This is a genomic window from Alterirhizorhabdus solaris (assembly GCF_007785815.1).
GTDB classification, from domain to species: domain Bacteria; phylum Pseudomonadota; class Alphaproteobacteria; order Sphingomonadales; family Sphingomonadaceae; genus Alterirhizorhabdus; species Alterirhizorhabdus solaris.
The window spans coordinates 1-48066 of the sequence record NZ_VNIM01000025.1; the positions used below are offsets into that span (position 1 = coordinate 1).

47 protein-coding genes and 1 pseudogene are annotated in these 48066 nt (G+C 67.8%); 19 read left to right on the forward strand and 29 right to left on the reverse strand.

What is annotated here, in order from left to right; genetic code table 11:
• The coding region (locus FOY91_RS08075; RefSeq protein ID WP_420822867.1) for an EAL domain-containing protein at positions 1 to 784 on the forward strand (784 nt) is incomplete at its 5' end.
• A gap of 2 nt (positions 785 to 786) precedes the next feature.
• On the opposite strand, the gene parE is transcribed toward FOY91_RS08075, so the two are convergent.
• The 3 genes from parE to FOY91_RS08090 form a co-directional block, all read right to left on the reverse strand.
• A complete protein-coding gene (parE, locus tag FOY91_RS08080; protein ID WP_145149909.1) occupies positions 787 to 2769 on the reverse strand; it encodes a DNA topoisomerase IV subunit B in 1983 nt (660 codons plus the stop codon).
• Positions 2770 to 2817: 48 nt separating this feature from the next.
• Complete coding sequence (locus FOY91_RS08085; RefSeq protein ID WP_145149911.1) at positions 2818 to 3570, reverse strand: Crp/Fnr family transcriptional regulator; 753 nt, start codon at positions 3568 to 3570, stop codon at positions 2818 to 2820.
• 61 nt (positions 3571 to 3631) lie between these two features.
• Entirely contained in the window at positions 3632 to 4342 is a 711-nt protein-coding gene (locus FOY91_RS08090) for a GcrA family cell cycle regulator (RefSeq protein ID WP_145149913.1), read from the reverse strand.
• A gap of 89 nt (positions 4343 to 4431) precedes the next feature.
• Between FOY91_RS08090 and FOY91_RS08095 the strand changes: the two genes are divergently transcribed.
• The 7 genes from FOY91_RS08095 (at position 4432) to queE (ending at position 10742) form a co-directional block, all read left to right on the forward strand.
• On the forward strand, positions 4432 to 5259 hold the full coding sequence (locus FOY91_RS08095; RefSeq protein WP_145149915.1) for an ABC transporter permease: 828 nt from the start codon (positions 4432 to 4434) through the stop codon (positions 5257 to 5259).
• Positions 5260 to 5416: 157 nt separating this feature from the next.
• A complete protein-coding gene (locus tag FOY91_RS08100) occupies positions 5417 to 6607 on the forward strand; it encodes an aspartate aminotransferase family protein (protein ID WP_145149917.1) in 1191 nt (396 codons plus the stop codon).
• On the forward strand, positions 6604 to 7545 hold the full coding sequence (argF, locus tag FOY91_RS08105) for an ornithine carbamoyltransferase (RefSeq protein WP_145149919.1): 942 nt from the start codon (positions 6604 to 6606) through the stop codon (positions 7543 to 7545). Before FOY91_RS08100 ends, argF begins: the two co-directional genes overlap by 4 nt.
• Positions 7546 to 7685: 140 nt before the next feature.
• A complete protein-coding gene (gene hslO / locus FOY91_RS08110) occupies positions 7686 to 8594 on the forward strand; it encodes an Hsp33 family molecular chaperone HslO (RefSeq protein ID WP_145149921.1) in 909 nt (302 codons plus the stop codon).
• 198 nt (positions 8595 to 8792) lie between these two features.
• Complete coding sequence (locus tag FOY91_RS08115; protein WP_145149923.1) at positions 8793 to 9200, forward strand: DUF3617 domain-containing protein; 408 nt, start codon at positions 8793 to 8795, stop codon at positions 9198 to 9200.
• A 193-nt stretch (positions 9201 to 9393) separates the two neighbouring features.
• Positions 9394 to 10095 (forward strand): 7-cyano-7-deazaguanine synthase QueC, encoded by a 702-nt coding sequence (queC, locus tag FOY91_RS08120; RefSeq protein ID WP_145149925.1) that lies wholly within the window; start codon positions 9394 to 9396, stop codon positions 10093 to 10095.
• Complete coding sequence (gene queE, locus FOY91_RS08125; protein ID WP_145149927.1) at positions 10095 to 10742, forward strand: 7-carboxy-7-deazaguanine synthase; 648 nt, start codon at positions 10095 to 10097, stop codon at positions 10740 to 10742. The genes queC and queE overlap by 1 nt, the downstream gene beginning before the upstream one ends.
• Before the next feature lie 38 nt (positions 10743 to 10780).
• Here the strand turns inward: queE and FOY91_RS08130 are convergent, their stop codons facing one another.
• The 3 genes from FOY91_RS08130 to lipB form a co-directional block, all read right to left on the reverse strand.
• On the reverse strand, positions 10781 to 11449 hold the full coding sequence (locus FOY91_RS08130; protein ID WP_203234527.1) for a hypothetical protein: 669 nt from the start codon (positions 11447 to 11449) through the stop codon (positions 10781 to 10783).
• Between the two features lie 260 nt (positions 11450 to 11709).
• Entirely contained in the window at positions 11710 to 11988 is a 279-nt protein-coding gene (locus tag FOY91_RS08135) for a hypothetical protein (protein ID WP_145149929.1), read from the reverse strand.
• Positions 11989 to 12079: 91 nt separating this feature from the next.
• On the reverse strand, positions 12080 to 12748 hold the full coding sequence (gene lipB / locus FOY91_RS08140; RefSeq protein WP_145149931.1) for a lipoyl(octanoyl) transferase LipB: 669 nt from the start codon (positions 12746 to 12748) through the stop codon (positions 12080 to 12082).
• Positions 12749 to 12844: 96 nt separating this feature from the next.
• Between lipB and FOY91_RS08145 the strand changes: the two genes are divergently transcribed.
• Positions 12845 to 13666 carry a hypothetical protein gene (locus FOY91_RS08145; RefSeq protein ID WP_145149933.1) on the forward strand — a complete coding sequence of 274 codons (822 nt, stop codon included), beginning with the start codon at positions 12845 to 12847 and terminating at the stop codon, positions 13664 to 13666.
• Here the strand turns inward: FOY91_RS08145 and FOY91_RS08150 are convergent.
• Genes FOY91_RS08150 through FOY91_RS08160 form a run of 3 tightly spaced genes read right to left on the reverse strand, consistent with a single transcriptional unit; the run spans position 13618 to position 15561 of the window.
• On the reverse strand, positions 13618 to 14229 hold the full coding sequence (locus FOY91_RS08150) for a GNAT family N-acetyltransferase (protein WP_145149934.1): 612 nt from the start codon (positions 14227 to 14229) through the stop codon (positions 13618 to 13620). The two genes, FOY91_RS08145 and FOY91_RS08150, sit on opposite strands and share 49 nt — an antisense overlap.
• Before the next feature lie 13 nt (positions 14230 to 14242).
• The gene (gene hemF, locus FOY91_RS08155) at positions 14243 to 15103 is read right to left on the reverse strand and encodes an oxygen-dependent coproporphyrinogen oxidase (RefSeq protein WP_145149936.1); all 861 of its coding nucleotides are present in this window, start codon (positions 15101 to 15103) and stop codon (positions 14243 to 14245) included.
• The gene (locus FOY91_RS08160) at positions 15100 to 15561 is read right to left on the reverse strand and encodes a tRNA (cytidine(34)-2'-O)-methyltransferase (protein WP_145149938.1); all 462 of its coding nucleotides are present in this window, start codon (positions 15559 to 15561) and stop codon (positions 15100 to 15102) included. Before FOY91_RS08160 ends, hemF begins: the two co-directional genes overlap by 4 nt.
• Positions 15562 to 15754: 193 nt before the next feature.
• On the opposite strand from FOY91_RS08160, the gene petA reads away from it, so the two are divergent.
• From petA to FOY91_RS08180, 4 genes are all read left to right on the forward strand, one after another.
• Positions 15755 to 16324: a ubiquinol-cytochrome c reductase iron-sulfur subunit gene (gene petA / locus FOY91_RS08165; protein ID WP_145149940.1), complete on the forward strand. Its 570-nt coding sequence runs from the start codon at positions 15755 to 15757 to the stop codon at positions 16322 to 16324.
• Between the two features lie 13 nt (positions 16325 to 16337).
• The gene (locus FOY91_RS08170) at positions 16338 to 17627 is read left to right on the forward strand and encodes a cytochrome b (RefSeq protein ID WP_145149942.1); all 1290 of its coding nucleotides are present in this window, start codon (positions 16338 to 16340) and stop codon (positions 17625 to 17627) included.
• A gap of 20 nt (positions 17628 to 17647) precedes the next feature.
• Complete coding sequence (locus FOY91_RS08175) at positions 17648 to 18502, forward strand: cytochrome c1 (RefSeq protein ID WP_145149944.1); 855 nt, start codon at positions 17648 to 17650, stop codon at positions 18500 to 18502.
• 111 nt (positions 18503 to 18613) lie between these two features.
• Positions 18614 to 19150 (forward strand): adenine phosphoribosyltransferase, encoded by a 537-nt coding sequence (locus tag FOY91_RS08180; protein ID WP_145149946.1) that lies wholly within the window; start codon positions 18614 to 18616, stop codon positions 19148 to 19150.
• Here the strand turns inward: FOY91_RS08180 and FOY91_RS08185 are convergent.
• The 10 genes from FOY91_RS08185 to FOY91_RS08230 form a co-directional block, all read right to left on the reverse strand.
• Positions 19147 to 20070, reverse strand: a complete 924-nt coding sequence (locus FOY91_RS08185; RefSeq protein WP_145149948.1) for a diacylglycerol/lipid kinase family protein — start codon at positions 20068 to 20070, stop codon at positions 19147 to 19149. The genes FOY91_RS08180 and FOY91_RS08185 overlap by 4 nt on opposite strands.
• Positions 20067 to 20669: a TetR/AcrR family transcriptional regulator gene (locus FOY91_RS08190; RefSeq protein ID WP_162527175.1), complete on the reverse strand. Its 603-nt coding sequence runs from the start codon at positions 20667 to 20669 to the stop codon at positions 20067 to 20069. Before FOY91_RS08190 ends, FOY91_RS08185 begins: the two co-directional genes overlap by 4 nt.
• Positions 20670 to 21218: 549 nt before the next feature.
• The gene (gene lpdA / locus FOY91_RS08195; RefSeq protein ID WP_145149952.1) at positions 21219 to 22616 is read right to left on the reverse strand and encodes a dihydrolipoyl dehydrogenase; all 1398 of its coding nucleotides are present in this window, start codon (positions 22614 to 22616) and stop codon (positions 21219 to 21221) included.
• Positions 22617 to 22659: 43 nt separating this feature from the next.
• A complete protein-coding gene (odhB, locus tag FOY91_RS08200) occupies positions 22660 to 23958 on the reverse strand; it encodes a 2-oxoglutarate dehydrogenase complex dihydrolipoyllysine-residue succinyltransferase (protein ID WP_145149954.1) in 1299 nt (432 codons plus the stop codon).
• 2 nt (positions 23959 to 23960) lie between these two features.
• The gene (locus FOY91_RS08205) at positions 23961 to 26867 is read right to left on the reverse strand and encodes a 2-oxoglutarate dehydrogenase E1 component (RefSeq protein WP_145149956.1); all 2907 of its coding nucleotides are present in this window, start codon (positions 26865 to 26867) and stop codon (positions 23961 to 23963) included.
• A gap of 71 nt (positions 26868 to 26938) precedes the next feature.
• Positions 26939 to 27823 carry a succinate--CoA ligase subunit alpha gene (gene sucD, locus FOY91_RS08210; RefSeq protein WP_145149958.1) on the reverse strand — a complete coding sequence of 295 codons (885 nt, stop codon included), beginning with the start codon at positions 27821 to 27823 and terminating at the stop codon, positions 26939 to 26941.
• A gap of 72 nt (positions 27824 to 27895) precedes the next feature.
• Entirely contained in the window at positions 27896 to 28858 is a 963-nt protein-coding gene (gene mdh, locus FOY91_RS08215; RefSeq protein WP_145149960.1) for a malate dehydrogenase, read from the reverse strand.
• A 152-nt stretch (positions 28859 to 29010) separates the two neighbouring features.
• The gene (gene zapE / locus FOY91_RS08220) at positions 29011 to 30123 is read right to left on the reverse strand and encodes a cell division protein ZapE (protein ID WP_145149962.1); all 1113 of its coding nucleotides are present in this window, start codon (positions 30121 to 30123) and stop codon (positions 29011 to 29013) included.
• Complete coding sequence (locus FOY91_RS08225; RefSeq protein WP_145149964.1) at positions 30120 to 30593, reverse strand: PaaI family thioesterase; 474 nt, start codon at positions 30591 to 30593, stop codon at positions 30120 to 30122. The genes zapE and FOY91_RS08225 overlap by 4 nt, the downstream gene beginning before the upstream one ends.
• Positions 30590 to 31375 (reverse strand): succinate dehydrogenase iron-sulfur subunit, encoded by a 786-nt coding sequence (locus FOY91_RS08230; protein WP_145149966.1) that lies wholly within the window; start codon positions 31373 to 31375, stop codon positions 30590 to 30592. The genes FOY91_RS08225 and FOY91_RS08230 overlap by 4 nt, the downstream gene beginning before the upstream one ends.
• 149 nt (positions 31376 to 31524) lie before the next feature.
• On the opposite strand from FOY91_RS08230, the gene FOY91_RS08235 reads away from it, so the two are divergent.
• Positions 31525 to 32655 carry a CDP-alcohol phosphatidyltransferase family protein gene (locus FOY91_RS08235; RefSeq protein ID WP_238995304.1) on the forward strand — a complete coding sequence of 377 codons (1131 nt, stop codon included), beginning with the start codon at positions 31525 to 31527 and terminating at the stop codon, positions 32653 to 32655.
• A gap of 5 nt (positions 32656 to 32660) precedes the next feature.
• Complete coding sequence (locus tag FOY91_RS08240) at positions 32661 to 33092, forward strand: HIT family protein (protein WP_145149968.1); 432 nt, start codon at positions 32661 to 32663, stop codon at positions 33090 to 33092.
• On the opposite strand, the gene FOY91_RS08245 is transcribed toward FOY91_RS08240, so the two are convergent.
• Genes FOY91_RS08245 through sdhC form a run of 5 tightly spaced genes read right to left on the reverse strand, consistent with a single transcriptional unit; the run spans position 33077 to position 37238 of the window.
• The gene (locus tag FOY91_RS08245) at positions 33077 to 33823 is read right to left on the reverse strand and encodes a phosphocholine cytidylyltransferase family protein (protein WP_145149971.1); all 747 of its coding nucleotides are present in this window, start codon (positions 33821 to 33823) and stop codon (positions 33077 to 33079) included. The genes FOY91_RS08240 and FOY91_RS08245 overlap by 16 nt on opposite strands.
• 11 nt (positions 33824 to 33834) lie before the next feature.
• Positions 33835 to 34656 carry a nucleotidyltransferase family protein gene (locus tag FOY91_RS08250; protein WP_145149973.1) on the reverse strand — a complete coding sequence of 274 codons (822 nt, stop codon included), beginning with the start codon at positions 34654 to 34656 and terminating at the stop codon, positions 33835 to 33837.
• A gap of 7 nt (positions 34657 to 34663) precedes the next feature.
• Entirely contained in the window at positions 34664 to 36451 is a 1788-nt protein-coding gene (gene sdhA, locus FOY91_RS08255) for a succinate dehydrogenase flavoprotein subunit (protein ID WP_145149975.1), read from the reverse strand.
• Positions 36451 to 36840 (reverse strand): succinate dehydrogenase, hydrophobic membrane anchor protein, encoded by a 390-nt coding sequence (gene sdhD / locus FOY91_RS08260; protein WP_145149977.1) that lies wholly within the window; start codon positions 36838 to 36840, stop codon positions 36451 to 36453. The genes sdhA and sdhD overlap by 1 nt, the downstream gene beginning before the upstream one ends.
• Positions 36840 to 37238, reverse strand: a complete 399-nt coding sequence (sdhC, locus tag FOY91_RS08265; RefSeq protein ID WP_145149979.1) for a succinate dehydrogenase, cytochrome b556 subunit — start codon at positions 37236 to 37238, stop codon at positions 36840 to 36842. The genes sdhD and sdhC overlap by 1 nt, the downstream gene beginning before the upstream one ends.
• Positions 37239 to 37390: 152 nt before the next feature.
• On the opposite strand from sdhC, the gene FOY91_RS08270 reads away from it, so the two are divergent.
• Genes FOY91_RS08270 through FOY91_RS08280 form a run of 3 tightly spaced genes read left to right on the forward strand, consistent with a single transcriptional unit; the run spans position 37391 to position 40354 of the window.
• Complete coding sequence (locus FOY91_RS08270) at positions 37391 to 38764, forward strand: methyl-accepting chemotaxis protein (RefSeq protein ID WP_145149981.1); 1374 nt, start codon at positions 37391 to 37393, stop codon at positions 38762 to 38764.
• Positions 38765 to 38823: 59 nt separating this feature from the next.
• Positions 38824 to 39384: an SDR family NAD(P)-dependent oxidoreductase gene (locus tag FOY91_RS08275; RefSeq protein ID WP_145149983.1), complete on the forward strand. Its 561-nt coding sequence runs from the start codon at positions 38824 to 38826 to the stop codon at positions 39382 to 39384.
• Complete coding sequence (locus FOY91_RS08280) at positions 39374 to 40354, forward strand: 50S ribosomal protein L11 methyltransferase (protein ID WP_145149985.1); 981 nt, start codon at positions 39374 to 39376, stop codon at positions 40352 to 40354. The genes FOY91_RS08275 and FOY91_RS08280 overlap by 11 nt, the downstream gene beginning before the upstream one ends.
• 24 nt (positions 40355 to 40378) lie before the next feature.
• On the opposite strand, the gene FOY91_RS08285 is transcribed toward FOY91_RS08280, so the two are convergent.
• From FOY91_RS08285 to FOY91_RS08305, 5 genes are all read right to left on the reverse strand, one after another.
• Positions 40379 to 42250 (reverse strand): CHASE3 domain-containing protein, encoded by a 1872-nt coding sequence (locus tag FOY91_RS08285; RefSeq protein WP_238995305.1) that lies wholly within the window; start codon positions 42248 to 42250, stop codon positions 40379 to 40381.
• A gap of 54 nt (positions 42251 to 42304) precedes the next feature.
• Positions 42305 to 44443, reverse strand: a complete 2139-nt coding sequence (gene ligA / locus FOY91_RS08290) for an NAD-dependent DNA ligase LigA (protein ID WP_145149989.1) — start codon at positions 44441 to 44443, stop codon at positions 42305 to 42307.
• 42 nt (positions 44444 to 44485) lie between these two features.
• On the reverse strand, positions 44486 to 45100 hold the full coding sequence (locus FOY91_RS08295; protein WP_145149991.1) for a hypothetical protein: 615 nt from the start codon (positions 45098 to 45100) through the stop codon (positions 44486 to 44488).
• A 118-nt stretch (positions 45101 to 45218) separates the two neighbouring features.
• Complete coding sequence (recN, locus tag FOY91_RS08300; RefSeq protein WP_145149992.1) at positions 45219 to 46877, reverse strand: DNA repair protein RecN; 1659 nt, start codon at positions 46875 to 46877, stop codon at positions 45219 to 45221.
• A 43-nt stretch (positions 46878 to 46920) separates the two neighbouring features.
• A complete protein-coding gene (locus FOY91_RS08305) occupies positions 46921 to 47715 on the reverse strand; it encodes an outer membrane protein assembly factor BamD (protein WP_420822868.1) in 795 nt (264 codons plus the stop codon).
• A gap of 111 nt (positions 47716 to 47826) precedes the next feature.
• Between FOY91_RS08305 and FOY91_RS08310 the strand changes: the two are divergent.
• Positions 47827 to 48066 (forward strand): annotated as a pseudogene (locus FOY91_RS08310) (glycosyltransferase); the annotation flags it as partial.

The following is a 48066-nucleotide window of genomic DNA, read 5'->3' on the forward strand; positions in this document are numbered from 1 at the left end:
TCCCAAGGCAGATGCCTGCAATGGCTGCCGCGACGGCGCGGCGCTCGACTTCGATTTTGCCATGGCGTTCCAGCCGATCATGGACCTCGAGACGGGCACGCCCTTCGCCTACGAGGCGCTGGTGCGAGGGCCGAACGGGGAGGGTGCGCTCAGCGTCCTGTCGCAGGTGAACGGCACGAACCGCTATGCCTTCGACCAGCGGTGCCGGGTGAAGGCGATCGAGACGGCGGCCAAGGCGGGGTTGCTCGACGGGCCGGCGCGGTTGTCGATCAACTTCCTGCCCAACGCGGTCTATTCGCCCGCCGCCTGCATCCAGTTGACGCTGAAGACGGCGCGGGCGATCGATTTTCCCACCGATCGGCTGATCTTCGAGTTCACCGAGAACGAGGAGATGGTCGATCCGGCGCATGTCGCCAACATCATCGCCACCTACCAGAAGATGGGGTTCGGCACCGCGCTCGACGATTTCGGGGCGGGCCACGCCGGGCTGAACCTGCTGGCGCGGTTCCAGCCGGATATCATCAAGCTGGACATGGAGCTGATCCGGGGGGTCGATTCGAGCCTGCCGCGCCGGCTGATCGTGGACGGTGTGACGAGGATGGCGACCGCGCTTGGCGTGACGGTCATCGCCGAGGGGATCGAGACCGAGGCCGAGCTGGATGCGCTGCGAGCGATCGGCGTGCGCTACGTTCAGGGCTATTATTTCGCACGACCGGCGTTCGAGAGGCTGCCGGCGGTGACGATGCAGGCGGCGCGCCCGGTGCTGGCGCAGGGGGCGGCATAGCCCTACGCGTCGATCGCGTCCTCCTCGACCTGCGCGGCATTGGCCTGAATGAAGGCGAAGCGGTGCTCGGGGTGTTTGCCCATCAGCCGCTCGACCAGATCGCGGACGCTGGCACGCTCCTCATATTCCTGCGGCAGCGTCACGCGCAGCATGCCGCGCGTCTTCGGGTCCATCGTGGTTTCGCGCAACTGCTGCGGGTTCATCTCGCCAAGGCCCTTGAAGCGGCTGACCTCCACCTTCTTGCCCTTGAAGGTGGTGCGCTCCAGTTGCTTGCGGTGAGCGTCGTCGCGCGCATAGGCGCTCTTGGCGCCGGCCACGAGGCGGTAGAGCGGCGGCTGGGCGAGGTAGAGGTGGCCGCGCTTCACCAGTTCCGGCATCTCCTGGAAGAAGAACGTCATCAGCAGCGTGGCGATATGTGCGCCGTCCACGTCGGCGTCGGTCATGATGACGACACGCTCGTAGCGCAGGTTGTCGGGGATGCAGCGATCCCGCGTGCCGCAGCCGAGCGCCTGGATCAGGTCGGCGATCTCGCTGTTGCCCGCGATCTTCGCCGCGTTCGCCGAGGCGACGTTGAGGATCTTGCCACGGATCGGAAGGATCGCCTGCGTCTTGCGGTCACGTGCCTGCTTGGCCGACCCACCGGCGCTGTCGCCCTCGACGATAAAGATTTCAGTGCCCTTGGGGTCGTCGTTCGCACAATCCGTGAGCTTGCCGGGCAGGCGCAGCTTGCGTGCGGAGGTCGCGGTCTTGCGCTTAACCTCGCGCTCCGCCTTGCGCCGCAGCCGTTCGTCCATCCGGTCGAGGACGTAGCCGAGCAATGCCTTCCCGCGATCCATGTTGTCGCTGAGGAAATGGTCGAAATAATCGCGCACGGCCTTCTCGACGAGTGCGGCCGCTTCCGGGCTGGTGAGGCGGTCCTTCGTCTGGCTCTGGAACTGCGGATCGCGGATGAAAACGGAGAGCATCAACTCGCTGCCGGTCATCACATCCTCCGGTGCCAGATCCTTCGCCTTCTTCTGCCCGATCAGGTCGGCGAATCCGCGCAGCCCCTTCACGATCGCGCCGCGCAGGCCGTGTTCGTGGGTGCCGCCATCCGGGGTGGGGATGGTGTTGCAGTAATAGCTGTAGCTGCCGTCCGACCACAGGGGCCACGCCACCGCCCACTCGACCGAACCCTGGCCGTTCGGGAAATCCTGCCGGCCGGAAAAGAAATCGGCAGTGGCGCATTCGCGCGCGCCTACCTGTTCGCGCAGATGATCGGAAAGGCCGCCGGGGAACTGGAACACCGCCTCGGCCGGCGTATCGTCGCCGATGACCGAGGGGTCGCAGCGCCAGCGGATCTCCACTCCGGCGTACAGATAGGCCTTGGAGCGGGCGAGGCGGTAGAGCCGGCCCGGCTTGAAGTGCGCGGCCGTGCCGAAGATCTCGATATCGGGGGTAAAGGCCACGCTGGTGCCGCGCCGGTTGGGCGCGGGGCCGATCTTTTCCAGCGGCGCGGTCGGATGCCCCCTGGCGAAAGTCTGGCGATACAGTTCCTTGCCGCGCGCTACCTCGATCACCGTATCCGATGAGAGCGCGTTGACCACGCTGACGCCGACGCCGTGCAGGCCGCCCGACGTGGCGTAGGCCTTGTCGCTGAACTTGCCGCCCGAGTGCAGCGTGGTGAGGATCACCTCCAGCGCGGACTTGCCGGGATATTTGGGATGCGGATCGACCGGAATGCCGCGGCCGTTGTCGACGATCGTCAGCCGGTCGCCCGCGCCGAGCGTCACGTCGATGCGGCTGGCATGGCCCGCGACCGCCTCGTCCATCGCATTGTCCAGCACCTCGGCGGCGAGATGGTGGTAGGCGCGCTCGTCCACGCCGCCGATGTACATGCCCGGGCGACGGCGCACCGGCTCCAGCCCCTCGAGCACCTCGATCGAGGAGGCGTCATAGGTGCCGGAAACGGGCGAAGGGCCGGATGCGAAGAGATCGTCTGCCATGGAACACCTATAGAACGCAGCCGGGGCGGCGACCAGAGCGACGCGAGGTCAGTCGAGCCGCACGCGGGGAATCTGGCCGGGCGGGTAGTGCAGATAAGCGGGGTCGAAGTCGCCTATTTCACGCAACCGATCCCACTCCACGATGGAGACGGTGCGGTTGTCGCTGCGGATGATGCCCTCGGCATGCAGCTCGCGCAGGCGGCGGTTGACGTGGATCGGGGTGAGGCCGGTCGCGTCGGCCAGTTCCACCTGCGTCATCGGCAGTATGAAGCCGCCGCCGCTGGTGAGGCCGGCGTCGGTGAGCCGCAGGGCGAATTCGCAGAGCATATGGGCAATCCGGCTGCGCGCGTCGCGGCGACCGTTGTTGAGCAACCACTCGCGAAAAATGGACCCGTCCAGCAGCGTCTCGATCCACATCGCGCGGCCCACCGCCGGTCGGTCGAACGCCAGCGCGGATATCGCCTCACGCGGGATGTAGGCGACCGAGCCGCGCGTGAGCATCTGCACGCTGTGATCGGCGAAGTGCAGCATCGAATTGTGCAGATCGACCATGTCGCCCGGAATGTGGATCGACAGGATCTGTCGTGCCGCGCGCCCGGTCTTCTTGCTGCGACAGGCGAAACCGGTCAGCAACAGGCAACTGTGCGTCGCCCGGTCACCCTGCCGGATGATGAACGAGCGCGCGTCGAGATCCTCCAGCCGGTGCGGCAGCGCGACGATCGCGGCCTCGTCTTCCGGCGAGAGCGGATAGAGTTTGGCGAGCTTGCGGATAAGCAGCCCGAAAACATCCTCGCCTGACATCGTATTGATTTCCCCACAAAAAACGGGGGGCGGCCGTTGCCTCCCCCCGCGTCGAACCCTCTTAGCGAACGCGCGGCCCGCCGAACGGCAGCGGCGGTGGTGGCCGGCGATCGCGGCGCGGCAGTTGCGCCTGGTAGGCGACAGAGCAATGATCGAGGCAATAAGGGAAGCCGGGGTTGTTCGGCTGCCCGCAGAAATGGAAGTCCGGCTCGCCCGGATGGCCGAGCGGCCATTTGCAGATCTTGTCGTTGAGTTCCAGCAGGCTTGTCTTGCCCGCCATCTCGGCGGAAGGCTTGGCCGGCACCAGCCGGCGGGGCGGGGCGGGGGTGGCCGGCGGATGCTGGTCGCCCGGCCCCTGGCGCTGGAAGCCGCCCGGGCCGATCGACCGCACCATCTGCTGCGGCGGCGCCGGAGGGGGCGGTAGCGTGGTGACGATCGGCGGCTGCTCCGTGATGGTGACGGGGGCGACGGGCGTGGCGACTGCCGGCTCGGCTTCCTCTTCCTCGACGGCGGGCGCTACCGGCGCGGGTGCCGGCTTTGCCGCTACGGGTGCCTCGACCGGCTCGGCCGGGGCCGGGGCGGGTGCCTCGGCTGCGACCGGCGTTTCGGCGCTGCGCACGGGGGACGGGCGCGACTGCAGGCCCAGGCGATGCGCCTTGCCGATCACCGCGTTGCGGCTGACGCCGCCGAGTTCCTCGGCGATCTGGCTGGCCGTCATCCCCTGCTCCCACAGCCGCCTCAGCTGCTCGATGCGTTCGTCGGTCCAGGTCATACGTCTTCCCAAGCTACGGGCCCAAGAGATCGGGCCGCGTCGGCGGCGCCGCTTGCGGCCCCGGCCGGCAGGCGATAGGCGATGAGCCTATGACCGACCAGCCATCGAACAGAGTGCTTCCCACCCCCGGCGTGCCGGTGATCCCAATGGTCAACTGGGGCGGAATGCGCGCGCTCTATGTGAAGGAGGTGCGCCGTTTCTTCAAGGTGCAGCTTCAGACGATCTGGGCGCCGGCGATCACCACCCTGCTTTTCCTCGTGATCTTCACGGTGGCGCTGGGCGGCGGCGGGCGCGTGGTGATGGGCGAGCCGTTCGCCAACTTCATCGCCCCCGGCCTGATCGTGATGGGCATGATGCAGAACGCGTTCGCCAACGCCAGCTTCTCGTTCCTGTCCGGCAAGATCCAGGGGACGATCATCGACTATCTGATGCCGCCGCTCTCCACTGCGGAACTGCTCGTCGCGCTGGTGGGCGCCTCGGTCACGCGGGCGGTTCTGGTGGGCTGCGCTGTGTGGCTCGCGATGTGCTTCTGGCCGGGGGTGAGCGTGCTGCCCCAGCATTTCTGGGCGGTCGCGTGGTTCGGCCTGATGGGCTCGGCGATGCTGGCGCTGCTGGGCGTGCTGACCTCGATCTGGGCGGACAAGTTCGATCATGCGGCGGCGGTGACCAACTTCGTCGTGCAGCCGCTGTCGCTGCTGTCGGGCACTTTCTATTCGGTCGACCGGCTGCACGGGGTGTTCCACACGATCAGCCACGCCAACCCGTTCTTCTACGTGATCTCGGGCTTTCGCTACGGCTTCCTCGGTGTCTCGGACTCGCCGCTGCTGGTCGGTTCGATCCTGCTGCTCGTGGTGAACGTCGCGCTGGCGGCGGTCTGCTACGCCGCGATCGAGCGGGGGTGGAAGCTGAAGGCGTGAGGCGAGAACGGCGACCCCTTCATCATTAATCGCGCGCGGGGTTGTTCCCCGCGCGACGCGCTTCTAAAGGAGCGACTCGATCAGGCGGCCGGCACGGGTCGCCTTTTTGCGTTTCCGGAGTTTCCCCGACGTTCTTTGCCCCGAAGGAGTCCGCACGATGACCATCACGCCGCTCATGCCCGTCTATCCGCGGTGCGGCGTGCGTCCGGTGCGCGGCGAGGGGTGCCATCTGGTCAGCGAGGACGGCCGGCGTTTCCTGGATTTCGCCAGCGGCATCGCGGTGAACATCCTCGGTCACGGCCATCCGGTGCTGACGAAGGCGATCCAGGATCAGGCCGCCACGCTCGTCCACGTCTCCAACCTGTACGGCAGCCCGCAGGGCGAGGCGCTGGCGCAGCGGCTGGTGGATGCCACCTTCGCCGACACGGTGTTCTTCACCAACTCCGGCGCCGAGGCGGTGGAGTGCGCGATTAAGACGGCGCGGCGCTATCACTTCGCCAACGGCCAGCCGCAGCGGCACAAGCTGATCTCGTTCAACAACGCCTTCCACGGGCGGACGCTGGGGACGATCTCGGCGACCAACCAGCCCAAGATGCGCGACGGGTTCGAGCCGCTGCTGCCCGGGTTCGAGGTGGTGCCGTTCAACGAACTTGCCGCCGCCGAGGCCGCGATCGACGACAGCACCGCCGGTTTCCTTGTCGAGCCGATTCAGGGCGAGGGCGGGGTGACGCCGGCCACTACCGAGTTCCTCACCGGCCTGCGCCGGCTGGCGGACGAACACGGCCTGCTGTTGATCCTCGACGAGGTGCAGTGCGGCTATGCCCGGACCGGCACCTTCTTCGCGCACGAACAATACGGCATCGTGCCGGACATCATGGCGGTGGCCAAGGGCATCGGCGGTGGCTTTCCGCTCGGCGCGTGCCTTGCCACCGAAGAGGCGGCCAAGGGCATGGTGCCGGGCACGCACGGTTCCACCTACGGCGGCAACCCGCTGGCGATGGCGGCGGCCTCCGCGATCATGGACGTGGTGGTCAACGATGCCTTCCTCGACGGGGTGAAGGCCAAGGGCACGCGGCTGCGGCAGGCGCTGGAGCAGCTGATCCCCAACCACGACGGCCTGTTCCACAGCGTGCGGGGCATGGGCCTGATGCTGGGGCTGAAGCTGACCGACAAGGTGGAGGCACGCGATTTCGTGGCGCACCTGCGCGACAATCACGGGCTGCTGACGGTGGGCGCCGGCGAGAACGTCGTCCGCATCCTCCCGCCGCTGGTGATCGAGGACGCGCACATCGCCGAGTTCGTCGAGAAGCTGTCGGCCGCCGCACGGGATTACGGAGCGGCGGCATGAGCCGGCACTTCCTCGATCTGGTCGATGCCGGCGGCGACGGTATCGCCGCGATGCTGGCCGACGCGCTCGACCGCAAGCAGGCGCGTGCTGGCTGGCCGAAGGGGCGCCCGGATGCCGATGCGCCGCTGGCCGGGCACACGCTGGCGATGATCTTCGAGAAGAACAGCACGCGCACCCGTGTGTCGTTCGACATGGCGATGCGCCAGCTTGGCGGCACCACGATCGTGATGGACGCCGGCTCGATGCAGCTGGGCCGGGGCGAATCGGTGGCGGATACGGCGCGGGTGCTGTCGCGCTACGTCGATGCGATCATGATCCGCACCGACGACCACGCCAAGGTGGAGGAGATGGCGCGGCATGCCACCGTGCCCGTCATCAACGGCCTGACCGATCATTCGCACCCGTGCCAGATCATGGCCGACATGCTGACCGTGCTCGACCGCAAGGCAAAGCTGGCCGGCACGACGTGGGCGTGGCTGGGCGACGGCAACAACGTGCTCCACTCCATCATCGAGGCGGGCAGCCTGCTGCACTTCGACGTGCGCATCGCCTGCCCCGAGGGATATGAGCCGGACCCCGCCCTGCTGGCGGCGGCGCACGACCGTCTGGGCGACTCGGCGGCGCGCATCGCGATCACGCGCGATCCACTGGCGGCGGTGGCGGGGGCCGACGTGGTCGTTACCGATACGTGGATCTCGATGGGGCAGGATCATGCCGAGGCGAAGCTGGCGGCGATGATGCCGTTTCAGGTGACCCCGGCGGTGATGGCGGCGGCGGCACCCGACGCCACCTTCCTCCACTGCCTGCCCGCGCATCGTGGCGAGGAAGTGACGGACGCGGTGATCGACGGCGCGCAGTCGGCGATCTGGGACGAGGCCGAGAACCGCCTGCACGCGCAGAAGGCGGTGCTGCTCTGGTGCTTCGGCCTGGTGGGGTAACACCCCGCAGGCCATCGCCTGCTTGTCATTCGCGCTCCTGCTCCCGACATAGTTCGCTGAACGAGCCGGCCCTGCCGGCGCCAGGCGGGATACGGAAGTTGGCGAGCATACGACCAGACGGCGACGGCGCGGGCCGGGCCTTGAGCGTTTCGGGGACGATCGACACGGTATTGGGCTTCACCATCCCCTCGCGCCACGCGCGCGGACGGCTGGTGCGGCTGGGGCCGGTGCTTGATTCCATCCTCGCCGCGCATGATTATCCCCCCGCGATCGGCCAGTTGCTGGCCGAGGCGCTGACCCTCACCGCGCTGCTCGGCTCCACCCTCAAGCACAAGGAGGGCCAGCTTACCGTGCAGGCGCAGACCGAGGGCGGCGTGGTGGACCTGCTGGTGTGCGACTATCGCGGTGGCGAGATGCGCGGCTACGTGCGCCACGATCCGGTCCGGCTGGCCGAGATGCCGGTCACGCCCTCGCTCTTCGCGCTGTTCGGCAAGGGCTATCTGGCGATCACCTTCGATCAGGCGGTGTCTGGCGAACGCTATCAGGGCATCGTGCCGCTCGAGGGCGGATCGCTGGCGGAGGCGGCGGAAAGCTATTTCAGCCAGTCCGAACAGATACCCAGCCTGGTGCGGCTGGCATCCGTCGCGAAGGGGCCGGAGGGACATATCGCCGGCGGCCTGATGCTCCAGCATCTGCCGGAGGGCGAGGAGGGGCGTGAGCGGCTGCACACCCGGCTCGATCACCCGGAGTGGGAGCAGGTCCATGCGCTCGCCAGCACGATCACGCCGGGCGAACTGACCGATTCGTCGTTGAAGCTGGAGCAGATCGCGTGGCGGCTGTTCAACGAGGCGGACGAGGTGCGCGTGCTGCCGGGCGTGTCGCTGTCGCGCGGGTGTCGCTGCAACCCGGTGCACACGCGCGACGTGATCGCCCGCTTCCCGGCGGACGAGCAGCGCGCCATGGCGGACGAGGACGGGCTGATCCACGTCGATTGCGAATTCTGTTCACGCCGTTTCTCGATCGCGCTGGCGGATATTCTCGTCGAGTAACGTCTTCGTCGTGCGATCCGACGGCTTCGTCTTGTCGGCGGCGGGCCGGTGATGACCGTCACAGGCGCATGACAGCCATTCGACTATGCCCCCTGTATCCGGCGAGCGCGTCGCGGCGGATCGGCCACGGGCTGGTCCGGGCGTCGCCGGCGATCGGCGCCCTCCCCGTCGGGGCGGGCGCTTCGCAGGAGGAATGCCATGTCGATCACCCGCGCGCTGTGCCTCATCCCGCTTCTGTTCGCCGTCGCATCGGTGGCGCACGCCCAGCCGGTGCTGAACGCGATGACGGCGATCACCCCCGGCCAGTGGCAGCTTCAGGTGCCCGGGGAGCCGGCGCGCACGATGTGCGTGGCCAATCCGGAGGCGCTGTTCCAGATCCGCCACCGGGCCGGCGCCTGTACGCGGCTGGTGATCGCCGACGAGAAGGCGAGCGCCACGATGCATTACAGCTGCCCCGGCACGGGCTGGGGCCGCACCACCGTGCGCGTCTCCACCCCGGCCTCCGTCCGCATCGCCACGCAGGGCATCGCCGACAATGCCCCGTTCGACTTTACCGCGCAGGCCCGCCGCATCGGCGATTGCCCGGCCCGCAGTGCAAGCCGTTAAGCAGCGGTTTAGATAAAGGCGCCTATGCCGGCATTCGTGGTGCCGGTTCGGCGCGACGTCCTCCCTAGCAGGCTGAAATGCCTATACTGGGCCGTCCGATAAAACGGGCGGCCCGTATTTTATCGGCGGTCGTCGGCACCGATTGCGGCACGCGCACTTTCGCCGCGGCGGGAAATCCGGTAGCCGCCGTGCCATGCAGATACCCCAGGACGAAGGAAAGCGCGGCGCGGTGGTGCTGCTCTCGGGCGGGCTCGACTCGATGGTGGCGGCCGGCATCGCGCGCGAGCGCGGCTTTGCCGTCGAGGCGCTGACGATCAACTACAACCAGCGCCATCTGGTCGAGCTGGCGGCAGCGCGGCGGATCGCCTCGGCACTGCCGGCGCGGCGCCATATCGTCATGCCGCTCGATCTCACGCTGTTCGGTGGCTCCTCGCTCACCAGCGACGCCCCGGTGCCCAAAAGCGGGGTGGGGGAGAGCATCCCTTCCACCTACGTGCCCGCGCGCAATACGATCTTCCTGTCGCTGGCGCTCGGTTTCGCCGAGGCGACGGGCGCGCGCGATATCTTCATCGGGGTGAACGCGCTCGATTACTCGGGCTATCCCGACTGCCGGCCGGAGTTCGTCGAGGCGTTTCAGGCGCTGGCGGACGTCGCCACCAAGGCGGGGGTGGAGGGCGATCGCTTCACCATCCACACGCCGCTGCTGGCGATGACGAAGGCCGATATCGCGCGCGAGGCGGCCCGGCTGGGCATGGACGCGGGGATGAGTTGGTCCTGCTACGATCCCGCGCCCGGCGCGTTGCATTGCGGCCTGTGCGACAGCTGCCGGCTGCGCGCGAAGGGCTATATCGAGGCCGGGCTGCCGGACCCGACCCGTTATGCGGTGGTGCCCTGATGGCGGGCTATGCCGTCAAGGAGATGTTCCTGACGTTGCAGGGCGAGGGGATGAACGCCGGCCGCCGCGCGCTGTTCATCCGCTTTACCGGCTGCAATCTGTGGTCCGGCCGCGAAGCGGATCGCGCCACGGCCGACTGTCGTTTCTGCGATACCGATTTCGTCGGCTTCTCGGGCGATCATGGCGGGCGCTATGCCGATGCGGCGGCGCTGGTGGAACGGGCCGCGACCATGTGGGCCGAGGGGCTCGAGGACGACAGCGGCCGCGGCTTCGTGGTGCTGACCGGCGGCGAGCCGCTGTTGCAAGTGGATGCCGCGCTGACCGTCGCGCTGGCGGCGCGCGGGTTCGAGATTGCGGTCGAGACGAACGGCACGCAGCCCCGCCCGCCCGGGGTGGACTGGCTGTGCGTCAGCCCCAAGGCCGGCACCGAGGTGGTGCTGCGGGCCGGTGACGAACTGAAGATCGTGTGGCCGCAGCCGGGGCTGGACTACAAGGCGATGGAGTCGTGGGACTTCACCCATCATCTTGTCTCGCCGATGGACGGCACCTCGCACGCCGATACCCAGACGGCGGCGATCAGGTTCGTGATCGGCCACCCGCGCTGGCGATTGTCCACCCAGACGCACAAGACGCTGGGCCTGCGCTGAGGCAGGCCCGGCGGGGCGGGGTGTCAGTCAGGCAGCGGTCAGGCCGTGCCGCCGCAGGCCTTGCGAAGACGATCCTTCTTGTCCCAGCATTTCGCGTCGAGTGAGGGGAGTTGCATGTTCGTCTGGATGTAGGAGAGCCGCAGCGCATAGAGGCCGTCGCCGGCGGGTACGAGGCTGTTGCGGAATTCGCGCATCCGCGTTTCGGCGGTGGTGTGCAGATCGCCCTTGCGGCGGTCGAGCGCGTCGCGACCGATCGAGCCGGCCGTCTCGCAGAAGCCCATCTGGGCATAGAGCGTCGAGAAGCCGTTGTAGGTGCGCGTGGTGTATTGATCGAGCGCGGTCTGCCACGCCTTGCCGCCGGTGCGCTTGAAGTAGCCGCTGATCGACTGGTAGGCGCCGTTCAGCTCCTCGCCGTGCTGACGCAGGATCTCGTTATAGTTGCGCACCGTCATCAGCGCGGGCGCGAACTGGCATTGCAGCGCGGCGACGTTGAGGCCGGCGCGCATGTTCCACAGCAGATGCGCCGCGGTTTCCTTCGCGGTCGCCTTGGGCATCGGCAGGCCGAGGCCCGGCTCGTCGCCCTTCACCGGCGTGCCGGTGAAGACGGGGGGGCGCCAGAACAGATAGGCGGCAGCCTCCGCGCTGAAGCTGGTGCCCAGGCTCAACAACGCCGTAGCGGCAATCAGCCGACGCGAACGAAACGACATATCCACACTCCCCGAACCGGCCCGAACAACGGGACCGGCCTGTCCCCCGGCCCTGATGCAGTGACCGGCGGGATGCTACCGGCCATCCGCGCGGTGCCCCGCTTATGCCGCAAGCGCCGCCCGCGATGCAACCGAATCGACCGCATCCCTGCGGATATGCGGCGATCGGAGTAACCATTCGGCAAAGGGTGGAATCGAAAGGGCCGCCCGATTGCCCGGGCGGCCCTCCGCAATACGAAAGGAATACGCCGGTCGGCGTATTACATCGCGTTGCCCATGCTGGTGTTGTCCATCATGTTGGACTCCATGGCGTTGCCCATCGCCATCGAGTTGTCGCCCATCATGTTGGCGTCCGCACCCATCGTCGCATCGACGGCGGTCACGTCGTTCATCGAACCCTCCATGGCGGGCTCCATGCTGTTCATCTCCATGGAGTTGGTCTCCACGGTGTTCGTCTCGCTGCTGCCGCACGCGGACACGAGCAGAGCCGCACCCGCGACCATCACGGCGGTCATCGTCTTGGAAAAAGTACCACGCATATCAGACTCCCTAGATAGTCGATCTGGGTCGGCTCTCGACGGCCCGAGTATCCAGAACGCGACGGACATTTCCCATAAAACGCCGTCTTCCTCAAGGCTTCTCGGTGCACTGCATCAAAGAAGCGGTGAAGGCGGGCAGATTTGCGTGCAATGCGGCATCGACTGCCGCCATGTCCGCCGGATGGCCGAGCGCGGAAAGGCTGGTGACGGCAAAGTCGGGCAGGCCGCACGGCACGATGCCGCCGAAGTGCGACAGGTCGGGTGAGACGTTCAGCGCGAATCCGTGTAGCGTAACCCAACGGCGCACGCGTACCCCGATCGCGCCGATCTTCGCCTCCGCCGCCCCGTGGCCCACCCAGATGCCGACACGCCCCTCCTCGGAACGCGCCGCGATCCCGAGTTCGCCCAGCGTGGCGATCACCCAGCCTTCGAGCGCATGGACGAAGCGACGCACGTCGCGCCCGCGCTTTTCCAGATCCAGCAGCACGTAGCCGACGCGCTGGCCCGGCCCGTGGTAAGTATAGCGCCCGCCGCGCCCGGCGCGATAGACCGGGAAGCGGGTGGGGGAGAGCAGTTCGCCCGCCACCGCGCTGGTGCCGGCGGTGTAGAGCGGCGGATGCTCGAGCAGCCAGATCAGTTCGCCCGCGGTGCCCTCGCGGATGGCGGCGGCGCGCGCCTCCATTTCGGCCAGCGCCTCGGGGTAGGGCGTGAGCCCGGCCGAGACGCGCCATTCTATCCCGTCGTAATCACTGCCGTTCATGCCGCCTGATGACGCGGGCGGACCCTGCGATCAAGCCGCCATCGCGATTGCGCGGCCGGCCCGACGCGGCCTACAAGCGCGCCGAACGGAGAATAAATGGCGTCCATATCGATTTCCGCCGCATGGGAAGAGGCCAATGCGCTCGCGCGGCGCGAGGCGGGTCTGCTGGCGCCGGTCGCGCTCGCGCTGATCGTGCTGCCGACGGTGCTGATGGACCAGTTGCGCCCCGTGGCGACGGCCGGGGCGGCGGCGACGGGAGTCGATCCGGGCGTGCTCGCCAATCCGGTCAGCCTGCTGGCCACGTTGTTCGCCTCGCTCGTCATCTCGCTGCTGGCGTTGGGGCGGGGGATCAGCGTCGGCGAGGCGTTCCGCGCTGCTGCACGGCGGCTGGCGGTTGCGGTGGGCGCGTCGGTGTTGCTGGGCCTTGGCTTCGCCATGCTGGCGCTGCCGGCGATGCCGCTGCTGGTGGGGGGCGAGGCGGCGGTGCAGAAACTCAATCCCGCGCTCGCCCTGTTGCTGCTGCTCTATTGTATCGCCGTCATGATCGCGCTGCTGTTCATGCTGGTAAGGCTGCTGCTGCTCAACACCGTGGCGGCGGCCGAGCCGCTGGGGGTGATCGCCACGGTGAGGCGATCGTGGGCGCTGACCCAGGGGATGTTCTGGCGGCTGCTGGGAGTGATCGCGGCGTTCTTCGCCGCCAGCGTCGTCGCCAGCGTGGCGGTGGTGGCGGCGGGCGGCACGGTGCTGCTGGGTCTGGGCCGGCTGCTCGGCGATCCGGATCTCGGGCGGTTGCTGCTGTCCATCCTCGCGGCCACGGTGAACGCGGGCTTCGTGACGTGGCTCTATTTGATGCTCGCCTGTGTCTATCGTCAGCTTGTCGCCGGTCCGGCCAGAACCGGCTCGAACAGGGGGATCTGAGGCGCCGCCTCGCGCGGCAGCAGGCCGGCGAGGCGCGGATCGACGAACGTCTCGACCGTCCGCGCAACGGCACGAAACCCGCTTTTCAGGTAGAACGGCAGCGCGGCGGGGTGATCGAGCGTGCAGGTGTTCACCTGCAACCGCGTGATCCCCTTGCGCCAGCCGAGGCCCAGCGCCTGCGCCATCAGCCAGCCGCCATGCCCCTTGCCCGCCAGTTCCGGGATCAGCCCAACATAGGCGAGCGTGCAGGTGCCGGCCTCCCGGAAATCGAGTTCGAGCATCCCGATCTCGATGCCCTGCCGGTCGACCATCGCGAACACCTCCACCGCCGGATCACCGACGATCGCCAGCACTGCTGCATCGTCCATCGCCAGCCGCGAGAACCACAGCCAGCGCGTCCCGATCCGGCGGAACAGCGCGCGGTAGCGATCGGGCTGTGGCGCCGGCCAGCGGACGAGGCGGAACGGGGCGGGCGGCAGCGGGCGCGGGCGCGGCGCGGTCGTCATCTCCAGCGAGGTGACGATCGTGGCGAGCTGGCCGGGCGGCACCGGCGTCAGCGTCATGCCCGGCGTCCGCTCAGGACCATGTGGCGACGGGCGGCAGGCTCATCAGGATCGCATCGATGTTGCCGCCGGTCTTGAGGCCGAACGAGGTGCCGCGATCATAGACGAGGTTGAACTCGGCATAGCGGCCGCGATAGGCGAGCATCGTCTCGCGGTCCGCCTCGCTGGCAGCCATCCCCATTCGCCGCCGCACGATGGCGGGGAAGCTGGCGAGGAACGCCTCGCCCACCGCGCGGGTGAGCGCGAAGGTGGCATCGAACGCGGCCTCGTCGCCACATTCGAGATGGTCGTAAAAGATGCCGCCCACCCCGCGCGAGACGTTGCGGTGCGGGATCCAGAAATAGTCCTCGGCCCATTTGGCGAAGCGCGGATAGTCGCCGGGCGGGCTGTTCGCCTCGCACGCCGCTGCCAGCGCGGCGTGGAAGTCGGCGGTGTCCTCGTCATAGGGGATCGGCGGGTTCAGGTCCGCCCCGCCGCCGAACCAGCGCTTGGTGGTGGCGAGGAACCGCGTGTTCATGTGGACCGCCGGGACGTGTGGATTGGCCATGTGCGCCACCAGGCTGATGCCGGTGGCGAAGAACGCCGGGTTCTCCGCCGCGCCGTGGATCGTCTTTGCGAAGTCGCCTTGCAGCGCGCCGCCCACGGTGGAGACGTTGACGCCCCCCTTCTCGAACACGCTGCCCTTCATCAGCCCGCGCACGCCGCCGCCGCCGCTCTCAGCGTCCCCGTCAGGCGGGCGGGTCCAGGCCAGATAGTCGAAGGTCGCGTCGCTGCCGGCCTCGCGTTCGATCGCCTCGAAGGCGGCGCAGATGCGCGTGCGCAACGCCTCGAACCAGCTTCGCGCCGCCTGTTGCTGTTCGTCCATCGCGATCATGCCGGATACAGTCCCGTCTGTCTCAGTGCCTCGGCCAGCGCGATGCCAGCCGAGACGGCGACATTCAAGGAGCGCGCACCCGGCGCCAGCGGGATGCGCACGCGCACGGCGCTCGCCTCGTGCACCGCGTCCGGCACGCCGGCCCCTTCCGAACCGAACAGCAGCACGTCGTCCGCCGTGAAACGCGCGTCCGGCAGGCGGATCGCGGCGCGGGTGGTGAACAGCACGAGTCGCCCCGGCGTGGCTCCGCGAAACGCGGCCCAGTCGGCATGGCGGCGCACGTCGGCCCGGGCGCCATAATCCATCGCGGCACGCCGCAGGCCGCGCTCCGGCCGGTCCGGCGCGAAGGGGAAGCCGCACGGCTCGATCACGTCCAGCCCGACCGAGAAGCAGGCCGCGGTCCGCATGATCGTGCCGACATTGCCGGCGATATCGGGCTGATAGAGGGCGATACGCATGACGTCATAGTTATGCGAACGATTCTCAAAGTACCATATGGAACGATTACCAGTTGGCAAAACAGCGGACGCGGGGCTATCAGCGCCGCAACCGCCGGGGGTGCAAAGGCGGTGGCGTGATGTCTGGGGGTCGCCGGTAACGGAATGGCTTGGCCGGCGTCGCGCGTTTCGTGGCAGCGATAGGGTCCGGTACATGGCGACGCTCGAACAGACAGATGGTCCGGCAGACGGGCATTCGGGCGACGGCACACGCCGGCGCGACTTCATCAACATCGCGGCGGTCAGCTTTGCCGGTATCGGCGCGGCCACCGTGCTGATCCCGCTGGTCAACCAGATGAACCCTTCGGCGGACGTGCTCGCGCTCGCCTCGATCGAGGTGGATCTCGCGGCGATCAAGCCGGGGCAGGCGATCAAGACATCGTGGCGCAAGCAGCCGGTGTTCATCCGCAACCTGATGCCCAAGGAAATCGCTGAGGCCAATGCGGTCGACGCCTCCTCGTTGCGCGACCCGGCCACGCTGGCCGAGCGCACCAAGGAAGGCCACAACAACTGGCTCATCACGATGGGCGTCTGCACCCATCTGGGCTGCGTGCCGCTCGGCGCCGGCGAGGGTGAGGCGCGGGGCGACTTCGGCGGATATTTCTGCCCGTGCCATGGCTCGCACTACGATACGGCCGCGCGCATCCGCAAAGGTCCGGCACCGCTGAACCTGCACGTGCCGGACTACGCATTCAAATCCGATACCGTCGTGCAGATCGGCTGAGGGGTAACCGACGATGAGCTTTCCCTGGGCACAGCATTATGCGCCGAAACATCCCGTCATGCAGTGGCTGGATCAGCGGCTGCCGGTTCCGCGACTGGTGTACAACGCGGTGGGCGCCGGTTATCCGGTGCCGCGCAACCTGAACTATTTCTGGAACTTCGGCGTCCTCGCCGGGGCCGCGCTCGGCATCCAGATCATCACCGGCATCGTGCTGGCGATGCACTATGCCGCCAACGGCGCGATCGCGTTCGACTCCGTCGAGCAGATCATGCGTGACGTGAACTCTGGCTGGCTGCTCCGTTATGCGCACGCCAACGGGGCCAGCTTCTTCTTCATCGTCGTCTATATCCACATCTTCCGCGGGCTGTTCTACGGCTCGTACAAGGCGCCGCGCGAAATGGTGTGGCTGCTGGGCGTGGTCATCTTCCTGCTGATGATGGCGACCGCTTTCATGGGCTACGTGCTGCCGTGGGGCCAGATGAGCTTCTGGGGCGCGCAGGTCATCACCGGCTTCTTCTCGGCCATCCCGGTCGTCGGCGATCCGATCCGCATCTGGCTGCTGGGCGGCTTCGCGCCGGACAACGCCGCGCTGAACCGCTTCTTCTCGCTCCACTATCTGCTGCCGTTCGTGATCGCGGGGGTCATCATCCTCCACATCTGGGCACTGCACATCCCCGGCTCGAACAACCCGACCGGCGTGGACGTGAAGGGGCCGCAGGATACGGTGCCGTTCCACCCCTATTACACCGCCAAGGACGGCTTCGGCCTCGGCGTGTTCCTCACGCTCTTCGCGCTGGTGCTGTTCTTCGCGCCGAACGCGCTTGGCCATCCGGACAACTACATCCCCGCCAACCCGCTCTCCACCCCGGCGCACATCGTGCCCGAGTGGTACTTCCTGCCGTTCTACGCGATCCTGAAGGCGTTCACCTTCAACTTCCTGTGGATCCCGGCGAAGCTGTGGGGCGTGATGGCCATGTTCGGCTCGATCCTGCTGCTGTTCTTCTTGCCGTGGATCGATCGGTCGCCGGTGCGCTCGGCCAACTACCGGCCGAAGTACAAGTGGTTCTTCTGGATGCTCGTGGTGGACGTGCTCGTGCTGGGCTATCTCGGCCAAGCAGAGCCCACCGTGCTGGTGGTGCTCGGCAGCCAGGTGTGCGCCGCTTACTACTTCGCGCACTTCCTCATCATCCTGCCGATCATCTCGCGCATCGAGCGTCCGCTGCCGCTGCCGAATTCGATCACGGAATCCGTGCTGCATGGCGAAAAGGCTGAAGCCGCGCCGTTTGGCACGCAGACGGCCTGAGCTCAGGGGAAAGACAGACCATGCTCCGCTTATTCGGACCCCTCATCGCCCCGATCGTGGGCTTGGGCTTCATCGCCGCGCTGATCCTCGCGATCATCACCGCATCGTATGAATCCGAGCCCGCGACCGCCGCGCACGAGTTCCACCTGCACCCCAAGCCGCTGCATCTGGCCAGCGACGGGATGCTCGGCAAGTTCGATCGTCAGCAGCTCCAGCGCGGCTTTCAGGTCTACAAGGAAGTCTGCTCGGCCTGCCACTCGGCCCGTCTCGTCGCCTTCCGCGACCTGAGCGAGATCGGCTTCACCGTGCCGGAAGTGAAGGCAATCGCCAAGAACTGGGCGACCGAGGTGCCCTCGGTGAACCCGGAGACGGGCGAGCCGGCGACGCGAAAGGCGCTGCCGTCCGACTACATTCCGTCGCCTTATGCCAACGAGACCGCCGCGCGGGCCGCGAACAACAATGCGCTGCCGCCGGATCTCTCGCTCATCACCAAGGCGCGTGAGGGCGGCGCGCCCTATGTGCACTCGCTGCTGACCGGCTATCGCGACCCGAACACCTATCGCAACGAGAAGGGCGAAGCGCTGCCGGCCGACGCGAAGCCATCGGCGAACCTGCACTTCAATCCCTATTACGCCAACCTCAACTTCGCGATGCCGCCGCCCCTCGTGGCCGACGGTCAGGTAAGCTACGCCGACGGCACCAAGGCCTCGGTCGATCAGATGGCGCAGGACGTCTCCGCGTTCCTCGTCTGGACGGCCGAACCGAAGCTGGAGAACCGTCACCGTACCGGCGTGGCCGTGGTGATCTTCCTGCTGATCGCGACGACGCTGGCCTACTTCTCGTACCAGAACATCTGGGCGGGCCGTAAGCATTGAGCCAACGCTGCTCGGGGTGATCGGCAGCGATCGTCCCACGGCATTCGTCGGCGGAAGCGGCCTCCTTCGGGATGCTGCTTCCGCCGATCTCGTTTTCAGCGGAGTGACGCGATGACCGACAATCACGATATCGCGGCGCTGATCCGCACCATCCCGGACTTCCCGAAGCCCGGCATCCAGTTCCGCGACATCACGACGCTTCTGCTCGACCCGACCGGTTTCGCCGCGACGGTCGATCGACTGGCGGCGCCATATGTCGGCACCGTCGACCTTGTCGCTGCGATAGAGGCGCGGGGTTTCATCTTCGGTGCGGCGGTGGCGCAGGCGCTGGGGGTAGGGCTTGTGCTGATCCGTAAGGACGGCAAGCTGCCCGGGGTCACCGTGGGGGTGGACTATGCGCTGGAATACGGCACCGACCGTGTGGAGATGCACGAGGACGCGATGGTGCCCGGCGCTCGCGTGCTGCTGATCGACGATCTGATCGCGACCGGCGGCACCGCGCTCGCGGCGATCCGCCTCGTCCGTCAGGCAAAGGGGGAGGTCGTCGCAGCGGCCTTCGTGATCGATCTGCCCGATCTGGGGGGCGCCGCGCGCATCGCAGAGGCAGGTGTGGCCGCGCACGCTCTCGTGGCGTTTGAGGGCGACTAGGCGGGCAGCGGCACGCATATCCGCAAGGCGCCGGGCGACACGGTGAACCGCAACGGCGGGGCGAGGCGAATGACTTCGCCATCGAGGGCGACGTCGATTGTACCGGCGCGCGATCGAACCAGAAGCCGGGTGCAGTCGCCGATCACGGTGAAGTCGCGGGCCGGGTCGATCCGGCCGGTCAGGGCGCGCACCGCCAGCCATATCAGGCCCGTGCGGGTGTTCGTCGCCACAGCCAGCACCGAAAGCAGGCCGTCATCCAGTGCGAGCCGGTTGCCGAGTCGGCCACGCTCCAGCCCGTAGCGATTGTTGCCGACGAACAGCAGCGGCGTCCGCACGTCGTGCGCACAGGCGACGGGGCCATGGAGATGCAAGCGGTGATGCGGCAGCCTGGCAAGCGCCGCCCAGGCAGCGGGCAGCGTCGCCAGCCATTTCGGCAGCCCGCCCCGCGTGCGGGCCTCGCGCCGGCGCACCATCAACGGATAGAGGCCGACCGAGGCGTTGTTGACGAACCCATGCCCGTTGACCGACGCCAGATCGATCGTCCGCGTGTGGCCGGCGGCGATGACCCGTGCGGCGGCATGCAAGTCGGTCGCCACGCCAAGGTCGCGGGCGAGGTGATTGCGCGTTCCGAGAGGCAGCAAACCCGTTGTGCCATGACCGCGTCGCCCCGCCAGACCGGCGCCGAGCGTGCCGTCGCCGCCGCCGATCACCAACAGCGGGGCGGCAGCATGAGTCCGAACCGCATCGGCGATCGCCGCCCCATCCAGCAGGATAATGCGCGTCCTCAGTCCGGCGGCATCGAAGGCCGCGCCGATCACGCCCGCCGCCGTTCGCCCCAGCGTGGCGACGGCGCCCGCCTGGCGGTTGACGAGAACCGGGACGGCGCCGTCGACTGCCGACCGCGCCGTCGATGGAGTCATTCGGTCGGGGCTGCCGGGGCAGGGGGCGGCCCGAGACAGCCATGGAGCATCAGGTGGAGCGCCAGGTCGAGATGGCCCCCCCGGTCATCGGGAGAGAGCCGCTCGCCGCTGATGAGAAATGGCTTGAGCGAGCCGAGCGCCAGCATATTGAACAGGATGGCGGCGCGACCCGGATCGTGGATCGTCAATCGTCCGGCGGCATGCAACCGCTCCAGATAGGCAGTCAGACCGACCAGCGCAGTGCCCAGCAGCGTGCACACCTGTTCGAACAGTTCGGGAAAGCGATCCGCCTCGGCGATGCATAGCCGGAGGACCTCGAAATTGGGCTGGCGATAGTAAGTCCGGTTCAGCGCTATGAGGGTTTCGCGCAGGACAATCTCGGGGTCGCGATCGTCGAATGCCACCCATCGGGACAGATCCGATATGACGATCTTGGCGTCGATCGTCTCGGCGAACAGCGTCGGCTTGTCGCAATAGAGCGCATAGACCGTCGTGCGACTGACACCGGCGGCACGTGCGACGCCATCGATGCTGGCGCCCGCATAACCATGCTGGCGGAATGTCGTAAGCGCGGCATCGATGATGCGCTTTCGAAGCAACGCCGCCTCTTCCTTGGAAGGCCGACCACGCGTGGCTATGCGGGGCAAGTCTGCCGCGGGAAGCGTCATGACCACGTCACCGGCAAGACGGAATGCCGGGCATCGACTGCCTCCGGGCGGGTCTGCTGTGGTGTCGGCAAGGACGGTTCTGACATGGTCAATATCCGGTATTGATCCGGGGGTGGAGCAATATCACCCTTATCAAATCGATAAACCGCCGATTTGACGGCTTTATCCGTTAGAAACGGCATTCTACGCCGAAAATACGGCTTTATTGGCACGATATGCTTCTCAAGCAGTCTGAGCTTTTTTACGACTCTCGGTCCGAGGTGCTGATAAACTTTACTATCGACCGGGTTTGTGCGCCATCGGCATCTGCCTGTACGATCAGGCAAAGGCGTGAACCGCCTTCACCGATCCCGAGATCGAACCGAACATGCACCACGTATGCCGCTATCCCCGGGGGTCAGCGAGGCCGCCATCGAGGCCCCGCTCGAGCAGCAACCCTCGCTTCCATCAACCCGATCGCCCCACACGGGGCGGCAGCTTTTACATGTGGATCGGCTTGCCCGTCACCGCCATCGCCGCTTCCTTGATCGCCTCCGAATGGGTCGGGTGCGCGTGGCAGGTGTAGGCGATATCCTCGCTCGTCGCACCGAACTCCATCGCCTGCGCCGCCTGGGCGATCAGCGTTCCCGCCAGCGACGAGATGATGTGGACGCCCAGCACGCGATCCGACTTGGCGTCGGCGATGATCTTGACGAAGCCGTCCGTATCGCGGTTTGTCTTGGCGCGGCTGTTGGCAAGGAAGGGGAACTTGCCGACCTTGTACTCGACCCCGGCCTCCTTCAACTCCTCCTCGGTCCGGCCGACGCCAGCGATCTCCGGGTGGGTATAGACGACGCCGGGGATCACCTCGTGATTGACGATGCCCGTCATGCCCGCGATGTTTTCCGCGACGGCGATGCCCTCGTCCTCGGCCTTGTGCGCGAGCATCGGGCCGGGGGTGACGTCGCCGATTGCCCAGATGCCCTGCACGGGCGTGGCGAACTCGTCGTCCACCACGATCTGCCCACGATTGTTGAGGGCGATGCCTGCCGCGTCGAGCCCGAGCCTGTCGGTGTTCGGGCGACGGCCGATCGCCACCAGCACCGCATCGGCGGTCAGCGTCTCGGCGGCACCGCCGGCAGCCGGCTCGACGGTGACCGTCGCTTGCGCGCCGTTGCGCTCGACACCGGTCACCTTCAGCCCGGTCTTCAGCACGAAGCCCTGCTTTTTGAAGATCTTGGCCGATTCCTTGCGAATTTCGCCGTCCATGCCGGGCAGGATCTGGTCGAGATACTCAACCACCGTCACGTTCGCGCCGAGCCGCTTCCAGACCGAACCGAGTTCCAGCCCGATCACGCCGCCGCCGATCACGATCATCTCGTCGGGCACCTTCGGCAAGGCCAAGGCGCCTGTGGAGTCGATCACCACCTCATTGTCGACCGTGATGCCGGGCAGCGGTGTCACCGACGAACCCGTGGCGATTACGATATTCTTCGCACGCACGCTGCGGCCGCCCACGTCCACCGTGTCGGCGGCGGTGAAGGTCGCATAGCCCTTGAGCCATTCGACCTTGTTCTTGCGGAACAGCCCGTCGATGCCGCCGGTCAGTTCCTTGACCGCCTTGGCCTTTTCCGCGTGCATCTGGTCGAGGTCCAGCTCGACGCCGGAGAATTTGACGCCGAACTTGTCGAGCGAGCCCGACTTCGCCTCGGCGTACAGTTCCGAGGAATGCAGCAGCGCCTTGGAGGGAATGCAGCCGACGTTGAGGCAGGTGCCGCCCAACGTCTCGCGACCTTCGGCGCAGGCCGTCTTGAGGCCAAGCTGCGCGGCGCGGATCGCTGCGACATAGCCGCCGGGGCCGGCGCCGATCACGAGGACGTCGAAGTCATAGTCAGCCATTGCAGTCCCTTCCTCGACGCGCCGATCGGCGGCCGGGTTCAAATCACAGGTCGATCAGCAACCGCGTCGGATCCTCGATCGCTTCCTTGATGCGAACGAGGAAGCTCACCGCCTCGCGACCGTCCACCAGGCGGTGATCGTAGCTGAGCGCCAGATACATCATCGGCCGCGCCACGATCTGTCCGTCGCGCACGACCGGCCGCTCCTCGATACGGTGCAGGCCCAGCACGGCAGACTGCGGCGGGTTGATGATCGGGGTGGACATCAGCGAGCCGAACACGCCGCCGTTGGAGATGGTGAAGGTGCCGCCCTTCATCTCCTCCATCTTCAGGGTGCCGTCCTTGGCGCGCTTGCCGAAGTCGGCGATCGTCTTCTCGACACCGGCGAAACTCAGATCCTGCGCGTCGCGGATGACCGGCACGACGAGACCCTGCGGCGCGGATACCGCGACCGAGATATCGGCGTAATCGCGATAGACGATCTCGTCGCCCTCGATCGAACCGTTGACGCCGGGCACGTCGCGCAGCGCCAGTGTCGCCGCCTTCACGAAGAAGCCCATGAATCCGAGGCGGATGCCATGCTTCTTCTCGAACAGATCCTTGTAGCGGGCGCGCGCGGCGATCACCTCGGTCATGTCGACGTCGTTGAACGTCGTCAGCATCGCGGCGGTGTTCTGTGCTTCCTTCAGCCGGCGGGCGACGGTCTGGCGCAGGCGCGTCATGCGGACGCGTTCTTCCTTGCGTCCGCCGGTGGCGGCGGCAGCGGGGGCCTGCGCCTGCGAAGATGCCGGCAGCGCCTCAGGGGCGCGCGCGGTCACCGGCTTGGCGGCCAGCACGTCGTCCTTGGTGATACGGCCATCCTTGCCGGTGCCCTTGATCTGCGACGGATCGACGTGGCGTTCCAGCACGAGCCGGCGGACGGCGGGCGAGAGCGTGAGTGCGGCGTTGTCGTCGCCCGAACCGCCCTGCGCGGGAACCGAATTGTCCTGCTCGCCGCTGCCGTAGCTGACGGGCGCGGATGCGGGCTCCGCGGGGGCGGCCTGCTCGGCCTTGCCGACGGCGGTGCGATCCTGCGGGGCGGGGGTCGCACCGCTCGCGGCAGTACCACCGGCCTCGACCAAGGCGATCACGGCGCCGACCTGCACGGTCGCACCCTCGGCCACGGCCTGCTCGCCCATCACGCCGTCGACCGGCGAGTTGACCTCGACGGCGACCTTGTCGGTTTCCAGGCTGGCGATCGGCTCGTCGGCCTTCACCGCCTCACCGGGCGCCTTCAGCCATTGGCCAAGCGTCGCTTCGCTGATCGACTCGCCCAGCGTGGGCACCTTCACTTCGGTCGCCATGGTCAGTTCGCCTTCACGTCATGCCCGAGCGCTTCCGCCACGAGCGCCGCCTGCTGGGCGGCATGATTCCTAGCCAGTCCGGTCGCGGTCGCGGCCGATGCGCGGCGGCCAGCGTAGATCGGCCGCGCGGGGCCGGTCTTCGCCTGCGCCAGGCATTCCTCGATGTAGCTCTCAACGAAGAACCACGATCCGTTGTTGCGCGGTTCCTCCTGCGCCCAGACCACCGTCTCGAGGTTCGGCATCCGTGCCAGACGGCGCGCGAGCGGCTCGGCCGGGAACGGATAGATCTGCTCGATCCGGATGATGGTGGTCGTGTCGTCGCCCGCCGCGTCGCGTGCCTCGGCAAGGTCGTAGAACACCTTGCCCGAGCACAGCACGACCCGCTTCACCTTGTCGTCGGCCGGTGCGCTCGGATCGGACAGGATCCGGCGGAAATGGCTGTCGCCGGTGAAGTCCTCGATCGACGACACCGCCGCCTTGTGCCGCAACAGCGACTTGGGCGTCATGATGATGAGCGGCTTGCGGAAGTTGCGCATCATCTGCCGGCGCAGCACGTGGAAATAGTTGGCCGGCGTGGTGATGTTGCACACCTGCATGTTGTCTTCGGCGCAAAGCTGGAGATAGCGTTCAAGCCGAGCCGAGCTGTGCTCCGGCCCCTGGCCTTCATAGCCGTGGGGAAGAAGCATGACCAAGCCGTTGACACGCAACCACTTTGCCTCGCCCGCCGCGATGAACTGATCGATCATCACCTGCGCGCCGTTGGCGAAATCACCGAACTGCGCCTCCCACAGCACCAGCGTACCGGGAGCCTGGCTGGCATAGCCATATTCGAAGCCCAGCACGCCGAACTCACTCAGCGGGCTGTCGAGAACCTGGAAGCGGCGGTCGATCGACGAAAGCGGGATATATTTATGCCCGTCCTTCTGGTCGACCCAGACGGCGTGCCGCTGGCTGAACGTGCCGCGACCCGAATCTTGGCCGGACAGGCGGACCGGAAAGCCGTCCTGCAGCAGCGCGCCGAACGCCATTGCCTCGGCGGTCGCCCAGTCGAAGCCCTCGCCGGATGCGAACATCTGCTTCTTGGCGTCCAGGATGCGGGCCAGCGTCTTGTGGATCGTCAGATCCTCTGGCGGGGTGGTCAGCACCTGCGCCAACCTGTCAACCCGGTCACGGCTGATGCCGCTTTCCACGGCGCGCCGCTCGGTCACGGCCTCGCGCGGGGCGGCGAATCCGGCCCAGTCGCCCTCGAACCAGTCCGCCTTGTTGACGCGGAAGCCCTTGGCGGCGTCGAACTCCTCCTCGAGCATCTTGACAAAATCCTCGACGAGCGCGCTCACGCCGTTCTCGTCGATCATGCCCTCGCTCTTGAGGCGGTCGGCATAGATCCGGCTGATCGGCGCGTGATTGCGGATCTCGTCGTACATCAGCGGCTGGGTGAAGCCCGGCTCGTCGCCTTCGTTGTGGCCGAAGCGACGATAGCACCACATGTCGATCACCACGTCGCGGCCGAACGCCTGACGGAATTCGGTCGCCACCTTGCAGGCGAAGGTCACGGCCTCGGGATCGTCGCCGTTCACGTGCAGGATGGGTGCCTGCACCATCTTGGCGATGTCGGATGGGTAGGGCGAGGAGCGCGCGAACTGTGGGCTGGTGGTGAAGCCCACCTGATTGTTGATGACGAAATGCACCGTGCCGCCGGTGTTGTACCCGGCCAGCCCCGAAAAGCCGAAGCATTCCATAATGATGCCCTGGCCGGCGAACGCCGCGTCGCCGTGGAGCAGGATCGGCAGCACCTGCTTGCGCTCCAGATCGTCGAGCTTGGTCTGCTTGGCGCGTGCCTTGCCCAGCACGACCGGATCGACCGCCTCGAGATGGCTCGGGTTCGGTGCCAGCGAAAGGTGGATGACGTTGCCGTCGAACTCGCGATCGGTGGAGGTGCCGAGGTGGTACTTCACGTCGCCCGAGCCGCCGACGTCGGCCGGGTTGGCCGAGCCGCCGGCGAATTCGCTGAAGATCGCGCGATAGGGCTTGGCCATCACGTTCACGAGCACGTTCAGCCGGCCGCGATGCGCCATGCCGATCACGACCTCGCGCACGCCACCGGCGCCGCCATATTTGATGACGCTTTCAAGCGCCGGGATCATGCTCTCGCCGCCGTCCAGCCCGAAGCGCTTCGTGCCGACATATTTGCGGCCGAGGAATTTCTCCCACTGCTCGGCGTGGATCACCTTGGTGAGGATCGCCTTCTTGCCCTCGGGGGTGAAGCTGATCGCGTTGTCGCGACCCTCCATCCGCTCCTGCAGGAAGCGGCGTTCCTCGACGTCGCCGATGTGCATGTATTCGAGGCCGACATGGCCGCAATAGCTGCGACGCAGCACCTCGATCAGTTCGCGCACCGTGGCGGTCTGGAAGCCCAGCGTGCCACCGATATAGATCGGCCGGTCGAGATCGGCGCCGAAGAAGCCGTGGAATTCGGGCGTGAGGTCGGCCGGCAGGTCGCGCTTGGTCAGGCCCAGCGGATCGAGATCGGCGGCGAGGTGGCCGCGGACGCGGTAGGTGCGGATCAGCAGGTTCGCCCGCATCGAATCGTCGGCCGCCTGCGCGATGGCGGCGGCGGAAGGCGCTTCCGCAGAGGCGGGGGCGGCGGTCGGAGACTTCGCCTTCGCGGGCTTGGCCGGCACGGCGGACTGCGTGGGATCGAATCCGGCGGTCAGCGCATCGGTGTCGCTCAGCGGCCAGTTGGAACGGCCCCAGCTCGGCCCGCTCATCGCCTCCCGCAAGCCGCTGAAATACTGCTGCCAGCCGGCATCGACCCCATCGGGATCGTCGCGGTAGCGGCGGTAGAGCGCCTCCACGAACGACGGGCTGACGCCCTCGATCGCATCGAAATCAAGCCCTTCGAAACCCATCAACCCGTCCTCTGCCACGGGGCCGCCCGGGATCCGGGGCCGGGCGGCCCGCATGCATCAACCGTTCAGTCTCAGCCCTTGAGGACTGCTGCCAGCGTGGTGCCGAGCTCCGAGGGGCTCGCCGCGACGCGGATGCCCGCCGCTTCCATCGCCGCGATCTTGTCCTCGGCGCCGCCCTGGCCGCCCGACACGATCGCGCCGGCATGGCCCATGCGACGGCCCGGAGGCGCAGTGCGCCCGGCGATGAAGCCGGCCATCGGCTTCTTGCGGCCTCGCTTGGCCTCGTCCCGCAGGAACTGGGCCGCTTCCTCCTCGGCCGCGCCGCCGATCTCGCCGATCATGATGATCGACTGGGTCGCGTCGTCGGCAAGGAACAATTCGAGCACGTCGATGAAGTTGGTGCCGTTCACCGGATCGCCGCCGATGCCGACGGCGGTCGTCTGGCCGAGGCCTTCGTTGGTCGTCTGGAACACCGCTTCGTAGGTGAGCGTGCCCGAGCGCGAAACCACGCCGACCGACCCCTTGGAGAAGATGGCGCCGGGCATGATGCCGATCTTGCACTCGTTCGGCGTCAGCACGCCCGGGCAGTTCGGCCCGATCAGGCGGGACTTGGAGCCGGAAAGCGCGCGCTTGACGCGCACCATGTCGAGCACGGGAACGCCCTCGGTGATGCACACGATCAGCGGGACCTCGGCATCGATCGCCTCGAGGATCGAGTCGGCGGCGAAGGGCGGCGGCACGTACACGACCGAGGCGGTGGCGCCGGTGGCGGCGACGGCCTCGTGGACGGTATCGTAGTTCGGCAGGCCGAGGTGGGTGGTGCCACCCTTGCCCGGCGTGACGCCGCCGACCATCTGCGTGCCATAGGCAAGCGCGGCTTCGGTGTGGAAGCTGCCGGTCTTGCCGGTCATCCCCTGGGTGATGACCTTGGTATTCCTGTCGACGAGGATGCTCATTCTATCTCCTCAAAACACGGTGGGGCGGGGCAGGCGTGATCGCACGCCCCGCTGCCCGAGAGGCCGGCGATATCAGGCCAGCGAGTTGTCGATGCCCTTGCAGGCGACGAGCAGTTCCTTGACCGCGTCGACCGAAACCTGGAGGTTGCCCTTGGCCTCGTCGTCGAGCGAGATCTCGATGATCTCTTCGACGCCGCCGGCGCCGATCACGACCGGTACGCCGACGTAAAGGCCGTCGACGCCGTACTGGCCGTCGACCCATGCAGCACACGGCAGCACGCGCTTCTGGTCACCCAGATATGCCTCGGCCATCGCGATGCCGCTCGTGGCGGGCGCGTAGAAGGCGGAGCCGGTCTTGAGCAGGCCGACGATCTCGCCACCGCCGCCGCGCGTACGCTTGACGATCGCGTCGATGCGCTCCTGCGTGGAACGGCCCATCTTGACCAGATCGGGGACGGGGATGCCGGCCACCGTGGAATATTGCACGACCGGCACCATCGTATCGCCGTGGCCGCCGAGCACGAAGGTGCTGACGTCCTTGACCGACACCTGGAACTCGTCCGCGATGAAGTGGCTGAAGCGCGCCGAATCGAGCACGCCGGCCATGCCGACGACCTTGTTGTGCGGCAGGCCGGAGAATTCGCGCAGCGCCCACACCATCGCATCGAGCGGGTTGGTGATGCAGATGACGAACGCGTCGGGTGCGTTGGCCTTGATGCCCTCGCCGACGGCCTTCATCACCTTCAGGTTGATGCCCAGCAGATCGTCGCGGCTCATGCCCGGTTTCCGGGCGACACCGGCGGTGACGATGATGACGTCGGCGCCGGCGATGTCGGCATAATCGTTCGTGCCGGTGATCTTCGCGTCGAAGCCCTCGATCGGGGCGCACTGCGACAGGTCGAGAGCCTTGCCCTGCGGGATGCCCTCGACAACGTCGAACAGGACGATGTCGCCAAGTTCCTTCTTCGCCGCGAGATGCGCGAGCGTACCGCCGATATTGCCTGCGCCGATGAGCGCGATCTTCTTACGAGCCATGCGTGTGCCCCCGTGTGTCGAGTGGATCAGGGTGGGCGGTCACGCCGTTGCGACCGCCGAGAAAGCGCCGTCCGCTTAGACCGGTGGGGCGCGAGGGGCAACCGCTTGCGCCCGGCACAACCGCCCTTTTTATCGCGGTTGCGGCAAAATACTCAGCCGGCGCCGTGGCCTTCGGCAAGATAATCGTCCGATTGCATCTCCATCAGGCGCGATACGGTCCGCTCGAACTCGAACGCGCCGTCGCCGGCGGGGTACAGTTCGGTCGCCGGAGCATCGGCACCCGCCAGCAGCTTCACCTTATATTCGTAGAGCGCATCGATCAGCGTCTTGAAGCGAGCGGCCTCGTTGCGCTTCTCCGGCCCCAGCACGGGAATGCCGACGACGATGACCGTATGGTAATGGCGCGCGATCGCGAGATAGTCCGCTGCGCCCTTCGCCTCGCCGCACAGCCGCTTGAACGAGAAGACAGCCACGCCCTTGAGGCTCTTCGGCACGTGGATGCTGCGCCCGGCCGACACCGTTAGCTCGTGCGAAGGCACGTTCGCGCGGTCCTCGGGTGGAAAGTCGGTGAGGCGGAAGAAGGCGCGGGAGAGCGCGAGCGTCGTGGCGTTGCCGTTCGGTACATACCAAGTCGGCGCACCGCCCAGCCGGGCCATGCGGTAATCGGTCGGGCCGTTCAGGCACAGCACGTCCAGCCGCGCCTCGACCAGCGCAATGAACGGCAGGAAGTGCTCGCGGTTCAGCCCGTCATTGTAGAGATCGGCGGGCGGGCGATTGGAGGTGGTGACGACGGTGACGCCAGCCTCGATCAGCCCGGTGAACAGCCGGCTCAGGATCATCGCGTCGGCGGTGTTGTTCACCACCATCTCGTCGAACGCCAGCAGCCGGGCCTCGGCGGCCAGCGCCTCCACCACCGGCGCGATCGGATCGCCCTTTTCCTTCGCGCGCTCGATCCGCAAGCGGTCGTGCACCTCGATCATGAATTCGTGGAAGTGGACCCGGCGCTTCGCCTTCAGGTGAATGCAGTCGTAGAACAGATCCATCAGCATCGACTTGCCGCGGCCGACGCCGCCCCACATGTAGATGCCGCGTGGTGGCGGCGGCGCGCGGCGCAGCATCCGCCACAGGACGCTGCCTTTCACCGGCGCGGCATCGAGTTCGACGGCCAGCGCATCGAGCCGCGTCACGGTGGCGCGCTGGTCCGGGTCGGGGCGGAGCTCGCCCGCGGCGAGCAGCGCATCGTATCGCGCGAGGACGCCGGTCATGCGGTGACCCGACCCTTGCGGATCGTGCCGGAAAAGGCGAGCACGCGCGTTCCCTCCTGTTCGATCGTCCCGCGCAGGAACACCAGCCGTCCCGTCTCCCGCAGGATCTCGACGATCGCATCGAGCGGCACGTCGAGCCGGGCGCGGTCGAGGAACTGCGTGGCGCAGTCGATCGTCACGCCGCCCGCCGCGCCGGGAATGCCGACGGCGGTGGTGGCGGCGAACAGCGCCTGATCGACCAGCGCCAGCATGAAGCCGCCGTGGACGAACGCCATCAGGTTGCGATGCTGCGGCCCCGGCTGAACGCGCAGCCGGACACGATCGGATGCCTCCACCCGGATATGCATCGTACCGAACACATCGATGAAGGCGCCCGTCTCGACGGCCTCGCGTCGCATCCAGCCCGGCTGGTCCGGGTCGGGTGCGAAGCCGAAGTGGGGGTCGGCCGGCGTCGCGCCGGTCGCGCTCAAATCTGGCGCTCGACGACCATTTTCTTGACCTCGGCGATGGCTTTGGCCGGCGACAGGCCCTTCGGGCACACGTTCGAGCAGTTCATGATCGTGTGGCAGCGATAGAGCCGGAACGGATCCTCAAGCTCGTCGAGCCGCTCGCCGGTCATCTCGTCACGGCTGTCGGCCAGCCAGCGATAGGCCTGCAACAGGATCGCCGGGCCGAGGAACTTGTCGCTGTTCCACCAGTAGCTGGGGCAGGAGGTGGAGCAGCAGGCGCACAGGATGCACTCGTACAGCCCGTCCAGCTTGGCCCGGTCGTCGGGCGACTGGAGCCGCTCCTTGCCCGAGGGCGGCGGCGTCACCGTCTTCAGCCAGGGCTGGATCGACGAATATTGCGCGTAGAAATGCGTGAAGTCCGGCACCAGATCCTTGATGACGTCCATGTGCGGCAGCGGGGTGATCCGCACCTCGCCCTTGCAGTCCTCGATCGCGGTGGTGCAGGCGAGGCCGTTGCGGCCGTTCATGTTCATCGAGCAGGAGCCACAGATGCCCTCGCGGCAGGAACGGCGGAAGGTAAGCGTCGGATCCTGCTCGCTCTTGATCTTGATGAGGGCGTCCAGCACCATCGGGCCGGTATCGTCCAGATCAAGCTCGAACTTGTCGTAGCGCGGGTTCTCGCCCGAGTCGGGATCGTAGCGATAGATCTTGAACGCCTTGACCGACTTGGCGTCGGCGGGGGCCTTGTGCACCTTGCCGCCGGACTTGATCTTGCTGTTCTTCGGCAGTGCGAACTCGGCCATGCATCGGATCCCTTCGTGCTGCTGTGCAGATAGCGATTCGATGCCGCAGGCTCAATGGCCTGTTTGCAGGCGCAGCGTCCCGTCGCCGCCTTTGGACATTCCGCCGCCACCGCCTAAGGGTTGTGCGACGCAACAACCGGGACTGTATTGTGACCGACAGCCTTTCCACCCCGCTGGTCATCACGGTGGGCGACAACGCCACGCCGATCTGGGGCATGAGCGTGCGCGAGCGGACCCGGCGCATCGCAGGCAAGGCGGGGCTGGCCTTCGCCGAGGCGCCCGCCGACGCCGCGACGCCCGTGCTGCTGGTGAATGCCGCCTTCGCCTTCGATCCCCCGTTGCTCGGCTGGATGACGCGACAGGCCGGCACGGTCCTGAAGAAGGACGGCATCCCGGCAATCGCGCATGTCACCGATGCGGCCGCCGTGCCCGCTGCGATTGCGTGGATGGCGGGGCAGGGGGGGCAACCGCCGGGTCTGACGGAGATCGTCCACGATGCCGGCTTCACCCTGTACAACGATCAATTGCGCAAGCGCGAGCAGCCGTTCCTTGAACCGCTGACCCCGGCCACCGTCCGCACGATCGAGCGGCGCAGCTATTATGCCGCCTACAAGGGCGTCACCGACATCCTCACCAAATATCTCTGGCCGGAATGGGCGCTGGTGCTGACCCGGATCGCCGCGCGCATCGGCATGACGCCCAACATGGTGACGGGCATCGGTGCGATCCTGTGCGTGGCCGCCTTTTTCCTGTTCGCCGACGGCCATTACTGGGCGGGGATGGGTGCCGGCCTCGGCTTCATGGTGCTCGATACGGTGGACGGCAAACTCGCCCGCTGCACGATCACCTCGTCAAGATGGGGCAACGTGTTCGACCACGGGATCGATCTGGTGCATCCCCCCTTCTGGTGGTGGGCATGGGGCGCGGGGCTGGGCACATGGGGGCTGGGGCTGCCGCCCGAGCGTTTCCTGTGGGTGATGATCGCGATCGTCGGCGGCTACGTGGTGCAGCGGCTGATCGAGGGCACGTTCATCCGTTCCTACGGCATCCACATCCATGTGTGGGAACGGACGGATTCGCGCTTCCGCCTCATCACCGCACGACGTAACCCGAACATGGTGATCCTGCTGGCCAGCGTGATCGCCGGTCGCCCCGATCTGGGGCTGGTAGGGGTGGCATGGTGGACGATGCTGTCGCTGCTGTTCCACGCCGTGCGGCTGGCGCAGGCGATGGTCCGCAAGGCCGGCGGGCGGCCGATCACCTCATGGCTGGTGGAGTAGGACGGGTGAACGCGACGATCGGAAAGTTCGGTTTCCCTGCCACGCTGGTGCGGGAATATGCCCATTGGGTCGTGCTGCTGCGCCCCGCCCAGCCGACCCTTGGATCGCTGGTACTGGCGGCGAAATCGGATGCGACCGCGTTCGGGGATCTGCCTGCCGCCGCCTTCGCCGAGCTGGCCGTGGTCACGGCGGCGATCGAACACGCCTTGGGGGCGGCGGTGCGCTACGACCGGATCAACTACCTGATGCTGATGCTGGTCGATCCCCACGTCCACTTCCACGTCATCCCGCGCTACGATGGCGAGCGCGAGGGCCGCGGGCTGACGATCGCCGATGCCGCGTGGGGCAAGCCGCCCGCGCTGGGCGAGGCCCGTGCGCTCGATGCGGACGAGCAGGCGCGGATGGTGGACTGGCTGAAGGGTTACTGGCCGGACTGATGCGTCCATCTGGCGGTGAGTGCGCCGGCGATGTCCAGATCGGCGGGGAAATCGACCTCGGCCCACTCCATCCCCTCGATCGAGACGGTGGCGACATCGCCAGACGGCGCGATCGCGTTGATCGCCTTGAGATACCAGTTCAGCACCCCCTCGGGCGTCCGCATCATCGCCTCGACCTCGGCACGGAAGATCGCCGGGCCTTCCCCGCGAAACGCCAGCATTCCGATCGATTCGGCGTTGCTCTGCTCCGCCGTCAATCGCTTGCCGATCGCGACGAGGCGGTCGCCGTCGCGCTCCACCTTCATGTCGTCGGCGTCGTAGGCGTCCTTCACGTCCACGGTGACGGTGATCGGCGCGGTCGCCTGCGCCAGCAGCGTGGCCACGATCTGCGGCGAGATCAAAGTATCGCCGTTGAGGATGACGAAATCGCCCTCCATCGCATCGCGCGCGATCCAGCAGGAGCCGAGGTTGTCGGCCACCTTGAAGAACGGGTTGAAATGCAGCGTGATGTCAACATCCGCCACCCCCGCCAGCGCGGCCGCCACCTTGTCCTCGCGAAAGCCGGTGACGACGTGGATATCGCGGATGCCGTTGGCCGCGAGCGAGCCGATCTGCCACTCGATCAGCGTTCTGCCCGCGAACGGGATCAGGCACTTGGGCAGGTCGGCGGTGACCGGCAGCAGGCGCGAGCCCTGACCGGCGCTCAGGATGATGGCGCGGGTGATCGTCATGGCGGCGGGGGCTAGGAGCGAATTGTGGCGATATCGCGGGCGCGGCGCTCAAGGATCGCGGTGGCCAGCACATGATCGGCTGGCTTGTCCACATCGATGCAGGCCTCGGCGATCGGCAGTGGGATCGCCTTCGCCGTCAGCCCCAGCCGCCGCCCGGCGCGAGCCAGCGCGCCGTCGAGCGAGAGCAGCCGCAGCGCCACGCCGAGCAGGATCACGGGGCCGAACGCACCGATCACCGCGCGGCCCTTCTTGCGCTGCTGTTCGATCGTGCGCCACAGCCGCAGCGCGGCCAGCGCTTTCGTTCCGGACAGCAGGAACAGGTTCGCCCCCGAATAGGCCCCGCCGCGAAAGCGCAGCCATGTCCGCTGGTTGTCCGGGAAGGCGACGCGCATCACACGCCGCTCGACGAGGCCGACCGCCACGTCCGCGCCGCTCGCTTGGGCGGGGGAGAGAAACGCATCGATCGTCGCCGTGTCCAGCAGCGGATGATCGGCGGTGGTGACGAGGAACGGGTAGCCTCCGCCATGCCGTTCCAGCGCATCGTGGATCGCCGCGCTCACCGAGACGCCGGCGGGCTCGAAGAAGATCGCCGGGTGGCTTTCCAGCCAGCGCGTATCGGTATGGTCGGTCAGCACCGATGGGTCCTGCGCCAGCACGATCACCCGCCCGATCGCCGGATGATCGACCAAGGTGCGCGCGACGCGGGACAGCATGGTTTCGCCCGCGATCGGCACCAGCGCCTTGACCGCCACACCGAACGCGGCGGCCAGCGGATCGACGCCGGGTCTGTTGCCGGCGAGGAGGAGGGCGGTCAGGCCGCTCCCCCCGCTCATGCGCGGATCAATACACGCGGGCCTTCGGCTTGATATACTCCGCCTCGTCGGTCAGCGTATATTCGTGCACCGGGCGGTAATCGATCGAGACGGCGCCCTTGTTGAACGAGACGAGCGTGTGCTTCATCCAGTTCGCGTCGTCGCGGTTCGGATAGTCCTCGTGCATGTGCGCGCCGCGACTTTCGTGGCGGTTGGCGGCCGAGTGCATCGTCACCACCGCTTGCGGCAGCATGTTGTCCAGCTCCAGCGTCTCGATCAGGTCGGTGTTCCAGATCATCGAGCGATCCTTCACGTCGACATCCTGGAAGCTGGCATACACGTTGTCGATCAGCCCCTGGCCCTCGCGCAGCAACGCGGTGTCGCGGAACACCGCGCAATGCTTCTGCATGGTGCGCTGCATGTCGAGGCGGATCTTCGCGGTCGGCGTGCCGCCGCTGGCGTTGCGCAGCTTGTCGAGACGGGCGAGCGCGGCATCGTCCGATGCCTTGTCCACCACGCCATGCTTGCTGTTCGGCGTGACGATCTCGGCGATGCGGAAGCCGGTGGCGCGACCGAACACGACCAGATCGATCAGCGAATTGGAGCCGAGCCGGTTCGCACCATGGACCGACACGCACGCCGCCTCGCCGACCGCGAACAGGCCGGGGACGACCGTGTCCGGGTTGCCGTCCTTCAGACGGACGACCTCGCCGTGGTAGTTACAGGGGATGCCGCCCATGTTGTAATGCACCGTCGGCGTGACGGGCAGCGGCTGGCGGGTAAGATCGACACCGGCGAAGATCTTGCCGGTCTCGGTGATGCCGGGCAGGCGTTCGGCCAGCACCTTGGGATCGATGTGATCGAGGTGCAGGTAGATATAGTCGCCGTTCTTGCCGACGCCGCGTCCCTCGCGCATCTCCATCGCCATCGACCGCGCCACCACGTCACGCGAGGCCAGATCCTTGGCGGACGGAGCGTAGCGTTCCATGAACCGCTCGCCCTCGGAGTTGGTCAGGTAGCCACCCTCGCCACGCGCGCCCTCGGTGATGAGCACGCCCGCGCCGTAGATGCCGGTCGGGTGAAACTGGACGAATTCCATGTCCTGCAACGGCAGGCCGGCGCGCAGCACCATGCCGCCGCCGTCGCCGGTGCAGGTATGCGCCGAGGTCGCCGAGAAATAGGTGCGGCCGGAGCCGCCCGTCGCCAGCACCACCGCCTGCGCGCGGAAGCGGTGGATCGAGCCGTCTTCCATGCACAGCGCGATCACGCCGCGGCATTCGCCGTCGACCATGATGAGATCGAGCGCGAAATATTCGACGTAGAAGTCCGCGTCATACTTCAGGCTCTGCTGGTACAGCGCGTGGAGCATGGCGTGGCCGGTACGATCGGCGGCGGCGCAGGTGCGCTGCACCGGCGGGCCTTCGCCCATGTTCTGCATGTGCCCGCCGAACGGGCGCTGATAGATCGTGCCGTTGTCGTTGCGGCTGAACGGCATGCCGGCATGTTCCAGCTCCACCACGGCCGCCGGTGCCTCGCGCACCATATACTCGATCGCGTCCTGATCGCCGAGCCAGTCCGATCCCTTGACGGTATCGTACATGTGCCACGTCCAGTGATCGGGCGAGTTGTTGCCGAGCGAGGCGGCGATGCCGCCCTGCGCCGCGACCGTGTGGCTGCGGGTGGGGAACACCTTGGTGATGCAGGCCGTCTTCAGGCCCTTTTCGGCGCAGCCCATCGTGGCGCGCAGGCCGGAGCCGCCGGCCCCGACGACGACCGCATCATAGATGTGGTCGATGATCTTGTACGCCTCGGCCATCAGCCCTTCACCCCCAGCAACGCGATCTTGAGGATCGAGAAGATCGCCAGCGCACCGCCGCCGACCGCGTAGAAATTGAGTGCCATCAGTGCCGCGACGCGCAGCGCATCGTCATGCACATAATCCTCGATGAACACCTGCAGGCCGATCTTGAGGTGCCAGAACACCGACACCGTCATCAGCACCAGCCCGACCGCGACGAACGGCGAGGACATCCATTGCAGGATCGTGGGGAAATCGTGCAGCGGCAGGCGGAACAGCGAGATCACGAACCACAGGACGAGGATCAGGTTGCCCGCGGCGGTGAGCCGCTGGTGCCACCAGTGCAGCCCGCCATGACGGGCCGATCCCAGCCCACGGACGCGGCCGATGCCGGTTCCCGTACCCATCAGTGCATGCTCCTTGCGTAAACCGCGCCCCAGATCAGCAGCGTCACCGCCAGCGACCCGATGATCGTCGCGGTCGCCCACGTCCGGTTCGTCTTAAGCTCGTAGCCCGCGCCCGTATCGAGGACAAAATGCCTCACCCCGGAAAACATGTGCTGGAAGAACGTCCACGTCAGCCCGATGGCGACGAGGTAGCCGAACCACGAGGTCGCCGCCCGGTAGAACGTATCGTAGGCGGCCGGGCCGCTGGCGGCGGCGACGAGCCACCAGATGAAGAGCACGCCGCCCCCGATCGCATTGGCCGTGCCCGTGGCGCGGTGCAGGATCGAGACCAGCATGTGCGGACCCCATCGCCAGATCGACAGGTGCGGCGACAATGGGCGTGCGGCGTTACGAGACATTTGCGGCCCCCTTGGAACAATGGCGGTTCTTTAGCCGAACCGGCCGACCATGCAACCGTTGCGGCGGTCCGTTTACGGCACGGTCCTTACCCGGCCTTTACCATTCGGCCGCTATCGCCGGACGACGCATCAACCAAGGCCGAGAACCCGACATGCTCCACGCCCCGATTTCCCGGTCCGACGCCGGCGTCTCGCTGCTCGGCGAGGAGGACATCGCCACCCGCGTTGCGCTGTATCGCGGCGACGGCAGTTTCGAGCGGGACCTGCAGGCGCTGTGGGCGCGCGCCGCCGACGTCATCATGTCGGTGAGCCGTGAATTCTACGAAGGCGACGCCAGCGGCCTGTTTCCGCGCCATGACGGCGCCCCGCGCGATTCCGCCGAGGACGGGATGCGGCGGGCGGCGCTGCACATGGTGGCGATCAAGTTCGCCGGGCCGGTGGATGCGCGCTGGGTCGAGGCGATCGCCGCGCAGGCGAGCCACCTGATGCGGCTGGCGGTGCCGATGCCCCGCTTCTCGACGGTGCTGGCCGCCCACGCCGGCGCGATCCTCGACGGGCTGGCGCTGTCGTTCGAGGATGATCCGGCGGCATTGCTGTCGGCCGCGCGGGTGATCCAGCAGCTCAAGATCTACGAGGGGGAGATCACCGCAGCGCAGCTGGTGCTGGTGAGCCGGCAGGAGGCGACCGGCCAGCTGCGGCTGCAAAGCGACAGTTTCCGCGACGAGATCGTCGGCATCGTGGGGGGCACGATGACCGAATCGTCCCGCCTGCGCGTGCAGACGACGGAGGCATCGGGCTCTGCGCGCGGGATGCTGGGCAAGGCATCGGAAGTCGCGGCGGCGGCCGACCAGTCGGCCGTGGCGATGCGCGAGGCGGCACAGACCGCCGCCGGCCTGATCCGCGCGATCGAGGAGGCGCGCGGCGAGGTGGAGGTGGCGGCCGGCATCGCCACCCGCGCCGGAGACGAATCGGCCCGCGCGCTGACCGTATCCGAAGCGTTGAGCGATCATGCCAAGGCGATCGAGTCGATCCTCGGCCTGATCCGCCACATCGCCGCGCAGACCAACCTGCTGGCGCTGAACGCCACGATCGAGGCTGCCCGCGCGGGCGACGCCGGGCGCGGCTTTGCGGTGGTGGCGCAGGAGGTGAAGAGCCTCGCCAGCCAGACGGCGCGCGCGACCGACGACATCGCCGGCAAGATCGCCGCGATCCAGGCAGCCACCCGGCAGACGGTGGAGGCCAACAGTTCGATCCGTGCGACGGTGGGCGACGTACAGGCTTCCGCCACCCGCATCCGCACCGCGATGGAGACGCAGGCGCAGACCGTGACCGCGATCACCGCCGCCGTGGACGAAACCGCGCTTGCCGCCGACTCGATGTCGATGACGATCGCCGCGATTCGCGCCGATACGGTGGCGGTGGCGGACGAGATCGACCAGCTCGAAACCGGCTTCGGCGCGGTAGGCACGCAATTGGCGCGGCTCGATGCCGCCACCACCGAGTTCGTGACGCGGATCGCGGCGTAAGGCGCGCTGCAGTCTGACGGGCCTTGTCCCCGCCCCGGCGCGCCGCGTATCGCGCCGGAATGAGCATCAACATTCTTGTCACGGGCGCCAGCCGGGGCATCGGCGCCGCCATTCTCGACCGGCTTGACGAGGCCAGCATCCGGCTGGTTGGCCACGCCACCCTCGGTGACGGCGACAGGCTGATCGCGGCCGACTTCGCGCAGGCCGATGCCCCCGCCGAACTGTGGCAGGCGGCGCTCGACCGGCTGGACGGGCGGATCGACGTGCTCGTCAACAACGCCGGCATCCCGGCCCCGCTCCTGGAAATGCAGCACCGCCCGGCGCACTGGCATTATGCCGCCTCCAAGGCGGGCATGGTGGCGATGACCAAGACGATCGCGCGCGCCTACGCCGCCGAGGGCATTCTCGCCTTCGCTGTCTGCCCCGGCTTCACCATGACCGGCATGGCCGAGGACTATCTCGCCAGCCGGGGCGGGGACCGGCTGCTGGCCGACATCCCGCTCGGCCGCGTCGCGAAACCCGCCGAGGTGGCCGAGACGGTACGCTTCCTGGCACTTTCGGCGCCGCCCTCGATGACCGGCGCGATCCTCGACATCAATGGAGCAAGCTATGTCCGCTAGGCCACCGCGCGACGAACCGAAGGGCGACGGCATCACCGGCTTCCCGTTCGATGCCCCACGCGAGGGAAGCTGGAAGCTGAGCCTGCCCTGCACGAAGGCCGAGGCCGAGGTGCTGGCGGGCGACCTGCCGCAACTGGCGCTGCTGGACGAGCCGCCCGTGCTGATGACGAGCGAGCCGGACCCGGCCGCGCCCGATGCGTGGCGGCTGGACGCCTATGTCGAGGCGAAGCCCGATGCCGCGATGATCGCGCTGGTGGCCGGGCTGGTGCCGAGCGCCGCCGGCACCCCGCCCGTGATCGAACATATCCCCGAAGACGACTGGGTGACGCTGTCGCAGGCCGGGCTGGCGCCGATCCGCGCCGGCCGCTTCTATGTGCGCACGCCGTCGAGCACCGAGGTGCCGCCGGAGGACATGATCGCCTTTACCATCGAGGCCGGGCGCGCCTTCGGCACCGGCCACCACGAGACGACCACCGGCTGCCTGACCATGCTCGACCGGATGCGGTCGGCCGGCCTGCACTTCGACGATATCGTCGATGTGGGCACCGGCACCGGCCTGCTCGCCTTCGCGGCCTTGCGGCTGTGGCCCCGCGCACGGGTGGCCGCATCCGATATCGATCCGGTGGCGATCGACGTGACGGCCGAGAACTGCATGGTGAACCGCGTGGCCGTGGGCCGCGGGCGGGGCCGGATCGAGCTGGTGACGGCGCCGGGCCTCGCCCACGCCCGGCTGCGCGCACGGACGCCCTACGACCTGATCGTCGCCAACATCCTCGCCGGGCCGCTGATCGAACTGGCACCGGTGCTGGGCGGGGCGCTGGCGCCGGGCGGATCGCTGATCCTCGCCGGGCTGCTCGACACGCAGGCCGATGCGGTGACCGCCGCCTATCGCCGGCAGGGGCTGTTCGCGGCCGATCGCATCACGCTGGGGGACTGGCCGACGCTGCGACTGGAGAAGGCGAGGCGCTGACTGCCAGCGCAGGGCTGCCGCCGGTCAGCGGTTCGCGCCGCGACCGTCGATCACCTCGCGCACCTTGCGTGCCAGCTGCTCGATCGTGAACGGCTTGGGCAGGAACGCCACGCCCGGATCGAGCATGCCGTTGTGCACCACCGCGTTGCGGGTGTAGCCGGTGGTGTAGAGCACCTGCAGCGCGGGGCGTAGCGCGCGGGCCTCGTCGGCCAGGCGGCGGCCGTTCATCTCCGGCATGATGACGTCGGTGAACAGCAGCACGATCGACGGGTTCTCGGCGAGCAGTTCCAGCGCCTCGCGCCCGTCGCCGGCGGAAATCGCGGTATAGCCGAGCTCCCGCAGCGCATCGACGGAGTAATGCCGCACCCGCTGCTCGTCCTCCACCACGAGGATGATCTCGTCGGCCGACCCCTCGGGGATCGCACCGGCCGACACCACCGGCAGCGCCTCGCCGAGCGGGCCGGTGTAGCGCGGCAGGTACAGCTTCACCGTCGTGCCCTCGCCCGGCTCCGAGTAGATGGCGACGTGCCCGCCCGACTGCTTGACGAAGCCGAACACCTGGCTCAGCCCGAGGCCGGTGCCCTTGCCCACCTCCTTGGTGGTGAAGAAGGGATCGAACGCGCGTTCGATCACCTCGGGCGACATGCCGCTGCCGGTATCGCTGACGCAGATGGAGACATACTGGCCGGGCATGACCTCGGTCCGCTGGCGGGCATAGTCGTCGTCCAGCGAGGCGTTCTGCGTCTCGATCGTCAGCCGCCCGCTCTCGCTGCCCGTCACGGCGATCGCGTCGCGCGCGTTGACGGCAAGGTTGAGCAGCGCATTCTCGATCTGCGAGGGATCGGCGAAGGTGCGCCACAAACCGCCCGCCAGCACCGTCTCCACCGAGATCGCCTCGCCCAGCGTCCGGCGCAGCAGATCGGACATGCCGGAAACCAGCTTGTTCGTATCGATCGGCACCGGCGCCAATGGCTGCTGGCGCGAGAAGGCGAGCAGCCGGGCGGTGAGGGTGGCGGCACGCTCCGCCCCCTCGCGCGCGTTGTCGAGGGCCTTGGTCAACCGCGCAGGATCGCCCATCCGCCGCCGCGCCATATCCAGGCTGCCGATAACGATGGCCAGCATGTTGTTGAAATCATGGGCGATGCCGCCCGTGAGCTGGCCGATCGACTCCATCTTCTGCAATTGCCGTACCTGCCCCTCGGCGGCCTCGCGTGCGGCGGCCTCGCGGCTCATCCGGTCGGCCGCCTCGGTTGCGGCATCGCGCGCGGCCTCGGCGGCGGCGAAGCGCAGGCGGGCGTCGCGCAGGGTGAGCGCCGCGACCGCGATGACGAGGATCATCGCCACGATCAGCCCGGCGATCAGCCACCATACGGCAGCATCCACCGCCGCGATGCGCCGTTCCAGCAGCGCCGACTCGGTCGCCTTCATCGCCGCCACGTCGCCCTCGATACGGTGGATCAGGCGCTGACCGCGCCCGGTATCGACAAGGCGGATCGCATCGCCCCGGCGATCGCGCGACACCATTTCGACGCCCTCGCGGGCGAAGGCGATCTTCGCCTCGATCATCGGCGCCAGCCGCGCCAGCGCCCGTCGCTGGCGCGGGTTGTTTTCAGTGAGGTGACGCAGTTCCGCGATCCGGGCGCGAACCTGGATGACGGCCACCTCCATGTCCTCGGGGAAGCTCTCGTTGCCGGCGATCAGATAGCCGCGGTGATTCGATTCGACCTTGCGGATCAGTTCGAGCACTTCGCCGATGCGAAGCTCCACCTCAAGCGTGTGGCGGACGCGGCCATTGGCATGCTCCTGCGCGCGGGCGAGGAAGATGCCGCCGGCAATCGCCAGGATGATGAGCAGCAGCCCGCCCAGCGGCAACAGCGGCATTCGCCGGAAAGTCATGGCCGCTGGCATCCCGGTTCTTTTGCTGGGTTGGATGGATTAACGCAAGTGACCCTATGAACCGGCCGCCGCGACGATCGCTGCCCATCCGGCCTCGTCGGTCACCTCGACCCCCAGTTCTTCCGCTTTCTTGCGCTTGCTGCCGGCATCCGCGCCGACGATGACCAGCTTGGTCTTCTTCGAGACGGACCCGGCCACTTTCGCGCCCAGCGCCTCAGCCTGCGCCTTGGCCTCGTCGCGCGACAGGGTTTCCAGCTTGCCGGTGAACACCACCGTCTTGCCGGTGACGGGGGAGGCGCGCGTTTCATGCACCACATCCTGCGGGCCCACCTGCCGGAGCAGATCGTACACCACCGCGCGATTGTGCTTCTCGGCGAAGAAGTCGAGCAGCGCCTCGGCGACCTCGGGGCCGATCCCCGGGGTCTCCACGGCCGCGACGAGCGCCTTCTGGCGCCGGATCACGAACTTGCGATCCGGCTCGGCCGGAGTAGGGCGGGTGACGCGGCGCACCCGCAGCGCCTGCCGGATCATCGCGCAGAAGCCGCGCATGGAGACGGTGCGGCGGGCCAGATCGCGCGCGGTGATCTGCCCCACATGCCGGATGCCGAGCGCGAACAGGAAGCGGTCGAGCGCGATCTCTCGCTTTTCCTCGATCGCGGCGAGCAGATTGTCGACCGACATCTCGCCCAGCCGTTCCCGCGCCATCAGCGCATCGCGTTGCAGGTGCAGACGGAAGATGTCGGCGGGCGAGGCGATCAGCCCGTCGCGGAAGAAATCCTCGACCCTCACGAGGCCCAATCCGCGAATATCGAAGGCGTAGCGCGAGGCGAAGTGGATCAGCCGCTCCACCCGCTGCGCCGGGCAGATCAATCCGCCGGTGCAGCGATAGTCGACCTCGCCTTCCTCGCGCGCCAGTGCCGATCCGCATTCGCGACAGGTGGCGGGAAAGTGCCATTCGGCGCGCGGCGCGTCGCGGGTCAGGTTCTCGGCGATCTGCGGGATCACGTCGCCGGCGCGCTGCACCACCACCCTGTCCCCCGGGCGCACGCCGAGCCGCACGATCTCGTCGGCATTGTGCAGCGTGGCGTTCGACACGACGACGCCGCCCACCGTGACCGGCTCCAGCCGCGCGACAGGGGTGATCTTGCCGGTGCGGCCCACCTGCGTGTCGATCGCCAACAGCACCGTCTGCGCCTGTTCGGCCGGGAACTTGTGTGCGATCGCCCAGCGCGGCGCACGACCGACCTGCCCCAGCCGGCGCTGCCAGTCCAGGCGGTCCACCTTGTACACCACGCCGTCGATGTCGAACGGCAGGTCGGCGCGGGCCGACTCGATCGCGCGGTAATGCGCCAGCGCGGCCTCCGCCGTTTCCACGCGCGCCAGCCGGTCGGAGACGGGGATGCCCCAGCCCGCGATCACGGCCATCACCGCCTCTTGGGTGTCGCCCGGCACCTCGCTCGCCTCGCCCCAGCCGTGGGCGAGGAAGCGCAAGGGGCGGGCGGCGGTGATGGCCGCATCCTTCTGGCGAAGCGATCCGGCGGCGGCGTTGCGCGGGTTGGCGAACTGGCGCGCCTTGGCCGGATCGGTCGCCTCGGCGAGCAGGCGGGCGTTCAACGCGGCGAAATCGGCCTTGTCCATATACACCTCGCCGCGCACCTCGAACACGGCGGGGGCGCCCGCGATCGATTGCGGGATATCGGCGATGGTGGCCACGTTGGCGGTCACGTTCTCGCCGGTCGCGCCGTCGCCGCGGGTCAGCGCCAGCACCAGCGCCCCGTCCTCATAACGCAACGAGCAGGAGAGGCCGTCGATCTTCGGCTCGGCAGTGAGCGCGACAGGGGCATCATCCGGCAGCGCGAGGAAGCGGCGCAGGCGCGCGACGAACTCGATCACCTCCTCATCCGAAAAGGCGTTGTCGAGGCTGAGCATCGGTCGCGCGTGGGCGACCTTGGCGAGATGCCCGGCCGGTGCAGCACCTACCACGAAGCTGGGCGAATCGGCGCGGACGAGGGCGGGGAAGGCCGCTTCGAGCTCGGCATTGCGGCGGATCAGTGCGTCATAGGCGGCGTCGCTGATCTCGGGCGCGTCGTGCGTATGATAGAGGGCTGCGTGGCGGGCGATCTCGGTGGCGAGCGCGGCCAGCTCGGCGGCGGCACTCGCCTCGTCGGCGGGCGGGGAGGTGTCGGCGGTCATGCCGGCAGCGATAGAGCGAAATGCCGCCGGGTGGAACGTGGCTTAGCGCGTCAGCGTCGCCAGCTGCGTCGGGGCGGATGCGGCAGCGGCGGCAGGCGGCGTCCCGTAGCGGGCCATCACCGTCAGCGCGTCGATCACGTCGTCGGGCAGGCGCAGTACAGGGGCGCTGGCGATCGTCGGCGCGGTCGCGGCTTCGGCCGGGATGGCGCAGGTGTCGCCCGGCAGGCGGCGCGGGAACAGGCGTGCGCTTGCGAGGCGGGCCATCTCCGTCGGCGTCATGGTGGCGGCGTGCGCGGTTTCGACCGCTTCGGCACAGGTCGCCGCATCGGTCTGGCCGTCGCCATAAGCGTTGGCGAGCGCGGTGGTGAAGCGGTCGTAATCCGCCTGCGATCCGCCTTCGGCGGCGAAGTGCGTCTTGATCGCCAGGTTCGCGCCTTCGATCGTTTCACGAGCAGCGCGCACGAAGCTATTGTAATCGGGGGTAATGTCGATCCCGGCGGCGCGGCAGCGGAGCGAGGCGACCATCAGCATCGTCTGCAGTTCGCGTACCTGTGCAGCGGATCGCTCCTTCGTGCTCCAGCACGCGGCGCCGGCGGGGGCGGCAAGGCCAAGCCCGAACAAGGCGCAGGCAGCCGCCGCGCGTTCCCACATCTTCATGATTAACCCCCGATCCCGCCGTGCCTTCCCGGCACCCAGGAACAATCGCAGATTGCGCTTGGGGGAATACTAAAGGGCTTGGTTTACAATCCGTAAGATGGCGGTTCGAAACACGGCGTCACACCGTCAGCAGTCTCGTCGCCTGCGCCCGCGCCTCCGCCGTCACCTCCGCGCCGGAAAGCATCCGCGCGATCTCCTCGCGCCGTTCGTCTGGATCGAGCGCGCGCACGCTGGTGCGGGTGACGAGGCCGTCGTGTGCCTTGGCGATCAGCCAGTGCCGGTCCGCCCGTGCCGCGACCTGCGGGCTGTGCGTGACGACGAGCAACTGCGCTCGCCGGGAGAGGCGCGCCAGCCGCTCCCCGATCGCGCTGGCCACGGCGCCGCCGACCCCGCGATCGATCTCGTCGAAGATCATCGTGCCGGCGCCGCCTTCCTCCGCCAGCGCCACCTTGAGCGCGAGGATGAAGCGCGAGAGTTCGCCGCCGCTCGCGATCTTCACCAGCGGCGCGAACGGCGCGCCGGGGTTGGTCGAGATTTCGAATTCCACCCGGTCGCGCCCGCTGGCGGACCATTGGGTTTCGCCAAGCCGCTCCACCACAGTGCGGAAACGCGCGGCCTCCAGCTTCAACGGCGCCAGTTCGCCCGCCACCGCCGCATCGAGCCGGGCGGCGGCGAGTTCGCGTTGCGCGCCCACCGTGGCGGCGGCCTCCTCATAAGCGGTGCGCGCGGCCTTCACCGCCTGCTCCAGCTTTGCGATGCCGGCATCACCCGAATCGAGCCGCGCCAGTCGCTCGGCCAGTTCGGCGGCGAGCGCGGGCAGGGCCGGCGGATCGATGCGGTGCTTGCGGGCGATGGCGCGCAGCTCGAACAGCCGGGTCTCCACCGCATCCAGCCGGGCCGGGTCGAACGCCAGCGCATCGTTGGCGGCGGCCAGCTTGTCCTCCGCCTCGCCAAGTTCGATCAGCGCGCGATCGAGCGCGTCGATCGCCTCGGTCAGCAGCGGGTGCTCGTCCGCCATCCGTTCCAGCCGCCGCGCCGCCTGCCGCAACTGGGCGGAGCCGCCGGCCGATCCGTCGATATGGGCGTTCACCGCCGTCAGGTCGTCGGCCAGCCGCGCGCCCTTCTGCATGCCGGCGCGTTCCTCGGCGAGCGACTCCTCCTCGCCGTCCTCCGCGCCCAACGCGGTCAGTTCGGCGACGGCATGCTCCAGCCACTCACGGTCGCGCGCCGCCGTCTCCAGCTCGGCGGCGGCGGATTGCAGCCGCGCCTCGGCTGTGGCCCAATCACGATAGGCGAGCGCGACCGGGGCGGTATCGATCCGCCCGAAATTGTCGAGCAGCGCGCGGTGGCCGCGCGCGTTCAGCAGGCCGCGATCGTCGTGCTGGCCATGAATTTCCACCAGCCGCGCGCCGATCTCCCGCAGGAAGGTCGCGGAGGCAGGCTGGTCGTTCACCGTCGCGCGGCTGCCGCCATCGGCCTTGACGATACGGCGGATCAGCAGCGGCTCGCCCGGCTCGCCGTCGAGGCCGTTCTCGGCCAGCAGGGCCAGCGCCGGATGATCGCCGCCCAGATCGAAACTGGCCGTCACCACCGCCTGGGTGGCGCCCTGCCGCACCAGGCCGCTGTCGGCGCGCATCCCCAGCGCCAGCCCCAGCGAATCGAGCAGTATCGACTTGCCCGCCCCGGTTTCGCCGGTAAGCGCGCCAAGACCATGCTCGAAGCGCAGGTCCAGCGCCTCGATCAGCACCACGTCGCGAATGGAAAGGCCGGTCAGCATCGTCGGCGTATGTAGGCGATGACGGGGCCGGATTGAACCGCCGTTACGACGCCTTCTTGTTCATCAGTTCGAAGGCGTGCTCGTACCATTTGGAGCCGGGGTAGTTCGCGCCCAGCACCGCCGCCGCTTTCCGGGCTTCCTCGGGGATACCGAGCGCGAGATAGGATTCGGTCAGCCGCATCAGCGCCTCGGGAGCGTGGGTGGTCGTCTGATAGTTGTCCACCACGTTGCGGAAGCGCAGCACCGAGGCGAGCCACTCGCCCCGCCGCTGGTAGAAACGGCCGATCTCCATCTCCTTGCCGGCGAGGTGATCGCGCACGAGATCCACCTTCAGCCGGGCATCCGCCGCATAGGGCGTATCCGGGTAACGGCGGATCAATTCCCCAAGCGCATCAAGCGACTGCTGGGTGATCTTCTGGTCGCGCGTCACGTCCTGGATCTGCTCGTAATAATCGACGGCGATCAGGTAGAGCGCATAGGACGCATCCTTGTTGCCCGGATGGATCGACAGGAACCGCTGCGCCGACGAGATCGAGGCGGTATAATCCCGCGCGAGATAATAGCTGAACGCGCTCATCAGCTGTGCCCGGCGTGCCCACGGCGAATAGGGGTGCTGGCGCTCCACCTCGTCGAACAGTTGGGCCGCCACCTTGTACTGGCCGCGATCCAGCCGATCCTTCGCGCTGTTGTAGAGCGTGTCGACATCGCGGGCGACGTACTTCGTATCCGCCTTGTTCTTGCTGGTCGCGCAACCGGCGAGCGGGGCCAGCAGAGCGGCGGCGATCAGCACGGCACTCCGACGGGAGCGACGCATGGGCGGACGGGGGGAGATACGCATGGCACTCGCCTTAGCCGAGGCGATAGCCTGCGCCAATGGGCAAACACGGCGTCCGGCGATGGCGCAGAAGCGGGCTACCACCCGCCGGGGCACCCGATTAAGGTCGCGGCAATGTTGCGCGTCCTGACCCTCGCCTCGCTGTTCCCGGATGCCACGCGGCCCACCTTCGGCGGCTTCGTCGCGCGGCAGACGATCGGGCTGGCGGCGCACCCCGATGTGGAGTTGCGGGTGGTGGCGCCGATCGGGTTGCCGCCGTGGCCGCTGTCGCGCCATCCGCGCTACGCCGCGTTCCGCGCCGTGCCGTTGCGCGAGACGTGGGTAGGGGCGGGCGCGGAACGCGGCGTAGCGCGG

Coding starts and splice junctions, on each gene's coding strand:
- parE (WP_145149909.1), bottom strand. CDS start 2,769: ATGGCAGACGATCTCTTCGCATCCGGCCCTTCGCCCGTTTCCGGCACC.
- FOY91_RS08085 (WP_145149911.1), bottom strand. CDS start 3,570: ATGTCAGGCGAGGATGTTTTCGGGCTGCTTATCCGCAAGCTCGCCAAA.
- FOY91_RS08090 (WP_145149913.1), bottom strand. CDS start 4,342: ATGACCTGGACCGACGAACGCATCGAGCAGCTGAGGCGGCTGTGGGAG.
- FOY91_RS08095 (WP_145149915.1), top strand. CDS start 4,432: ATGACCGACCAGCCATCGAACAGAGTGCTTCCCACCCCCGGCGTGCCG.
- FOY91_RS08100 (WP_145149917.1), top strand. CDS start 5,417: ATGACCATCACGCCGCTCATGCCCGTCTATCCGCGGTGCGGCGTGCGT.
- argF (WP_145149919.1), top strand. CDS start 6,604: ATGAGCCGGCACTTCCTCGATCTGGTCGATGCCGGCGGCGACGGTATC.
- FOY91_RS08115 (WP_145149923.1), top strand. CDS start 8,793: ATGTCGATCACCCGCGCGCTGTGCCTCATCCCGCTTCTGTTCGCCGTC.
- queC (WP_145149925.1), top strand. CDS start 9,394: ATGCAGATACCCCAGGACGAAGGAAAGCGCGGCGCGGTGGTGCTGCTC.
- queE (WP_145149927.1), top strand. CDS start 10,095: ATGGCGGGCTATGCCGTCAAGGAGATGTTCCTGACGTTGCAGGGCGAG.
- FOY91_RS08130 (WP_203234527.1), bottom strand. CDS start 11,449: ATGTCGTTTCGTTCGCGTCGGCTGATTGCCGCTACGGCGTTGTTGAGC.
- FOY91_RS08135 (WP_145149929.1), bottom strand. CDS start 11,988: ATGCGTGGTACTTTTTCCAAGACGATGACCGCCGTGATGGTCGCGGGT.
- lipB (WP_145149931.1), bottom strand. CDS start 12,748: ATGAACGGCAGTGATTACGACGGGATAGAATGGCGCGTCTCGGCCGGG.
- FOY91_RS08145 (WP_145149933.1), top strand. CDS start 12,845: ATGGCGTCCATATCGATTTCCGCCGCATGGGAAGAGGCCAATGCGCTC.
- FOY91_RS08150 (WP_145149934.1), bottom strand. CDS start 14,229: ATGACGCTGACGCCGGTGCCGCCCGGCCAGCTCGCCACGATCGTCACC.
- hemF (WP_145149936.1), bottom strand. CDS start 15,103: ATGATCGCGATGGACGAACAGCAACAGGCGGCGCGAAGCTGGTTCGAG.
- FOY91_RS08160 (WP_145149938.1), bottom strand. CDS start 15,561: ATGCGTATCGCCCTCTATCAGCCCGATATCGCCGGCAATGTCGGCACG.
- petA (WP_145149940.1), top strand. CDS start 15,755: ATGGCGACGCTCGAACAGACAGATGGTCCGGCAGACGGGCATTCGGGC.
- FOY91_RS08170 (WP_145149942.1), top strand. CDS start 16,338: ATGAGCTTTCCCTGGGCACAGCATTATGCGCCGAAACATCCCGTCATG.
- FOY91_RS08175 (WP_145149944.1), top strand. CDS start 17,648: ATGCTCCGCTTATTCGGACCCCTCATCGCCCCGATCGTGGGCTTGGGC.
- FOY91_RS08180 (WP_145149946.1), top strand. CDS start 18,614: ATGACCGACAATCACGATATCGCGGCGCTGATCCGCACCATCCCGGAC.
- FOY91_RS08185 (WP_145149948.1), bottom strand. CDS start 20,070: ATGACTCCATCGACGGCGCGGTCGGCAGTCGACGGCGCCGTCCCGGTT.
- lpdA (WP_145149952.1), bottom strand. CDS start 22,616: ATGGCTGACTATGACTTCGACGTCCTCGTGATCGGCGCCGGCCCCGGC.
- odhB (WP_145149954.1), bottom strand. CDS start 23,958: ATGGCGACCGAAGTGAAGGTGCCCACGCTGGGCGAGTCGATCAGCGAA.
- FOY91_RS08205 (WP_145149956.1), bottom strand. CDS start 26,867: ATGGGTTTCGAAGGGCTTGATTTCGATGCGATCGAGGGCGTCAGCCCG.
- sucD (WP_145149958.1), bottom strand. CDS start 27,823: ATGAGCATCCTCGTCGACAGGAATACCAAGGTCATCACCCAGGGGATG.
- mdh (WP_145149960.1), bottom strand. CDS start 28,858: ATGGCTCGTAAGAAGATCGCGCTCATCGGCGCAGGCAATATCGGCGGT.
- zapE (WP_145149962.1), bottom strand. CDS start 30,123: ATGACCGGCGTCCTCGCGCGATACGATGCGCTGCTCGCCGCGGGCGAG.
- FOY91_RS08230 (WP_145149966.1), bottom strand. CDS start 31,375: ATGGCCGAGTTCGCACTGCCGAAGAACAGCAAGATCAAGTCCGGCGGC.
- FOY91_RS08245 (WP_145149971.1), bottom strand. CDS start 33,823: ATGACGATCACCCGCGCCATCATCCTGAGCGCCGGTCAGGGCTCGCGC.
- FOY91_RS08250 (WP_145149973.1), bottom strand. CDS start 34,656: ATGAGCGGGGGGAGCGGCCTGACCGCCCTCCTCCTCGCCGGCAACAGA.
- sdhA (WP_145149975.1), bottom strand. CDS start 36,451: ATGGCCGAGGCGTACAAGATCATCGACCACATCTATGATGCGGTCGTC.
- sdhD (WP_145149977.1), bottom strand. CDS start 36,840: ATGGGTACGGGAACCGGCATCGGCCGCGTCCGTGGGCTGGGATCGGCC.
- sdhC (WP_145149979.1), bottom strand. CDS start 37,238: ATGTCTCGTAACGCCGCACGCCCATTGTCGCCGCACCTGTCGATCTGG.
- FOY91_RS08270 (WP_145149981.1), top strand. CDS start 37,391: ATGCTCCACGCCCCGATTTCCCGGTCCGACGCCGGCGTCTCGCTGCTC.
- FOY91_RS08275 (WP_145149983.1), top strand. CDS start 38,824: ATGAGCATCAACATTCTTGTCACGGGCGCCAGCCGGGGCATCGGCGCC.
- FOY91_RS08280 (WP_145149985.1), top strand. CDS start 39,374: ATGTCCGCTAGGCCACCGCGCGACGAACCGAAGGGCGACGGCATCACC.
- FOY91_RS08285 (WP_238995305.1), bottom strand. CDS start 42,250: ATGACTTTCCGGCGAATGCCGCTGTTGCCGCTGGGCGGGCTGCTGCTC.
- ligA (WP_145149989.1), bottom strand. CDS start 44,443: ATGACCGCCGACACCTCCCCGCCCGCCGACGAGGCGAGTGCCGCCGCC.
- FOY91_RS08295 (WP_145149991.1), bottom strand. CDS start 45,100: ATGAAGATGTGGGAACGCGCGGCGGCTGCCTGCGCCTTGTTCGGGCTT.
- recN (WP_145149992.1), bottom strand. CDS start 46,877: ATGCTGACCGGCCTTTCCATTCGCGACGTGGTGCTGATCGAGGCGCTG.
- FOY91_RS08305 (WP_420822868.1), bottom strand. CDS start 47,715: ATGCGTATCTCCCCCCGTCCGCCCATGCGTCGCTCCCGTCGGAGTGCC.